Consider the following 56,075-nt stretch of genomic DNA (forward strand, 5'->3'; position numbering starts at 1 on the left):
CCGTATGACCTCGGTGACCTTCGCGCTCGCGTGCGGCAGTCATCAGCAGGCCTGGGGTGTCTTCCGTATCGACGTATGGGGTTGATGATCATGAACATCGTCACAACTGGGGACCTCGCAATTCGATCCTTCAAGTCTTGCGTCGTGTTCGATACGTCAGACGGACGTATTCTCCACATCCACGATGTCGTGACCATTGAAGGCGGCGAGGATACGTCCGATGAGGCCGTCGCACGCCAAGCGCTTCAACTGGCCGCTGAGCGAGGCGTGGACACGAGAAACCTCGACACTCTCCACCTCGACCCCGAAACTCTGGAGTCCGGTACTGCATTTCGTGTCGACCTGCAGGCAAGGTCCTTGGTGGCTCTGGACAAGACTCCGGAGTAGGAATCCGCAAAAGGTCAAACGCTCCTCGGCAGAGCACCCCTGGTCACCACTGGCAGAAGGTCGGCGCGGCGTCACCTCCCGACTTGCAGCGTGGCCACCGCCGCCCGGTGGGATCGGTCGCTTCGACCTTGCGAACCGACTTGATCAACCCGTGCGGGCCGTCCGCAGGGAGGACCTTGAAGACGGGGTCGCCCCCGTCAGCGCATGTCAAGATCACGGCCCAGAGACGGCCCAAGCCGCGTGATCCGGCCCCGGCCAGAGGCACCTGGGTCCAGCCGCCGCCTTCGGTCAAAAAAGCGAAACGCCCGTGCCGGTAGTAACCGCTTGTGCATAGAGTGCTCCCCGGACAAGAGCTTCTGAACACGTTCAAAGGAGCGTGTCAAGCTCAACGGGGAGGGGACCGCCTCATGGGCAAGGGGGTCAAGGCCGCCGTCATAGGCGGCGTGTTCGCGGTGATGGTGGGCGGGGCCGGGTACGGGGCCTACAACATCGTGAGCGCGCTGAACGGTGACGGGGGCGGCACCAGCGGCGTGGCCACGGAGAAGAAGTCGGGGCCGCCCGGCAAGGACGAGGTCAAGGAGACCACGGCCAAGTTCTTCGCGGCCTGGGAGAAGGGCGAGGCCGCGACGGCGGCGTCGTACACGAACAACGACGCGGCCGCCGAGCAGCTGTTGACCGCCTTCGGGGACGACGCGCACATCACCGACGTGAAGATCACGCCCGGTACGGCGGCCGGCACCACCGTGCCCTACACGGTGAAGGCGAAGGTGTCCTACGGCGGGAAGTCGAAGCCGCTGGACTACAGCAGCAAGCTGACGGTCGTGCGCGGCATCACCAGCGGGCGGGCGCTGGTCGACTGGCAGCCATCCGTCGTGCACCCGGAGTTGAAGAAGGACGACACCCTCGTCACGGAGCAGTCGGCCAACCCGCCCATCGAGGCGGTCGGCCGTGACGGCTCCGAGCTGACGAAGGAGAAGTACCCCTCCCTCGGCCCGGTCCTCGACGCCCTGCGCGACAAGTACGGTGACAAGGCCGGCGGCACCCCCGGCATCGAGCTGGTCGTCCGGCACACCGGCGGCGGCGCTCCCGACACCCCGCTGCTGACCCTCGCCGAGGGCAAGCCCGGCAAGCTCGCCACCACGATCAGCCCGAGCGCGCAGGCGGCGGCCGAGAAGGCGGTCAAGCGGTTCGCCCAGTCGTCGGTGGTGGCCGTCAAGCCGAGCACCGGCGAGGTGCTGGCCGTGGCGAACAACCGTACGGACGGCTTCAACGCGGCCTTCGAGGGCAAGGCGGCACCCGGCTCCACGATGAAGATCATCACCGCCGCCATGCTCATCGACAACGGCGTGACCTCGATGAACGGCCCGGCGCCCTGCCCGCCCACGGCGACGTGGCAGAGCCAGACCTTCAACAACCTCAAGGGCATGAAGCCCAACGAGAACGCCACCCTCGCCAACAGCTTCATGCGGTCGTGCAACACCGCCTTCATCAAGCTCATCGACGAGAAGCCGCTCACGGACGCCTCGCTCACCCAGGAGGCCGAGCAGCACTTCGGACTCGGGCAGGACAACTGGAAGACCGGCATCGTCTCCTTCGACGGCAGCGTCCCCGCGGTCAGCGGCCCGGACCGGGCGGCCGGTGCCATCGGGCAGGGCCAGGTCCAGATGAGCCCGCTGAACATGGCCTCCGTGACCGCGACCGCGATCACCGGCACCTTCCGCCAGCCCTATCTCGTCCCGCCGGAGCTGGACGACCGTCAACTGGCCCGGGCCGAGGGCCTGAAGGCGAGCACCGCGGCCCAGCTGAAGCAGATGATGCGGCTCACCGCCACCCAGGGCACCGCCCAGGAGGCCATGGCGGGGCTCGGCGGCGACATCGGCGCCAAGACCGGTTCCGCCGAGGTCGACGGGAACGCCAAGTCCAACAGCTGGTTCACCGGGTTCCGGGGCGACATCGCGGCGGCGGCCATGACCGAGGAGGGCGGCCACGGCGGCGACGCGGCCGGGCCGATTGTCGCAGCCGTGCTACGAACGGGTGGCTGATCTCACCTCCGCGGGACGGGACTCTAGGGTGGTGGCCGTCGTTGGGACAGCCGAGGGCAACGGGGACCCTGGGGATTCGTGGAGGAACGAACAGCAGTGGGCAACAGAAGGCGCGTCGCCGAGCGACGGAAGACGAGGCCCGCCGTGATCGGCGGGATGATCGCCGTGGTCGTCGGCGGCGCCGGATTCGGCGCCTACGCGCTGTACGGCGGCGGCGCGGCGGCCGACGACGGCACCCGGGCGGCCTCCGCCGACCAGAAGCCCAAGGTGAAGACCGGGCCCCTTTCGGCGACCGAGGTCAAAACCGCATCCCGTACCTTCCTCACCGCCTGGCAGTCGGGGAAGGTCACCGAGGCCGCCGCGGCCACCGACGACTCGGCGGCGGCCAGGTCCCTGCTCACCGGCTACACCAAGGACGCCCGCATCAAGGACGTCACCCTCACCCCGGGCACGCCCGCGGGCGACAAGGTGCCGTTCTCCGTCAAGGGCACGGTGTCGTACAAGAACACCGAGAAGCCGCTGCGGTACGACAGCGCGCTGACCGTCGTCCGCCGTACGAGCGACGGGAAGCCGCTGGTCGACTGGCACGCGGCGGTCGTCCACCCCGATCTGAAGGACGGCGACAAGCTGGTCACGAGCGAGGCGGGCACGCCCCCGGTCAAGGCGCTCGACCGGGACGGCGGCGAACTGACCAAGGAGAAGTACGCCTCGCTCGGCCCGGTCCTGGACGGGCTGCGCGAGAAGTACGGCAAGGAGGCCGGCGGCAAGGCCGGCATCGAGCTGCGGGTCGTGCGCGGGAAGTCCGCCAAGTCGGACGACCTGTCCGACAAGACGCTGCTGGAGCTGAGCGAGGGCACGCCGGGCACGGTGAAGACCACCCTGGACCCGGCCCTCCAGGCGGCGGCCGAGCAGCAGGTCGCGAAGAAGGCCCGGTCGTCGGTGGCCGTGGTGCGGGCGTCGACGGGCGAGATCCTGGCCGCCGCCAACGCCTCGCCCGGCTTCAACACCGCCTTCCAGGGCTCCCTCGCGCCCGGCTCCACGATGAAGGTCATCACCTCGTCGCTGCTGCTCGAGAAGGGCCTGGCCTCGGCGGACAAGAAGCACCCCTGCCCGAAGTACTTCACGTACGGGCACTGGAAATTCCAGAACGACGACAAGTTCGAGATCAAGAACGGCACGTTCAAGGCGAGCTTCGCCCGCTCCTGCAACACGGCCTTCATCAGCCAGGCGCCGAAGCTGAAGGACGACGACCTGACCAAGCAGGCCCAGCAGGTCTTCGGCCTGGGGATGAACAACTGGGCGATCGGTGTGCCGTCCTTCGACGGCGCGGTGCCGGTGCAGTCGGCGGCCCAGATGGCCGCCTCGCTGATCGGGCAGGGCGGCGTCCGGATGAACCCGCTGAACATGGCGTCGGTGTCGGCGACGGTCAAGTCCGGCACCTTCCACCAGCCGTACCTGGTCTCCCCGGACGTGGACGGCCGCAAGCTCGCGACGGCCTCACGCACGATGTCGGCGGGCACGCTGTCCCAGCTGCGTGAGCTGATGTCGTACACGGCCGACTACGGCACGGCCGCGGAGGCGATGGCCGGGGTGAGCGGCGACGTCGGGGCGAAGACCGGGTCCGCCGAGGTCGACGGCCAGAAGAAGCCGAACGGCTGGTTCACCGCCTACCGGGGCGATCTGGCGGCGGCGGGTGTGGTCCAGCAGGGCGGGCACGGCGGTTCGACGGCCGGTCCGATCGTGGCGGCGCTGCTGAAGGCGGGCGGCTGAGCCCCGGGGCCTGAAGCCCGGGCCCTGGCTCAGTGCGTGACCGGTTCCGCGGCGGCCATGTACGTCCGCCGCAGGAACCGCAGCAGCGCCTGCCGCTCGAACTGCACCACCGACACCCCTTGTGCGGAGTGGAACTCCACGACGACCTGCACCCGGCCGCACGGCCACACACGCACTTCACCGCTGCCCGTGGGAGCCCGCAGCCCCTCCTCCAGCAGTCGGCGGTCGAAGGTCCACTCGCGGGCTCCGGCGCCCGGCAGTGCGATGCGCACCGACCGAGGATCCCGCTCGGGGTCGTACCGCAGCGTGACCGGAACCGCCTGCAGTTCGTCGATCAGCGGGACGGCCGCGTCCGTGACGATATGGGCTCGCGCGTACTGCTCGACTACGGTCATCGGACGGACCCTTCACCGTGCGCTACCTGTGTGGAGACTGTGCGTCCACTCCCTCTCCAATGTCGCATATTTTCCGGATTGCGCCCCCGGAGGCCGGAGATACCGCACGTGAGGTAAAACGAGCCTCCCGCTCTTGCAAATCATTCGCATCAAGCCACATCATCGAACGGTGCATGTACCCGACGGATTCATCAACGCGCCCACCTCCGCCGCCACCGGTGTGATCGCCGCGGGCGCCGTCGCCGTGAGCCTGCGCGGCGCGCGCCGCGAACTCGACGAGCGGACGGCACCGCTGGCCGGACTCGTCGCGGCGTTCATCTTCGCCGTGCAGATGCTGAACTTCCCCGTCGCGGCGGGGACCAGCGGCCATCTGCTCGGCGGTGCGCTGGCCGCGATACTCGTGGGCCCCTACACAGGGGTCCTGTGTGTCTCCGTCGTCCTGCTCATGCAGGGCATCCTCTTCGCGGACGGCGGTCTGACCGCGCTCGGCGTGAACATCACCAACATGGCGATCGTCACCACGGTCGTCGCCTACGCCCTCTTCCGCGGCCTGGTGAAGGTGCTGCCCCGCACCCGCCGGTCGGTCACCGTGGCCTCGTTCGTCGCCGCCCTGGTCTCCGTGCCGGCCGCCGCCCTGGCCTTCACGCTGATGTACGCGGTCGGCGGCACCACCGACGTGTCGATCGGCAAGGTCGCCACCGCCATGGTCGGCGTGCACGTCCTGATCGGCATCGGCGAGGCCGCGATCACCGCGCTGACCGTCGGCTCGGTCATCGCCGTACGCCCGGACCTGGTCTACGGGGCGCGCGGCCTCACGCAGAAGCTCAAGCTGCGGGTGAACGGCGAACTGGTCGACGCCCCAGACGCCGAGCCGGAGCCGGCGCCCGTGGCCGCCCGGACCTCGCACCGCAAGGTGTGGGCCGCCGGCCTGGTCGCCTCCCTGGTCCTGGCCGGATTCGTCAGCTTCTACGCCTCCGCCGACCCCGACGGCCTGGAGAAGGTCGCCGCCGACCACGGCATCGACAAGAAGACCGAGGAGCACGCCGTCGCGGACTCCCCGCTCGCCGACTACGGCGTCAAGGACGTCGACGACGCCCGTCTGTCCGGAGGGCTGGCGGGTGTCATCGGCGTGGGGGTCACGGTCGTCGCGGGCAGCGCGGTCTTCTGGGCCGTCCGCCGCCGCCGTGACGACGACACCTCCCCGTCGAACACGACGAACGCGACGAACACGACGGACACGTCGGCCACCCCGGACTCGACGAGCGTCTGACATGGGAGCGGGGCACGCGCACAAGCTCTACCGGCACGGGCACTCGCCCGTGCACGGTCTGCCGCCGCACACCAAGCTCGCCGCCGTGTTCGCCTTCGTGGTGGTCGTGGTGTCGACACCGCGGGAGGCGATGTGGGCCTTCGGGCTGTACGCCGTGCTGCTCGGGACGGTGGCGTACGTCGCGCGGGTGCCCGCCGGGTTCCTGCTGAAGCGGCTGCTGATCGAGGTGCCGTTCGTCGCGTTCGCGGTGCTGATGCCGTTCGTGGCGGAGGGCGAGCGGGTCGACGTCCTCGGTGTGTCCCTGAGCGTCAACGGCCTGTGGGGCGCCTGGAACGTGCTCGCCAAGGGCACGCTCGGCGTCGCCGCCTCCGTCCTCCTCGCCGCCACCACCGAACTGCGCGAACTCCTCCTCGGCCTGCAGCGGCTCAGGCTCCCGCCGCTCCTCGTGCAGATCGCGTCCTTCATGATCCGCTACGGCGACGTCATCACGGACGAGATGCGGCGCATGCGGATCGCCCGGGAGTCACGCGGCTTCGAGGCGAAGGGCGTCAAGCACTGGGGCGTGCTCGCCAAGTCGGCCGGCGCGTTGTTCATCCGCTCCTACGAGCGCGGCGAGCGCGTGCACCTGGCCATGGTCAGCCGCGGGTACGCCGGCTCCATGCCCGTCATCGACGAGGTGACCGCGTCCCGGGCGCAGTGGTCGTACGCCCTCGCCCTGCCCTGCGCCGCGCTGCTCGTCTGTCTGCTGGGATGGACCCTGTGACTGCTTCTCTTGAGGTCTCGGGCCTCGCTTTCGCCTACCCCGACGGGCACCAGGCCCTCTTCGGCGTCGACTTCTCGGTCGCCCGCGGCGAGCGGGTGGCCCTGCTCGGTCCGAACGGCGCCGGCAAGACGACCCTGGTGCTCCACCTCAACGGCATCCTGACCGGCGGCACCGGCACGGTGAAGGTGGCCGGACTGCCCGTCGGCAGGCAGCACATGGCGGAGATCCGGCGCCGGGTCGGCATCGTCTTCCAGGACCCGGACGACCAGCTCTTCATGCCGACCGTCCGGGAGGACGTGGCGTTCGGGCCCGCGGCGGCCGGGCTGAAGGGGCCGGAGCTGGAGCAGCGCGTGGACCGGGCGCTGGAGCGGGTCGGCATGGCGGAGTTCAAGGACCGCCCGCCGCACCACCTCTCCTTCGGGCAGCGCCGCCGGGTGGCCGTAGCGACCGTCCTGGCCATGGAACCGGAGATCCTCGTCCTCGACGAGCCCTCCTCCAACCTCGACCCCGCCTCCCGCCGCGAACTGGCCGACATCCTGCGGTCGTTGGACGTGACCGTGCTGATGGTCACGCACGACCTGCCCTACGCCCTGGAGCTGTGCCCGCGCTCCCTGATCCTCAGCCAGGGCGTGATCGCGGCGGACGGCCCGACCGGCGAACTGCTCTCCGACGAGGAACTGATGCGTGCCCACCGGCTGGAGCTGCCGTTCGGTTTCGATCCGCGTGCCGTGCCGGCCGCTCCGGTACGTCCGTGACAATGGGCGCGTGACGAACGAGGAGACCGAGAGCCCGCTGGTGCTGGACCGGCAGCTGTGCTTCGCGCTGTACGCCGCCCAGCGCGCGGTGACGGCGGCGTACCGCCCGCTCCTCGAGGAACTGGGCCTGACCTACCCGCAGTACCTCGTCCTGCTGGTCCTCTGGGAGCGCGGGGAGACCACGGTCAAGGAGCTGGCGGCCGCGTTGCGGCTCGACTACGGCACGGTGTCCCCGCTGCTGAAGCGGCTGGAGTCGGCGGGTCTCGTACGGCGTGAACGGTCGGCGCGGGACGAGCGGTCGGTGCTCGTGGCGCTGACCGGGCGCGGGGAGGAACTCCGGGAGCGGGCGGCGAGCGTGCCCGGCGCGCTGCTGGCGGCGACGGGGTTCGACGGCACGGAGGCCGGACGGCTCCGCGAGGAGCTGTGGCGGCTGGCGGAGAGCCTTTAGGAGCTGTTACCCCCGGTTGCCCCACCCCTGGTGGCGCAAGGTCGGTTACTGGTCAGTACCTTGTGCACGATGTGTTTGTGCGCACTTGTTTCCCGGGGGAGGACAGCATGATGGACGGCCCCGCCGTCGACACCCGCCCGACGAAGATCATGTACGTGGCCGAGGCCACGGCCCACGGCGGCCGCGAGGGCTATGTCACCAGCCAGGACGGCCAGCTCGAGCTCAAGGTCGCGATGCCCCCGCAGCTCGGCGGCGACGGCAACGGCACCAACCCGGAACAGCTCTTCGCGGCCGGCTACAGCTCCTGCTTCCACAACGCGCTGATCCTGGTCGGCAACCGCGAGGGCTACGACCTGACCGGCTCGACGGTCGCCGCGAAGGTCGGCATCGGCCCCAACAAGCAGCGCGGCTACGGCCTCGCGGTCGCCCTGAGCGTCTCGCTCCCGGTCCTCGACCCGGACCTCGCGACCAAGCTGGTGGACGCGGCCCACGAGGTCTGCCCGTACTCGAACGCGACCCGCGGGAACATCGACGTGACCATCCTGCTTGGCTGAAGGGGAGCAACGGGAGCACCGCAGCGAGACGAGGAGTACGGACGTGGACGTGCACGGCACAGTGGCCGAGGGCTTCGAGCCGGTCAGGGACGCGTTCGTGCGGAACTTCGCCACGCTCGGGGAGCGGGGCGCTGCGGTCGCCGTCTACCGGGACGGGCAGCGGGTCGTCGACCTGTGGGCCGGCACGAAGGACGTCGACGGCACGGCCCCCTGGGAGCGCGGCACCGCCCAGGTCGTGCGTTCGGCGACGAAGGGGGTCGCCGCCGCCGTACTCCTGCTGCTGCACCAGCGCGGGCAGCTGGACCTGGACGCGCCGGTGGGCCACTACTGGCCGGAGTTCAAGGCGCGCGGCAAGGAGCGGGTGCTGGTCCGGCACGTCCTGAACCACCGCGCCGGCCTGCCCGTACTCGACCGGCCCCTCACCCCCGAGCAGGCCCTCGACCCGCTGCGGGGCCCGGAGGCGGTCGCCGCCCAGGCCCCCGCCTGGGAACCCGGCACCGACCACGGCTACCACGCGCTCACCTACGGCTGGCTCCTCGACGAACTGGTGCGGCGCGTGACCGGGCAGGGCACCGGTGCCTGGCTCGCCTCACAGATCACCGGCCCGCTGGGCCTGGACCTCTGGCTGGGCCTGCCGGACGCGGAGGCCGGCCGGGCCGGACGCGCGGGCCGCGTCGAGGGACCCGAACCGGCCGGCGGCCTGCGCGCCCGCCCGAAGCGCTCGGTCACCGCGGCCTACGAGGACCCGGCCTCCCTGACCCGCCGGGCCTTCGCGGCGATCACCCCGTTCCCGGACCAGAACGACCCGGCCTACCGCGCGGCGGCCCTCCCCGCGACCAACGCCTTCGCGACGGCGGACGGACTGGCCCGCTTCTACGCGACGCTGATCGGCAACACCGCCGGCGCCGCACGCCTGTTCACCCCGGAGACGGTTGCACTGGCCCGGGCCGAGGAGTCGGCGGGCCCCGACCGCGTCCTGGTGGTCGGCACCCGCTTCGGCCTCGGCTACATGCTGCACGGCAGCGCGTCCCCCTTCCTCACCCCGGGCTCCTTCGGCCACCCGGGCCGCGGCGGCGCCCTCGGCTTCGCCGACCCGGAGACCGGGATCGCCTTCGGCTATGTCACCAACGGCTTCCGCAAGACGGTCACGGCCGATCCGCGGGCGCAGGGGTTGGTGCGGGCGGTGCGGGGAGCGCTGGGGCTCTAGGGCCTGTCGTTTGGATCAGATCGCAGACGCGGGGTCTGGCACGCGCATCTGCGGCGTTGTCGTCGGGGACGTCCAGCGCTGGGGCTCTGGACGTCCAGGACCTCTCTGGACGTGGATCGCCCTAGACGTGGATCGGGTGGGAGGTCCGCCCCGACGCCTGGTCGATCTCCTCGTGCGCCTTGGTCAGGAGCTGCATGGCGAGCTCGTTGAGCGCCCGGGCGCCGGCGATCTCCTCCCCTACTCTGGGCTGATTGACGTCGGTCCGGTGCCGGCTCGCGTGCCCGCGCGCCCGTACCTCGGTGCCGTCGGGCAGCCGGACCATCGCCACCGCCTGGGTGTGCTGGTCGTCCTCCCGGAACTCCATCTCGACGTGCCATCCGACTCTGGTGTGCATCATGTCGATCACCTCCGGAACGTCTAGTTCCAGGGTCCTCCTCGGGAGAGGTATGCGCACCCGTCCGGCCCGGTCTATCCGGTGTGCAGCATCAGCCCGATCCCGGCGACGAGCATCCCGGCCGCCACGATTCTCGGCGCCCCGAACCGCTCCTTGAAGAACACGGCCCCGATCGCCGCGCCCACGATGATCGACGACTCGCGCAGGGCGGCGATGGGCGCGAGTTCGGCCTTGGTCTGGGCCCACAGGACGAGGGCGTAGGCGGCGACGGAGAGGGCGGCCCCGATGAGCCCGATCCCGGCGAACGGCCGGAGCACGGCGACGGTCTCCCTCCGCCAGCGGCTCACGGCGTAGGCGGGGATCACGACCCCCTGCACCGCCATCAGCCAGGCGATGTACCCGAGGGAGGACCCGGAGGCGCGCACGCCCAGTCCGTCGACGACGGTGTACGCCGCGATCGTCAGACCGGTCGCCAGGGCCGCCCCGATCGCCGCCCAGTCGGGCCGGCGCCCCCGCAGTCCCCACACAGCGACGCCGGTCAGCCCCGCGCACGACAGGGCGACACCGGCCGCGGCCCACCCGTCGGGCACCTCGTGCGCGAAGACGGCGGCGAGCACGGTCACGACGAGGGGCGCGGTGCCGCGCGCGATGGGGTAGGCCTGCCCGAAGTCGCCCAGCCGGAAGGACTTCATGAGCAGCGCGTAGTAGGCGATGTGGATGACGGCCGAGCCGAGCAGATACGGCCAGGCCCGGGCCGCCGGAAACGCCACGAAGGGCGCCAGGGCCAGCCCGATGACCACCCCGCCGCCCGAGATCAGCGTGAAACCGGCCAGCTTGTCGGTGATCTTGTGGGCGATGGCGTTCCAGCTGGCGTGCGTGACGGCGGCGAGCAGGACGGCGGCGGTGACCAGCGGCGTCACGCGGCGTGCTCGCGCACGTCCACGAGGGTGGCGCCGGCGTGTGCGACGAGGTCGCGGGGTGCCATGGGGAACACGGTGTACGGCGTCCCGGCGGCGGCCCAGACGACGTCGTGCTCCAGCAGGGACCGGTCGGCGAGCACCCGCGTCCTCGTCCGGTGCCCGAAGGGCGGCACGCCGCCGATGGCGTACCCGGTGGTCTCCCGCACGACATCGGCCCTGGCCCGCGTGACCTTGTCCGCCCCGAGCTCCTTGCGCACGAGCTCGAGGTCGACCCGGGAGGCCCCGTCCATGAGGACCAGCACCGGCACACCGTCCGCCGCGAAGATCAGCGACTTGCAGATCTGACTGAGCTCACACCCGAGCGCTGCGGCGGCCTCGGCGGCGGTGCGGGTGGCTTCCGGGAAGCGGCGGACCCGGCCTACGAGGTCCCCGATCCCCAGCTCCCGCAGGGCCTCGGCGAAACGGGGGTGTGCCCCGGAGTTCTCGGCGTCAGTGGCGGATGTCGTCATGCGGGCACGCTAGCGGTACGTGTACGAGACACGCGAGGTGGTTTCAGCCGGTGGCGTCCTCCGGCCGGACATCCGCGAACTCCCACCACGCGAGCGGCAGCCAGTCCCCGTCGACGAAACCGTCGACAGACCCTCCGGTGCCCTGGATGGTCACGCGCGTCCCCTCCGGATAGACGACGCCGGACAGACCGGGGACCGCCACGAGCAATGTGCCGATACGTCCTGACAAAGCGCTACTTCCTTTCTTCTGTAGATGCAAATCGTCTCATCATGCACCAGCCTGGTATATGACCCACGGCACAGTTGGAGGTGCGTGACGATGAGGGCTGTCGTGTACAAAGGCCCCTTCGAAGTAGCGATAGAGCAAGTGGAGGACCCACGGATCCAGCACCCGAACGACGTGATCGTCCGTGTCACCTCGACCGCCATCTGCGGCTCGGACCTGCACATGTACGAGGGCCGTACCGCCGCGGAACCGGGGATCGTGTTCGGCCACGAGAACCTCGGGGTCGTCGAGGAGGCAGGAGAGGGGGTCACCTCGCTCAGCCGCGGCGACCGGGTGGTGATGCCCTTCAACGTGGCATGCGGCTTCTGCAAGAACTGTACGGCCGGCTTCACGGGCTTCTGCCTGACCGTGAACCCGGGCTTCGCCGGCGGCGCCTACGGCTACGTCGCGATGGGGCCCTATGTGGGAGGCCAGGCGGAGTACGTGCGCGTGCCGTACGCCGACTTCAACTGCCTCAAGCTTCCCGAGGGCACCGAGAAGGAGACCGACTTCGTCCTGCTCGCCGACATCTTCCCGACCGGCTACCACGGCAACGAACTGGCCGACGTGCGTCCCGGTGACAGCGTCGCGGTCTACGGCGGCGGCCCGGTCGGGCTCATGGCCGCCTACTCCGCGATGCTGCGCGGTGCGAGCAAGGTGTTCGTGGTCGACCGGGTGGCTGAGCGGCTGGAGAAGGCGCGGGAGATCGGCGCCGTGCCGATCGACTTCACCCAGGGCAGTCCGGCGGAGCAGATCAAGGAGCAGACCGACGGCCAGGGCACCGACAAGGGGATCGACGCCGTCGGCTACCAGGCGCAGGCGCAGGGCGAGGACCGCGAGGAACCGGCGATCGTACTGAACTCGCTCGTCGAGACGGTCCGGCCGACGGGCGCGCTCGGCGTGCCCGGCCTGTACGTCCCGCGCGACCCCGGCGGACCGGACGAGCAGGCGAAGCAGGGCATGCTGGTGGTCTCCATCGGGCGCCTCTTCGAGAAGGGGCTCCGCATGGGCACCGGCCAGTGCAACGTCAAGCGGTACAACCGCCACCTGCGTGATCTGATCATCGAGGACCGTGCGAAGCCGAGCTTCGTTGTCTCGCACGAACTGCCTCTCGACCAGGCGCCGACGGCGTACGAGAAGTTCGACAAGCGGGTCGAGGGTTACACCAAGGTCGTTCTCCACCCGCACGCCTGAGGAGGGTGAGAAAGAAGAGCCGGTGAGGGCTTCCCGTTTCCACGGGGCCCTCACCGGCCTGTTTCTCAGGGTGCCGTCAGGCGCGTACCAGCTCCCTGTCCTGGTCCCCGCGGTCGGTGTCCGAGCGCAGGCCCTCGCCCTCGACGTCCACGTTGGGCAGTGCCCGGTCCAGCCACCTGGGCAGCCACCAGGCCTTGCGGCCGAGGAGGGCCAGGACGGCCGGGACGATGGCCATGCGGACGATGAACGCGTCGAAGAAGACCGCGATCGCCAGGCCGAAGCCGATCATCTTGACCATCGACTCGGACGAGCCGATGAAGCCGGCGAAGACCGCCATCATGATGACCGCCGCGGCCGTCACCACCCGGGCGCCGTGCCGGAAGCCCGTCACGACCGCCTGGCCGGCCTTCTCGCCGTGGACATAGGCCTCCCGCATCCGGGTCACCAGGAACACCTCGTAGTCCATGGCCAGGCCGAAGACCACGCCCACCATGAAGATCGGCATCATCGACATGACCGGGCCGGTCTGCTCGACGCCCATCAGGTCCGCCAGCCAGCCCCACTGGAAGACCGCGACGACCGCGCCGAGGGCCGCCATCACCGACAGGAGGAAGCCGAGAGCCGCCTTCAGGGGGACGAGGATCGAGCGGAACACCACGATCAGCAGGAGGAAGGCCAGGCCGACCACCAGGACCAGATAGGGGATCAGGGCGTCGTTGAGCTTCTCGCTGACGTCGATGTTCATCGCCGTCTGGCCCGTGACCAGCACGTTCGCGTCCGAGTCGGCCTTGATCCCGGCGCCCTTGTCCCGGATGGAATGGACCAGGTCCTCGGTCGCGACCGACGACGGCTTGGAGTCCGGGATGACGGTGATCGTCGCCGTGTCACCGGCCTTGTTGGGCGCCGGCGGCGTGACCGTGACGACGTCCTTGAGGCCCTTGATCTCGTCGCCGACCTGTGTGAAGGCCGCCTTCGGGTCGTCGCTGTGCTGCGCGTCGACCACGACCATGAGCGGGCCGTTGAAGCCCGGCCCGAAGCCCTCGGAGAGGAGGTCGTAGGCGCGGCGCTGCGTGGTGGACGTGGGCTGGGAGCCGTCGTCCGGCAGGCCCAGTTCCAGGCTCGCCGCCGGGACGGCCGCCGCGCCGAGGCCGATGACGCCGAGCAGCAGCACCGCGACGGGGCGGCGGACGACGAAGCTCGCCCAGCGCGTGCCCAGGTTCGGCTTCGCGGGCTTCTCCTGCTTCCTGGACCGGCCGAGCAGCCTGCCCTTCTCCCCCGCCGGCTTCACCCGCCGGCCCGCGTACCCGAGCAGCGCCGGGACCATGGTCAGGGCGATGAGCACCGCGATGGCCACCGTGCCCGCCGCCGCGACGCCCATCTTCGTCAGCATCGGGATGTTGACGACGGACAGGCCCACGAGGGCGATCACGACCGTGAGGCCGGCGAAGACAACCGCGGAGCCCGCCGTGCCGACGGCCCGGCCGGCCGCCTCCTCGCGGTCGCGGCCCTCGGCGAGTTCGGCCCGGTAGCGGGAGACGATGAACAGCGCGTAGTCGATGCCGACCGCGAGGCCGATCATCATCGCGAGGGTGGAGGTCGTCGAGCCCAGGTCCAGCGCACTGGCCAGCGCCGTGATCGCGGAGACGCCGATGCCCACGCCGACGAGTGCCGTCAGCAGGGGCAGGCCGGCCGCGACCAGCGAGCCGAAGGTGATGACGAGGACGACCGCGGCGACCGCGATGCCGATGATCTCGGTGGTGCCGGTGTGCGGGACCGTCTGGAGCGCGTCACCGCCGATCTCGACGGTCAGCCCGGCCTTGCGCGCGTCCTGCGCGGAGTCCTCCAGCGCGTCGCGGGAGGAGTCCTCCAGTTCCATGCCGGAGACCTTGTACGACACCTGCGCGTACGCGACCGTACCGTCCTTGCTGACGGCCTTCGCCTGGTACGGGTCGGTGACGCGGACGACCTCGGAGCCGTCGGAGAGTTCCTTGACGGTCTCCTGGACGGTCGCCTTGTTGCCCGGGTCGGTCATCTTCTCGCCGCTCGGCGCCTTGAAGACGACACGTGCGGTGGCCCCGTCGGCGCTCGTGCCGGGGAAGCGCTGTTCCAGCAGGTCGAAGGCCTTCTGGGCCTCGGTGCCGGGAATGGAGAAGGAACTGTTGCCCGCGGCGGGGGCACTGGCCGCGCCGACACCGGCGAGGGTCACCAGGGCCACCCAGAGCAGGGCGACGAAATGCCGCCGCCGGAACGACATCCGGCCGATTTTGTAGAGGAATGTGGCCACGAGGGCGTACTCCCGGTCAGGTCGTGGGTTGGTTCTGGGCAGGGCTGATCAGCCCGACGACGTGAGCGGTGACGTCAGGTGGGGAGGTGACTGAGGGGGTTTGTCAGTCGACGGGAATGCCGAGGGCGGGGAGGACCACGGCGTCGATGTACGAGGTGAGGAACGCCTGCGTGGGCGGCTGGTCATCGATCAGCGTGCGCGTGGCGAAGGCGCCGACGAGCATGTGCACGATGTAGTCCAGCGCCGGGCGGCCGGCCTCGACCTCACCGCGGTCGACCGCTCTTTGCACCACCCGGTGGAACTCCTCCATCTCGGGCTCGATGAGCAGTTCCTTGAAGGCCTGGAGCAGGTCCGGGTTGCTGTGCACCGCCATGAACAGACCCCGCATCAGCGCGGCGTTCTGCTGCATGGTGCAGTCGTCCTCACGCGCGGTGAGGGCGTGCAGATCGCCCCGCAGGGACCCCGTGTCGATGTCGGCGATGCTGCCCGGCTTGTTGTGCCGGATCGCCTTCGCCACCAGCTCCGGCTTGCCGCCCCACTGGCGGTAGAGCGTCGCCTTGCTGGACCGCGTGCGGGCGGCCACGGCGTCCATGGTGAGGGCGTCGTAGCCGACCTCGCGGAGCAGTTCGAGCACGGCCTCGTACAGCTCGGCCTCACGCTCGGGGGTGATTCGACTGCGACGCGCGGTGGCGACCTCAGCCATCTTGCTCACCTTCCTGCTTCGAACGACACGGTTTCGTACACCACGAAGGTAGCGCATCCCCTATGGAAACGAAACCGTTTCGTACGTGTGCTGGGTCACGGCAGGGGTCACGGTATCCGGTTTGTCTGGACTTGCTGCACTCCGTCCCCCGGCAAAGCATGAAGAGGTGACCTATCTGCGTCTGCCGCATCTCCATGACGACCTGCTCTGCTTCGTGGCCGAGGACGACCTCTGGCTGGCCCCGGTGGACAGCCCCGGCCGCGCCTGGCGGCTCACCGTCGACCGCACCAAGGTGGGCCACCCCCGTTTCTCGCCCGACGGCCGCCACCTCGCGTACACGAGCTGGCGCAGCCTGGTGCCCGAGGTCCATCTCTCGCCGGTGGACGGCGGCCCGGCCAGGCAGGTGAGCCACTGGGGCAGCGCCGACACCCGGGTCTGCGGCTGGACCCCGGACGGCGACATCCTGGCCGTGGCCTCGCACGGCGAGCCCTTCTCGTACTTCACCTGGGCATACAAGGTCTCCCCCGAGGGCGACCCGGGGCGCAAGCTGCCCTGGGGACCGGTCGCCGACATCCAGGTCGCCGACCTGGACGGGGAGCGCAGATCGCTTCTCCTCACCGGCACCCCGCCGCACGAACCGGCCGCCTGGAAGCGGTACCGGGGCGGGGCCACGGGCAGGCTGTGGCTGCACGGCGAACGGCTGCTCGAAGGCCTCGGCGGCCATCTGCACTCCCCCATGTTCGTCGGCGGCAGGATCGCCTTCCTCTCCGACCACGAGGGCATCGGCAACCTCTACTCGTGCGCCTACGACGGCTCCGACCTGCGCCGGCACACCGACCACGACGCCTTCTACGCCCGGCACGCCGCCAGCGACGGCACCCGGGTGGTGTACCAGTGCGCGGGCGACCTGTGGCTGGTCGACGACCTGTCACCGGACTCCGAGCCGCGCCGGCTGGAGGTACGGCTGAGCGGCCCGCGCGCGGGGCGGCGCCCGTACCAGGTGGCCGCGGCCCAGCACATCGACGGGATCTCCGTCGACGAGACCGGGCGGGCGAGCGCGGTCGTCGTACGCGGCAGCCTGTACTGGCTCACCCACCGGGACGGGCCGGCCCGCACCCTCACCGACACCCCGGGCGTCCGGGTACGGATGCCGGAGATGCTCGGCGGGAGCGGGCGAGTGGCGTACGTGACGGACGCGGAGGGCGAGGACGCGATCGAGATCGCCTCCCTGCCCCGGGCGAGCGGCCACCGCGGGCCGCGGCGGCTGGCCTCGGGCGCGCTGGGCCGGGTGCGCGAGCTGGTGTCGGATCCGGAGGGCGAGCGGCTCGCGGTCGCCTCGCACGACGGACGGCTGCTGCTCGTGGACGTGGCCGAGGAGTCCGGCGGCGAGGTCATCGAGCTGATCCGGTCGATCAACGGGCCCGTGCGGGACCTCGCGTTCTCCCCGGACGGGGCCTGGCTGACCTGGTCGCATCCGGGCATCGGGCGGACCCTGCGGCAGATCAAGATCGCCAGGATCAAGGACAAGTTCGTCCTCGACGTCACCAACGGCCGTTTCGAGGACGAGAACCCGGTCTTCACGCGCGACGGCCGCTACCTCGCCTTCCTCTCCTGGCGCGGCTTCGACCCCGTCTACGACGTGCACACCGGCGACCTGTCCTTCCCTCTGGGCTGCCGCCCGTACCTCGTCCCGCTGTCCTCCGCGACGCCCTCCCCGTTCGCGGTGAACCCCGAGGGCCGCCCGGCCGCCGGGGGCCTGGACCCGGTGGAGGACGACGAGAACGGGGAGAGCGGCGCCGTGACCGTCGAGGTCGAGGGGCTGGAGAGCCGGGTCACGCCCTTCCCGGTGGGCGCCTCCAAGTACTCGGCGCTGCACCCGGTGGCGGGCGGCGGGCTGGTGTGGCTGCGCTGGCCGATCTCGGGCGCGCTGGGCGAGACCTTCGCGAACCCGGACGACACCAGCGGCCGGCCGACCCTGGAGCACTTCGGCATCACCAAGGCCAAGAAGTCCGAACTCGCCGTGCACCTGGACTTCTTCGCGGTCAGCGGCGACGGCACGCGGCTGGTCGTCGTCGACGAGGGCGAACTGCGCGCGGTGCCCGCGACCGAACCCGGCGACCTGGACACGACGGTGTGGATCGACGCGCGCCGCATCCTGCACGTGGTCGACCCGGCGGCGGAGTGGCGGCAGGCGTACGAGGAGGCCGGGCGGCTGATCCGGGCGTACTTCTGGGAGCCGGACATGTGCGGCATCGACTGGGACGGGGTGCTGGAGCAGTACCGTCCGCTGGTCGAACGGGTCGCCTCCCCGGACGAGTTCGCCGACCTGCTGCGCGAGGTGCTGGGCGAGCTGGGCACGTCCCACGCGTACGTCACCGCCGCCCGGCGCAACGAGGGTCCGCCGCACTACCAGCGACGGCAGGGCCTGCTGGGCGCCAACTTCGTACGCCGGGACGGCGGCTGGACGGTCAGGCGGATCCTGCCCGGCGACTCCTCCGACTCCAAGGCCCGCTCGCCCCTGGCCGGCTCGGGCATCCGCGAGGGAGCGGTCCTGACGCACGTCGACGGCCGCCCGGTGGATCCGGACGCGGGCCCGTACCCGCTGCTGGCCGGCGCGGGCGGTACGACGGTGGAGCTGACCTTCTCGCCCGCGGAGGGCGCGGGACCGCCCCGGCGGGTCGCCGTCGTCCCGCTCGTCGACGAGCGGCCGCTGCGCTACCAGGACTGGGTGGCCAAACGCCGTTCCGTGGTGCGGGAGTTGAGCGGCGGACGGTGCGGCTATCTGCACATCCCGGACATGGGCGGTTCGGGCTGGGCGCAGTTCAACCGCGACCTGCGCATGGAGGTGTCCCGGCCCGCACTGATCGTGGACGTGCGCGGCAACGCCGGCGGCCACATCAGCGAGCTGGTCATCGAGACGCTGAGCCGCACGATCCTGGGCTGGGACCTGACCCGCGACGCCCAGCCCGTGTCGTACACCTCGAACGCGCCGCGGGGCCCGGTGGTGGCCCTGGCGGACGAGGCGACCTCCTCCGACGGAGACATGATCACCGCCGCGTTCAAGCTGCTGAAGCTGGGCCCCGTGGTAGGGCAGCGCACCTGGGGCGGTGTGGTCGGCATGACCGGCCGGCACGAGCTGGGGGACGGCACGGTCATCACGGTGCCGATGAACGCGGCCTGGTTCGACGCCTACGGCTGGTCGGTGGAGAACAAGGGCGTCGCCCCCGACATCGACGTCCTGCGCACCCCGCTGGACTGGGCGGAGGGCCGCCACGCCCAGCTGACCGACGCCGTGGAGCTGGCGCTCGGGCTGCTGGAGACCAACCCGCCGGCGAAACCGCCGACCTACAGCGACGTACCGGACCGCTCCCGTCCGAAGCTGCCGCCCAGGAGGTGAGGAGGGCCCGAGGGATCCGGACGTGAGGAAGGGGTGCCCCGCGCGAGGCACCCCTTCCGTTCAGCACGCAACGTCAGGCGTCGTAGTCCTGGTCGAAGCGGTCCTCCTGCTCGCGCTCCCGCTCACGCTCGCGCTCGCGCTGCGAGGGCTGCGAGGGGTGCGAGGGGTCCATGTCCTCGTCACGCCGGCGACCGCGGCCCTGCATCTGCTCACGGGCCTGGTCGGCCTTCTGCTTGGCCTGGTTCTGCCACTGCTCGGACTTCTCCTGGAACTGGTCCTTCATACCCATGTGGGTTCACTCCCGTTGGGGGTGAGGGGATCTGGCTCGACCAGATTCACACGAGCCGTGACGCTGCGCATGTCGATCACTTACGGAGCGTAGCCCGCTGCTGCTCATCGGCGGCGCCGCCCGCCCCGACGAGGCCCGTGCGCATGCCCGTCAGCCGGTCCGCGAACCGCCGCATCTCGCGCTGGCCCACCGTCCCGATGACCCCGGGCAGATATCCGCGCACGCCCTGCATCCCGCGCAGCCACCACTGCCCGTAGACATGGCTCGACCGGCGCTCGATCCCGGCCACCAGCCGGTCCACCGCCGGGCCCAGGGGATACGTCTTGTTGGACGGCCAGGGCAGCCGCTGCCGCAACTCCCGCATGACGTCGTCCTGGTCGGCCCCGCGCACCATGTCGGTGTCGGTCCAGGACAGATACCCGACGCTGACCTTCACACCCCGGTGCCCGACCTCGGCACGCAGACTGTGCGCGTACGCCTCCACACCGGACTTGGACGCGCAGTACGCGGTCATCATCGGCGCCGGAGTGATCGCCGCGAGGGACGCTATCTGGAGCAGATAGCCCCGGCTCTCCAGCAGCATCGGCAGGAAGGCACGGGCCGTCACCGCCGAGCCGACCAGGTTGACCTCGATCACCCGCCGCCAGGCCTCCGGGTCGGAGTCGGCGAACGGACCGCCCGTGGCGACACCGGCGTTGGCGACGACGATGTCGACCCGGCCGAAGCGCTCCTTGACCTCCCGCGCGACCCGGGCCATCGCCTCGTGGTCGGTGACGTCGGCGTGCCAGTGCTCACTGTCGCTGTGCAGCCGCCCGGAGACCTCCTTGAGCGCGTCCGGTTCGAGCCCGACCAGCGCCACCCTCACACCGCGCGCCGAGAGCTTGCGGGCCAGCAACTCCCCGACGCCGCGCGCCGCCCCGGTCACCACGGCGACCCTGCCCTCGAGGCTCACCCTGCTCATGCGCTCTCCTCGGATACGACCTGGACGTGTGCCTGGATGTGTGCCTGGACGAGTTCACGTATCTTCCCGGTGACCAGCTCGGGCGCCTCGACCGGCGTCATGTGGCCGATGCCGGGCAGCTCGGTGAGCCCGGTGCAGTTCGGCAGCGCGGCGGCCAGGGCCCGGGCGTGCACCGGCGGGGTCAGCCGGTCCGCCGTCCCGGCCACCACGGCCGTCGGCACATCCAGCTCCCGTACGCCGTGGTCCAGGTCGAGCAGGTCCAGCACGTGCGACCAGGCGTAGCGGACCTTGCGGGGGCAGGCGTGCACGATGCGGGCACAGACCTCGACCATGTCCGGGGCCGAACCCGGGCCCATGGTCCCGTACTTGAGGATCCGGCGGGCCAGGGGCGTGACCGGGCCGAGCGGCGCCCGGGAGCCGAGGATCCGCCGGGTCAGCCAGGTCCGCACCCGCCCGGGCCGGATGGGGACGACGGTGGAGGCGGCGACCAGCTGCGAACTGCCCGTGCTGCACAGCAGGACGGCGGCGGCGTGCTCCCGGAAGGCGGTTCTCCCGGAGGCCGCCATCACGGTCATGCCGCCCATGGAGTGCCCGGCGATCACGGCCTGTTCGCCGGGCGCGAGGGTGGCTTCGAGTACGGCTTCCAGGTCGTCGGCGAGGGCGTCGGTGGTGCACGCGGGGCTCGCGGGGCTGCGTCCGTGGCCGCGCTGGTCGTAGGCGATGACCCGGTGGTCCGTGGCGAGGTCGCGGATCTGGGCCGCCCAGAAGGCGGTGGAGCAGGTCCAGCCGTGGGCGAGGACGACCGCCGGGGCTCCGTCGGTCCCGTGGACCTCGACGTGCAGCCGGGCGCCGTCGGCGGAGACGGCGGTCAGTTCGCGCGCGGGAGCGGGCGGGGCGTAGGGGCCGGAGTCGACGTGCAGGAGACGGCTCACGCGTCCACCCCGGCCTTCGTCTCGGCCTTCTTGGCCGTCTGCTCGGCCGCCGGGGCCCGCAGCACGTCGTACTCCGCGAGGTCGACCCGTCGCGTCGCCCGCCGGAACTCGGCTGTCGTACCGGGCCAGATGGTGGTGTTGCGGCCGCTCGCGTCGAGGTACCAGCTGGTGCAGCCGCCGGTGTTCCACACGGTCCGCTTCATGCGCTCCTGGACCCGGTGGTTCCAGGCGCGTACGGCGTCCGGCCGGGCGTCCAGGGCGACGCGGCCACCGAGGACGTCGACCTGGCGGACGAAGTCGGCCAGGTAGTTCAGCTGGGACTCGATCATGAGGATCATCGAGGAGTTCCCGAGGCCGGTGTTGGGCCCGATGATCGTCATCCAGTTGGGGAAGCCGGCCGCGGAGGCGCCGCGCAGGGCCTCCATGCCGCCCTTCCAGGCCTCGGCGAGGGTCCGTCCGTCGGCGCCCACGACCCGGTCGGCGATGGGCATGTCGGTGACGTGGAACCCGGTGCCGAAGACGATCGCGTCCACCTCGGCCTCGCTGCCGTCGGCGGCGACGAGGGTCGATCCGCGGACCTCGGCCAGCCCGCTCGCGACCACGTCCACATTGGGCTGCGCGAGCGCCGGGTAGTACTCGCTGGACAGCAGGATCCGCTTGCAGCCGATGCGGTAGTCCGGGGTGAGCTTCGCCCGCAGGGCCGGGTCCTTGATGGCGCGGGCCATGTTGCGCTTGGCCAGCTGCTCGACGAAGCCGAGTTCGTTCGGGCGCTTGGTGAACGCCTGGACCTGCAACTCCCGGATGCCCCACAGCAGTCCGCGGCGCAGCTGCGAGGTGAAGGGCAGCTGCCGGTGGAGCCACCGCTCGGCGTCGCTGATGGCCCGGTCGACGCGGGGCATCACCCACGGCGGGGTGCGCTGGAAGAGGGTGAGCCGCGACACCTCGGGCTGGACGGCCGGCACGATCTGGATGGCCGAGGCCCCGGTCCCCACCATCGCGACGCGCTTTCCGCGCAGGTCGTAGTCGTGGTCCCAGCGGGCCGAGTGGAAGACCTTGCCCGGGAAGGAGTCCAGCCCGGGGATGTCCGGGACCTTCGGGTCGGACAGCGGCCCGGTGGCGGAGACGACGATGTCCGCCGACAGACTCCCGCTGCTCGTCTCGATGTCCCAGCACAGCCGCTCGGCGTTCCAGGTCATCCGCTTCACCTCCGAGTCGAAGCGGATGTGCGGCCGCAGCCGGAAGGTGTCCGTCACGTGCTCCAGGTAGGCGCGGATGTGCTCCTGCCCCGAGAAGGTGCGTGGCCAGTCGGGGTTGGGCGCGAAGGAGAACGAGTACAGGTGCGAGGGCACGTCACACGCGCACCCCGGGTAGCTGTTGTCCCGCCAGGTCCCGCCGACGCTGCTCGCCCGCTCCAGGAGCACGAAGTCGGTGACGCCCTCGCGGCGCAGCCGCACGGCGGCCCCCAGCCCGCCGAACCCGGACCCGACCACCGCGACCCGCACATGCTCGCGTTCGTGTTCGCGTTCGCCCATGCCGACACCTCCACACACCACGAGAACCATGCCAGTGAACACTGGCGCAATGGGAGAGTAGGGCAGTGGCGTACTCATGGGTAGGGGGCGGTCGAGGAAAGTCATCCCCGGTACGCCTTAAGGTGCCCAGGTGGCCGAGAAGCGTGAATACCGCATGGAAGAGCTGGCCCGCCTGGCCGGGATCACGGTGCGCACCCTGCGTTTCTACCGCGAACGCAAGCTGATCCCGCCGCCTCGCCGGGAAGGCCGTATCGCCTGGTACGACGACCATCACCTGAACCGGCTGCGCACGATCACGGCCCTGCTGGAACGCGGCCACACCCTCAGCGGCATCGCGGAGCTGGCGGAGGCCTTCGACCACGGCCGGGACGTCGGCGACCTGCTCGGCGTCGGCGCCCCCACCGAGGAGGAGCCGGTCCACCTCACCCCCGAGGAACTCGCCGACCACTTCGCGGGCGAGGCGACCCCCGAGAACCTCGCCGCCGCGATGGAGCTCGGCTACCTGGGCACCGACGGCGACGAGATCGTCCACATCAGCCGCCGCCTGCTGGACGTCTCGTCGGCCCTGGTGCGCGAGGGCATCCCCCTCGCGGAGGTACTCGGCGCGGCCAAGCAGGTCCGCAGCCACGCCGACGCCCTGGCCGAACTCTTCACCGGCCTGGTCCTGCGCCACGCCTCCGAGGCCGACCTGCCCCGCCTGCGCCCGCTGGCCCGCAGCGTGGTGGAGGCGGAGCTGTCACTGGCCATGGACCGCAGGATGCGCAGGTCTCAGCGGTCGTAGACGACGGTCACCGGTGCATGGTCGGACCACCGCTCCGCGTGCGTGGCCGCCCGCTCCACGAACCCCTTGACCGCCCGCCCGGCGAGCCCGGGGGTGGCCACGTGATAGTCGATCCGCCAGCCCGTGTCGTTGTCGAAGGCCCGCCCGCGGTACGACCACCAGGAGTACGGCCCCTCGGTGTCCGGGTGCAGGGCGCGTACGACGTCGACGTACCCGCCGTCCGCGGGATCGAGGACCTGGGACAGCCACTCCCGCTCCTCGGGCAGGAACCCGGAGTTCTTGGTGTTGCCGCGCCAGTTCTTCAGGTCTGCCTGCTGGTGGGCGATGTTCCAGTCGCCGCAGACCAGCACCTCGCGCCCCTCGGCGGCGGCCCGCTCCCGGAGTCCCTTCAGATGGGCGAGGAACTCGCCCATGAAGCGCTCCTTCTCGTCCTGCCGCTCGGTTCCGACCTCACCGGAGGGCAGATACAGGGAGGCGACGGTGACCCCCGGCAGCTCCGCCTCCACATACCGTCCGCTGCCGTCGAACTCGGACGACCCGAAACCGACCCGGACCCGGTCGGGCTCACGCCGGCTGTACAGGGACACCCCGGCCCGCCCCTTCGCGGCGGCCGGCGCGTGCACCACGTGCCAGCCATCGGGCTCCCGGACGTGCTCCGGCAACTGCCCCGGCTCGGCCCGCACCTCCTGAAGGCACAGCACGTCGGCGTCGGTCTGCGCGAGCCACTCCACGAAGCCCTTCTTCGCGGCGGCACGCAGCCCATTCACATTCACAGAGGTCACAGTGAGCACCCCGGCACGATACCGGCACACTGGACGAGGTCCAGTTCCGGATCCAATACGGTAGCCGTCATGCAGATACGCCGGGTCTCCTTCGACCACCCCGACGCCGTGAAGCTGAACGACCAGGTCCAGGCCGAGTACGCCGTCCGCTACGGGGACGACGGCGACGCGACGGCCATGGCCGCGCCGGACTTCGAGCCGCCGAACGGCATCTACCTGATCGCGTACGACGAGCTCGGCACCCCCGTCGCCTCGGGCGGCTGGCGCGCTCAGGACGCGAACGACGAAGGAAACCTGGACGGGGACGCCGAGGTCAAGCGCATGTACGTGATCGAGCAGATGCGCGGCAGGGGCCTGGCCCGGCGCATCCTGGCCGCCCTGGAGGAGGACGCCCGCGGGGCCGGCCGCATCCGCATGGTCCTGGAGACCGGCCTCAAGCAGCCGGAGGCCATCGCCCTGTACACGTCCAGCGGCTACGAGCCGTGCGCCAAGTTCGGCTACTACCGGCACTACGAGTCGAGCCGCTGCTTCGCGAAGCGACTCTGATCCCTGACTGACGGGGGCTCAGCCTTCGGTGACCCTGAACACACGTCAGAGCCCGGTCGGTTTCCCGACCGGGCTCTGAGCTGCGTGGACCTGAGGGGATTTGAACCCCTGGCCCCCTCGATGCGAACGAGGTGCGCTACCGGACTGCGCCACAGGCCCTTGCAACGAGTGAAACTTTAGCACCCCGATCGGCCTGCTTGGAAATCCGTTCCCCAGGGGCGGTCACCTGCGGCTTCGTGGGGCTACTCGTTGGCGGCCCGGGGCCGGTCCCCGTCCTCGTACTGGTCGAACAGCGGCGTGCGGCCGCGCTCCCGGGCCCGCCGCGCGGAGGCCGCGCGGCGGGCGTCACTGCGCCCGCCGCCGTCCGCCCTGTCCTGCGTGCGGGCGTCCGCCTCACCGGGGTCCGCGCTGTCTGCGGGGGCCGTGGCGTCCTCGTGGTCGGGGGTGACGGTGCTCGACCGGGCGGAGCTCCAGGTGTCGGGGGCTCCGAGGTCCACGTCGCCGGCGGCCCGGGGCGCGACGGGTGCGGTCACATAGGTCGGCAGGGGCACCGGCACCGGCTCCCAGCTGTCGCCCTGCCCCGGCCGCCGCTGCCGCTCGCGCTGCTGGTCGACCCACTCGGCGTGGTCGGTCTGCTCGACGAGGGCGCGCCGGTCCGCCGCGAGGGCGGACAGGCCGGGGTCGGTCGCCGGCTCGGGTCCCTCCTCCGGCTCGTCGGCCTCGCTGGAGGCGCGCCGGCGGGGCTGCCGCTGGCGCTCGCGCAGCCGCTGGGCCGCGACCTCGGCCCGGCGGCGGTCCATCTGGTAGGTGAAGCGGCGGCGCTCCTGGGAGCGCAGGTACGCGATGTACACGCTGAGCATGACGGCGGGCACACCGGGCGCCCACAGGAACGTGAGCCCCCCGACCGCGGCCACGATCGCGCCGAGGGTGAAGGCGAGGAACAGCATGGTGGTGGTGCGCCGACGGCGCGCGAGCACCTTCGAGCGCCGGGCCCGCGCTGCGGCCGCCTGGTTCGCCAGGTTCGCCTTGTTCGTCCGGGGGGCCGCGCCGCGCCGGGCGGCGGGCACCTGACCCCGTCCGCGTTCGGCGCTCGCCGGGCTCGGTCCGGGTGCCGGGCGGGCCGGCTGCTCGGGGGCGGGCGACGGTACCGGCGCCTGGGTCTGCGGACGCGTCTTGGACACGGCGAAGGCCCGGACGTCCACCGAGTCGGTGACGGCGTCCAGGGCGTCGGCGTCCTGCTCCCCCTCCTCGGTGGAGCGCGCCTGCAGGTCCTTGGCGTACCGGCGCTCCATGGCCGCCTTTCCGGACAGAAGCCGGATGGCGGTGCTGAAGCGTTCCGTCGGACGGGCCTCGTTCAGCTCGTCCTGCCTACGGAGCCACATCGGCACCAAGTAGGCGGCCCAGGCCCCGACAATGACTGCGTAGATGAGGCCGCTGCTGCTCACGCCTCACACGGTAGAGGGGTTTGCGTGAGGCCATCTGCCAATTGAGCCGGTGTGTCGCACGATCTGGCTGATATTTCGAACTTTTTTTGTGACCGATGCGATCAGCAGACCGTCCAGGCCGGGAATTCATTGCCCTGAGACGGTCATCAGCCGATCAATTTCGAACATGTATTCAATTTCCGGGGTGCTGCCGGATTCCCGGATTACTCTGCGATCGTGCCCGGTGCCAGCGCCTCAGCAACCCGTCCGGCACCTCTTCCGCCGTGAGCGCGAAGACCAGGTGGTCGCGCCAGGCCCCGTCGATGTGCAGATAACGCGGCCGGAGCCCCTCCTCACGGAATCCGAGTTTCTCCACGACCCGGCGGCTGGGCCCGTTCTCGGGGCGAATGCAGACCTCGATGCGGTGCAGCCCGACCGTGCGGAAACAGTGGTCCACGACGAGCGCCACCGCCGTCGGCATCACCCCCCGGCCGGCCACCCCCTCGTCCACCCAGTAGCCGACATGCCCCGAGCACATCGAGCCCCAGGTGATTCCGGCCACGGTCAACTGCCCCACCAGCCGCCCCTGGTACTCGATGACGAACGGCAGCATCCGGCCCGCGTTCGCCTCCGACCTGAGGTGGCGGACCATCTGGCGGAAGGTCGGGCGGTGCGCCAGCGGCCCGCCGGGCGCGGGCGGCGGAATGGTCGCCTCCCAGGGGCGCAGCCAGTCGCGGTTGCGCCGGTTGACCTCGCGCCACGCCCGCTGGTCGCGCAGCTTTATCGGCCTGAGGACGATGTCGCCGTCCACCAGCTCGACGGGCCAGGATGGGCTGTTCAGCTCGCACCCCCACTGCCGGGTCTGGGGTGGTCACCGCCGCGGAGCTGCTCGACGGCGTGGACCAGCAGCGGCTCCAGGACGGCCAGGCCGTCCTTCACGCCGCCGCTGGAGCCGGGCAGGTTGACGATCAGCGTGCCGCCCGCCACTCCGGCCAGGCCCCGGGAGAGCGCCGCGGTCGGCACCTTCTCCCGGCCGAAGGCCCGGATGGCCTCGGCGATGCCCGGCACCTCGTGGTCGATCACGCGGCGGGTCGCCTCGGGGGTGCGGTCGGTGGGCGAGATGCCCGTGCCGCCGGTGGTGACGATGACGTCGTAGCCGGTCTCGACACCGGCGCTCAGGGCCGCCTCCACGGGGTCGCCGTCGGGGACGACCTGGGGGCCGTCGACCTCGAAGCCGAAGCCCCTGAGGCCGTGCGCGATCAGCGGGCCGCCCTTGTCCTCGTAGATCCCGGCGGCGGCCCGGTTGGAGGCGGTGACGACGAGAGCGCGGTACGTCATGCCCGGCTCCAGTCGCCCGACTTGCCGCCCGTCTTCTCCTCCACCCGTACGTCCGTGATGACCGCTCCCTTGTCGACCGCCTTGACCATGTCGATCACGGTGAGCGCGGCGACGGAGACCGCGGTGAGGGCCTCCATCTCGACGCCCGTGCGGTCCGTCGTCTTCACCGTGGCCAGGATCTCCACCGCGTCGTCCGCGACCGACAAGTCCAGTTTCACACCGGACACCGCCAAGGGGTGACAGAGCGGGATCAGGTCCGGGGTGCGTTTGGCGCCCATGATCCCGGCGATCCGCGCGGTGGCGAGGGCGTCGCCCTTGGGGACGCCCTCGCCGCGCAGCAGTTCGATCACGCGGGGCGAGACGAGGACGCGTCCGCTGGCTCGGGCGGTGCGGGCGGTCACGTCCTTCTCGGACACGTCGACCATGCGGGCGGCACCCGCCTCGTCGATGTGCGTCAGGCGGTCCTGCGTAGGGGGGTCCTGCATGCTCATGCTGTGTGGCGCTCCCGGTCCGGGCCTGCTGTGCGCGACACGGTACCCCCAACCAGCGCCTCTCAGCCGAGCAGGACCACCTCGACCTCGGTGCCGGGCTCGACGGACTCGGTGTCCTCGGGGACGACGATCAGCGCGTCGGCGTGGGCGAGGGCCGCGATCAGGTGGGATCCGGCACCGCCGACCGGGGTGACCCGCCCGTCGGCGTACGTGCCGCGCAGGAACTGGCGGCGGCCCTTCGGCGAGGTCAGCGCCTTGTCCGCGGTCAGGGTCGCCCGGGTCGTCGGCCGGTGGACGTCCTGAAGGCCCATGAGGGCGCGGATCGCGGGGCGGACGAACAGTTCGAAGGAGACGTACGACGACACCGGGTTGCCGGGCAGGGCCAGCAGCGGGGTGTGGTCGGGGCCGATGGAGCCGAAGCCCTGGGGCTTGCCGGGCTGCATGGCGAGCTTGCGGAACTCGATGCCGCTGCCCGCCTCGTCCTCGTCGGCGACGTGGGACAGGGCCTCCTTGACGACGTCGTACGCACCGACGCTCACCCCGCCGGTGGTGACCACCAGGTCGGCGCGGACCAGCTGGTCCTCGATCGTGGAGCGCAGGGTCTCGGCGTCGTCGGCGACGGCGCCCACGCGGTAGGCGATGGCGCCGGCGTCGCGGGCGGCGGCGGTGAGGGCGAAGCTGTTGGAGTCGTAGATCTGACCGGCGCCCAGTTCCGTGTCGGGCTGGACGAGTTCGCTGCCGGTGGAGAGCACCACCACGCGCGGACGCGGGCGCACGCGGACCGTGCCCCGGCCGATCGCGGCGAGCAGGGCGATCTGGGGCGGGCCGAGGATCGTGCCGGCCTCCAGGGCGCGGTCGCCGGCCTTCACGTCACTGCCTTTCGCGCGTACGTGCGCGCGTGCCTCGGCCGGGCGGTACACCTGCACGTGCCCGGTCGCGCCCTCGGGGCCGAGGCTGCGGGCGCGCATGCCGCGCACCGCGCCCTCGCCGAGCCCGCCGTCGGTCCACTCGACGGGCACGACCGTCTCGGCGCCGGGCGGCAGCGGGGCGCCGGTCATGATGCGGGCGGCCTGGCCGGGGCCCACGTGGAGCAGCTCGGCCTGGCCGGCGGCGACGTCCCCGACGACTTCCAGGGCCGCCGGGAACTCCTCGCTCGCGCCCGCCACGTCCGCGACCCGCACCGCGTATCCGTCCATCGAGCTGTTGTCGAAGGGCGGCAGGGACACCGGCACCGTGACGTCCTCGACGAGGACGCAGCCCTGGGCGTCGAGCAGATGCAGCTCGATGGGTTCCAGGGGGCGGACGGTGGCGAGGATGTCCTCCAGGTGCTCCTCCACCGACCAGAGGTGGTCGGGGCCGGAGTGGTCCTGGCCGGTGACGCGGGGCGCGGCGCTGCTCAACGTGCTACATCTCCTCGGCTACGTAACTGCGAAGCCAGGTCCGGAAGTCCGGGCCCAGGTCTTCACGTTCGCACGCGAGTCGGACAATGGCACGCAGGTAGTCGCCGCGGTCGCCGGTGTCATAGCGGCGGCCCTTGAAGACGACGCCGTGCACCGGGCCGCCGATGGTTTCGTCCTCGGCGAGCTGCTGGAGGGCGTCCGTGAGCTGGATCTCGCCGCCGCGGCCCGGCTGGGTCTTGCGCAGTATGTCGAAGATGTGCGGGTCGAGGACGTAGCGGCCGATGATCGCGTAGTTGGACGGGGCGTCGGCCGGGTCGGGCTTCTCGACGAGGCCGCTGACCTGGACGACGTCGCTGTCCTCGGTGGTCTCCACAGCCGCGCAGCCGTAGAGGTGGATCTGCTCCGGGGCGACCTCCATCAGCGCGATGACGCTGCCGCCGCGCTGCTCCTGGACCTCGACCATGCGCTGGAGCAGGGGGTCGCGGGGGTCGATGAGGTCATCGCCGAGGAGGACGGCGAAGGGCTCGTCACCCACGTGCGGCGCGGCGCACAGGACGGCGTGTCCGAGGCCCTTGGGGTCGCCCTGGCGGACGTAGTGCATCGTCGCGAGGTCGCTGGACTCCTGCACCTTGGCGAGGCGGCTGGCGTCGCCCTTCTTCTGAAGCGCCGACTCCAGCTCGTAGTTGCGGTCGAAGTGGTCCTCCAGCGGGCGCTTGTTGCGGCCCGTCACCATGAGGACGTCGTCGAGACCCGCGGCGACGGCCTCCTCGACCACGTACTGGATCGCCGGCTTGTCGACGACCGGCAGCATCTCCTTGGGAGTGGCTTTGGTGGCCGGCAGGAACCGGGTACCGAGGCCTGCTGCGGGAATGACAGCCTTGCTGATCCGAGGGTGCGACTGAGTCATGCCCGCCACCTTATCCGGTGCCTTTGCATGGAATCTGCGGCTCCGGTTCATAGGCGCTCATATGAGCGTATTGCAACGGTACGGGAGCAACCATTGAGTCACATCGGACGTCCGGGCGAGCCTGACAAGCGGAGTTTGCGGCTCGAGTTCCTCGCGGTGAGGAACAGGTTGACGGCGGATGACCTGCGGGAGACGTCGGCCGCGCTGGCCGGGCGCGCGCTGGAGCTGCCCGAGTTGGCGCGGGCCGGCACGGTGGCGGCGTACGTCTCCGTGGGGAGCGAACCGGGGACGCTCGCGCTCATGGACGCGCTGCGCGCCCGGGGGGTACGCGTCCTGCTGCCGGCCCTGCTGCCCGACAACGACCTGGACTGGGGCGTCTACGAGGGCGAGGGCTCGCTCGCGCGCGTCCAACACGGCGGCAGGATGGCCCTCTTCGAGCCGGCGGGCGAGCGCCTCGGGCCGGACGCCGTGACCACCGCCGACGCCGTGCTGCTGCCGGGGCTGGCGGTCGACGCGCGCGGGATGCGGCTGGGACGCGGCGGAGGCTCGTACGACCGTGTGCTGGCGCGGCTGGAGCGGGCGGGTGTGCGTCCCGCGCTGGTGGTGCTGTTGTACGACTCGGAGGTGGTCCAGCACGTCCCCGAGGAGCCGCACGACCGGCCGGTGCACGCGGTGGTGACGCCGTCGGGGGTGCGGCGGTTCGAGCCGGGGACCTGACGCGAACGCGGCCCTCCACGCATGCGTGGAGGGCCGCTTTCGGATTGCGGTGTCAGCGGCTCACGGCTTGAGCACCAGCTTGTCCTCCGTACTGTCCTCGACCGCCTTGTCCGAGAAGGACCACGGGAGCAGTTCGCCGTCGGCCCACTTGTCCGTCTGGTCGACGTAGTGGGCGCTGTAGGCGTGCCCGGAGGCGCCGCTGAGGTTGATCCAGCGGGACTTGTCGAGGTCGCCGAGGTTCACGACCATCCGCATGGACGGCACCCACACCACGCCGTAGCCGCCGGCCGCGTTCCAGCCGGTCGCGTTGACGGTGGCCTCGCCGCCGCTGAGCTCCCAGGGGCCGCGGTTGAGGGCGTACTGGACGAAACCGGGGCCCTCTGTGCCGAGGGTCTGGTTCTTCAGGAACAGGCGGTGCAGCCGGCCCCAGGTCCAGCTGTCGATGTCCTTGCCGAGCTTGGCGGTCAGCTCCCAGCGGGCGTCGATCATCGCGCGCCTGAACAGCTGGTCGCGGTTGACGGCGCCGGGGCGGGTGCCCGCCTTGGGCGTCTTCCACCAGTCGCTGTCCGGCTGGTCCATCAGCTTGCGGACCACCTCGAACCAGCGGTCGCCGCCGTCCGGCTGCGCCTGGTCGGGGTCGCGCTCGCCGCACTCGCGGACGTCCTCCGCCTCGTCGGCGGGCCCGGTGGTGTTGACCGGCTTCACCCACAGGCACTGGCCCTTGCCCCGCAGCTCCTTGGGCAGCTTGTTGCCGAAGGCGAGCTTGAGGATGTTGCGCCAGACCGCGTTGAAGTAGGCGGCGGCCGCCGAGTCGGCGTCCTGGGTGTAGTCCCAGCCCTCCAGCAGCTTCTGCGCCTCGCGGACGTCCTTGTTCTCGGGGTCGATCTTGAGCAGCGTGGGCACCAGCAGCCGGGCGATCTCGCTGCTGTTGTCCAGCTGCATCTGGCGCATGTCGTCCGTGGAGACCTTGCCGCCGTCCTTGATCTTCGACTGGATCAGGTCGGTGATCCGCTGGCTGCGCGTGCCGTAGCCCCAGTCCTTGGTGAGCGTGTAGGGGTACTTGTCCGGGTCGATCACGGCCTGGTTGGCGGTGACGATGTAGCCGCGGTCCGGGTTGTACTCGTACGGCAGCTCGTCCTGCTCGATGTAGCCGGTCCAGCGGTACTTGGGATCCCAGCCGGGCGCCGGGACGGAGCCGTCGTCGTCCTGGGAGCGCTTCGGGATCCTGCCCGGCAGGGTGTAGCCGATGTTGTCCTCGGTGTCCGCGTAGACCAGGTTCTGCGAGGGCACGTCGAACAGGGCGGCGGCCTTGCGGAAGTCGGTCCAGTTCTTGGCCCTGTCCATGGCGAAGACGGCGTCCATGGTGGTGCCCGGCTGGAGCGCGGTCCAGCGCAGCGCCACGCCGTAGCCGTCGCCTCTGTCGGGTGCGGCGGTGTCGACGGTGGCCTTCCTGCCGACCTTCACGAGCTCCTTGGCCCGGTCGGACAGCAGGGGCCCGTTGTTGGTCTCGCGGACGACGATCTTCCTGGGCGAGCCGTCGGCGACCTTGATGGTCTCCTCGCGCGTCTCGAAGGGCTTGACCTTGCCGTCGTACAGGTAGCCGTCGCCGGTGATCTTCTCCAGGTAGAGGTCCGTGACGTCGACGCCGGAGTTGGTCATGCCCCAGGCGATGTCCTGGTTGTGGCCGATTATCACGCCGGGCATGCCGGCGAAGGTGTAGCCGCTGACGTCGTACTGGCACGCGCTGGAGACGCTGCGGCAGTGCAGGCCCATCTGGTACCAGACGGACGGCAGCGAGGGCGACAGGTGCGGGTCGTTGGCCAGCAGCGGCTTGCCGGTGATGGTGTGTGTCCCGCGGACGACCCAGGAGTTGGAGCCGATGCCGTCGCCGTTCAGGCCGACGGCCGGCGGGAGGTCGCTCAGGGCATCGCTGAGGCCGGTGAGCTGGCTGTCCAGGTTCGAGGTGCCGGAGGCGGTGCCGGAAGCCGCGCCCCCGGTGTCGGACGCGGTGCCGGAGGCCGTGCCCGCGGTGCCCGCGGTGCCGCCGGTTCCGCCTGTGCCCGTGCCCGTACCCGTGCCGCCGGTGCCGCTCGTGCCGCCCTGTTCGAACGCGCCCGTCAGCTCGTCGTACTGGCCCTCCTGGACGATCGCCTTGTTCCGGCTGTACGGGTACTGCGGGTACAGCTCGGCGATCTGCTTCGGACCGAGGCGGCTGGTCAGCAGGGCGCGGTCGATCTCGTCCTGCATGTTGCTGCGCAGGTCCCAGGCCATCGCCTTCAGCCAGGAGATCGAATCGACCGGGGTCCACTTCTGCGGCTTGTAGTCGTTGGTGAACCCGAGCGCCGCGTACTCCAGGGAGATGTCCTCGCCGTCCTTGCCCTGGAGGTAGGCGTTGACCCCCTCGGCGTAGGCCTGGAGGTACTTCTTCGTGGCGGCCGACAGCTTGGTGTCGTACTCCTGCTTGGCGACCCGCTCCCAGCCGAGCGTGCGCAGGAACTCGTCGTTGTCGACCTGGCTCTTGCCGAACATCTCCGACAGCCGGCCGGCCGCCATGTGACGGCGCACGTCCATCTCGTAGAACCGGTCCTGCGCCTGGACGTAGCCCTGCGCCATGAACAGGTCCGCGTCGGAGGAGGCGTAGATCTGCGGGATGCCGTAGTCGTCGCGCTTGACCTCGACGGGTCCCGAGAGGCCCTTGAGCGTGAGGGAGCCCTTGGTCTGCGGGAAGGAGGCGCGGACGGTGCTGATGGACCAGTACGCCCCGAAGGCGACGCCTCCGATCAGCGCCAGCACCAGGACGAGCACGATCAGGCGGGCTTTGCGCCCCTTTCTCCTGCCGGACTTGGCGGGCTGCTGACCCGTGGAGGCGGTGGTGTTGGGGGGCATCGCTGTCCTTGCTGTCCTAACGCGAGCGGCAGGTTCGGCTGTGCTTTTAACTGAGCGCTGGAGCAACGATAGGCGCAGGGCCCTGCGCCCCTTGACGCGGAGTCGGTAACCGGCACGGACGGACGTTCGATCACACCCTCGGAAGCGTCAAGAAATCGTCAAGAGTTAGGTAAGGTAACGAAGTAGTTGGCGCGATGCGCCACAGCTTCATGTGCGATGTACGTGAGCCCACGCGCGTGTGCGTGCGGGCCAGGGAAGGATTCGGCCGCTGACTGTTCACCACCTCAACCAGCTCCTGCTCGTCTGCTCGCTCGTCCTGCTCGTCGCCGTCGCAGCGGTACGGATCTCCTCGCGCAGCGGGCTCCCCAGCCTGCTCGTCTATCTGGGGATAGGCGTCGCCATGGGCCAGGACGGCATCGGCGACATCCACTTCGACAACGCAGAACTGACCCAGGTCATCGGATACGCGGCCCTGGTCGTGATCCTGGCCGAGGGTGGTCTGGGCACGAAGTGGAAGGAGATCAAGCCGGCCCTGCCGGCCGCCACGGCACTGGCGCTGGCCGGTGTCGCGGTGAGCGTCGGGGTGACGGCGTCGGCCGCGCACTACCTGATCGGGCTGGAGTGGCGGCAGGCGCTCATCATCGGGGCGGTCGTCTCCTCGACGGACGCGGCGGCCGTGTTCTCCGTGCTGCGGAAAATCCCCCTCCCCGCGCGCGTGACGGGCACGCTGGAGGCGGAGTCCGGCTTCAACGACGCCCCGGTGGTCATCCTCGTGGTCTCGCTGTCCACGGCGGGTCCGGTCGAGCACTGGTACGTGCTGCTGGGCGTGATCCTGCTGGAGCTGGCCATCGGCGCGGCCATCGGACTCGCGGTGGGCTGGCTCGGCTCCTGGGGGCTGCGGCACGTGGCGCTACCGGCCTCCGGCCTCTATCCGATCGCCGTCATGGCCATCGCCGTGGTGGCGTACGCGGCGGGCGCGCTGGCCCACGGCAGCGGATTCCTCGCGGTGTACCTCGCCGCGATGGTGATGGGCAACGCGCGGCTGCCGCACTGGCCGGCCACCCGCGGCTTCGCCGACGGTCTCGGCTGGATGGCCCAGATCGGGATGTTCGTCCTGCTCGGCCTGCTGGTGACCCCGCACGAGCTGGGCGACGACATCGTGCCCGCGCTCGTCATCGGGCTGGTGCTCACGATGGTGGCGCGTCCGCTGAGCGTGGTGGTCTGCCTGTCGCCGTTCCGGGTGCCGTGGCAGGAGCAGACCCTGATGTCCTGGGCGGGGCTGCGCGGAGCCGTGCCCATCATCCTGGCGACCATCCCGATGGTGGAGGGCGTCGAGGCCAGCCGCCGGATCTTCAACATCGTCTTCGTGCTGGTCGTCGTCTACACCCTGGTCCAGGGCCCCACGCTGCCCTGGCTGGGCCGCAAGCTGCGCCTCGGGGACGGCTCGGAGGCCGCCGACCTCGGCATCGAGTCTGCTCCGCTGGAGCGGCTGCGCGGGCATCTGCTGTCCGTGGCGATCCCCGACGGGTCGAAGATGCACGGCGTGGAGGTGGCCGAGCTGCGGCTGCCGCACGGCGCCGCCGTGACGCTCATCGTGCGCGGGGGCGAATCCTTCGTTCCGCTGCCGACGACCATATTGCAGCGGGGCGACGAGCTCCTCGTCGTCGCCACGGATCCCGTCCGGGACGCGACCGAGAGCCGGCTGCGGGCCGTGGGGCGCGGCGGCAAGCTGGCCGGCTGGTTGGGGACGAACGGCGTGAGCCACTGAAGGGTGTTTTGCGCCCTTTTGGATTTACGGGGCGGACGGGCCCATGGTGCTCACTTTCACAGGCACGCATCCCGTGATCCCTGTACGATGAAGGCGTTACCCAGATCGAACCAACTCTGCCTGACGCAGAGCTGGCGCGACCGTATGGCGGTCGGGTCGCCCCTCCTCACCGGGCCCCGGCATCTACCGCAGTTCCGCGCAAGAGGACAGCTCTCGGCGCCGCCCGCACACGGGCCCGCGCTACCAGGCGGCAGAAAGGCACGGGCCGTGGCGTCCACGGTCACCTCGAAGAAGTCGAAGAACTCGATGACCTCGAAGAACTCGACGGCTTCCGCCCGCCCGGGATACGGCAGGCTGCTGCGCACCCGCGGCGCCTGGACCTTCCTGCTCCCCGGCTTCGCGGCACGCCAGCCGTTCGCGATGCTGACCATCTCCATCGTGCTGCTGGTGCAGCACACCACCGGCTCCTACGGTGCGGCGGGCGCCGCCGCAGCCGTCACCGGTGTCTCCATGGCGCTGTTCGCTCCCTACACCGGCCGCCTCGCCGACCGCCACGGGCAGCGGGCCGTGCTGATCCCCGGCGTGCTGCTGCACGCGCTGTCCGGGCTGACGCTGACGGCGCTGGCACTGATGGACGCCCCCTTGTGGGCGGTGTTCGCGGCGGCCGTCCCGACCGGCGCCTCGGTGCCGCAGGTCGGGCCGATGGTGCGGGCCCGCTGGGGCGTGAAGCTCAAGGACTCGCCGCTCATGACCACCGCGGCGGCCTTCGAGTCCGTCACGGACGAACTGACCTTCGTCGTCGGCCCGCTGCTGGCCACCGCCCTGTGCACGGCCGTCGACCCGGCCGCCGGCCTGGTCACGGAGGCGTCGCTGACCCTGATCGGCGGTCTGCTGTTCGCCGCGCAGAAGAGCACCCAGCCCTCGGTCGGAGGCGGCAGCGGCCACGCGCGCGTGGAGCACGCTTCCGCGCTGCGGATCCCCGGGGTGCGCGTGCTGATCGTGACGTTCCTGGGCATCGGGTCCGTCTTCGGCGGTATGCAGGTCTCGCTGGCCGCGTTCACCGAGTCGATCGGCGAACCGGGCCTCAACGGCGTCCTCTACGGCGTCTTCGCCGCGGGCAACATGCTCTCCGGCGTCGTCTGCGGCGCGATCGCCTGGAAGGCGGCCCCGCAGCGGCGCCTCGTCGTCGGCTACACGGCACTCGCGCTCACAGCGTCGGGCCTGTGGGCCGCCCACTCGGTGCCGGTCCTCGCCGGGCTCGGCCTGCTGGTCGGCATGTGCATCGCACCCGCCCTGATCACCGGCTACACCCTGGTCGAAGGCCTGGTCCCGGCCGGTGCCCGCACCGAGGCCTTCACCTGGCTGACCGGCGCGGTGGCGCTCGGCCAGGCGGCGGCCGTCACGGTCGCCGGACAGCTGGAGGACCGCTTCCGGGACGGCGCCGGTTTCCTGGTGCCGATGGGCGGCACCGTGCTCGCCCTGGTGACCCTCCTGGCCCTGCGTTCCCGGCTGGCGGGACGCGCCCCCGGCCGCACCGTCGCACGTGGCGTGGGTCACCGCGTGCCGGTGGCAGTGGACTGAACGGCCGGAATACGTCAAGATGGATCGTCGTTAGCACTCATCGAGTGAGAGTGCCAGGAGGAAGACAGTGCCCACCTACCAGTACCAGTGCACCGAGTGCGGCGAGGGCCTCGAGGCGGTGCAGAAGTTCACCGACGACGCCCTCACCGAGTGCCCCAGCTGCAAGGGCCGCCTGAAGAAGGTGTTCTCGGCGGTCGGCATTGTCTTCAAGGGCTCCGGCTTCTACCGGAACGACAGCCGCGGCTCCTCGTCGAGCAGCGCCCCGGCGTCGAAGTCGTCGAGCTCCTCGTCGTCCTCCTCGGACTCCGGTTCCAGCTCCGGCTCCGGCTCCGGCTCGAGCTCGTCGTCGAGCACCGGCAGCTCCGCCAGCAGCAGCACCACCGCCGCGTAAGGCCTGTTTCTTACGGGACCCTGTCGCCTTTCGGCGACGGGGTCCTCGGCGTTTCCGCCTGCGGTTAGGGTGCGGGCATGGTGAACAAGGCGAACGTGGCGAACAAGGGGGACGCCGGGATCGGCGTCATCGGCGGCTCCGGGTTCTACTCCTTCCTCGACGACGTGACCGAGGTCCAGGTGGACACCCCGTACGGGCCGCCCAGCGACTCCCTCTTCCTCGGCGAGGTCGCCGGCCGGCGCGTCGCTTTCCTGCCCCGGCACGGACGGGGCCACCATCTGCCGCCGCACCGGATCAACTACCGGGCCAACCTGTGGGCGCTGCGGTCGGTCGGCGTACGCCAGGTGCTCGCCCCCTGCGCCGTCGGCGGCCTGCGTCCCGAGTACGGGCCGGGCACGCTGCTGGTGCCGGACCAGCTGGTCGACCGGACCAAGTCGCGCGCGAACACGTACTTCGACGGGCTGCCGCTGCCCGACGGGACGGTGCCGAACGTGGTGCACGTGTCGCTGGCCGATCCCTACTGCCCCGCCGGGCGGGCCGTCGCCCTCAAGGCGGCGCGCGGCCGGGACTGGGAGCCGGTGGACGGGGGCACGCTGGTCGTCGTCGAGGGGCCGCGCTTCTCGACCCGTGCCGAATCGTTGTGGCACCAGGCGCAGGGCTGGTCGGTGGTGGGCATGACCGGCCATCCCGAGGCGGCGCTCGCCCGTGAGCTGGAGCTCTGCTACACGTCCCTGACCCTGGTCACCGACCTCGACGCCGGCGCCGAGACCGGGGAGGGCGTCTCGCACGACGAGGTGCTGCGGGTGTTCGCGGCGAACGTGGACCGGCTGCGGGGCGTGCTGTTCGACGCGGTGGCGGGGTTGCCGGGGGAGGACGAGCGGGGCTGTCTGTGTGTGAGTGCGCTGGGTGGGATGGATCCGGGGTTCGCGTTGCCGTAGGGGACGGGCTGCGGACTGTGGGGGGCTGCGGCTGTGGGGGCTGCGGCTGGTGGGGGCTACCGACTGGGGGGCGGAACTTGCCGTTCGGGTGAGGGAGTTGTCCACAGGGCGGCGGTGGGTCCACAGGCCTGAGCGGGCGGTGGCGGGAAGCCTCATCGTGGGGAGCGCAAGCCGGTCGCTCGTCACAGGTGGTGGTCCCCCATGTCCCTCGCTCGCTCTTCGTTCGTGCCCTCCTCCCCCTCTTGGTCCGTCGCCCCGTGCCCGCCCGGACCGGAGGTGCCGGCGAGGCGTGAGGTGCCGCGGTTCGACCCCGTACGGGTACGCGGCGGCCGGGCCGGCCGGCTCGTGCGGCACCGGCGGCGGGCCCTGGCCGTGGGGCTCGCGGTCACCGCGACCGCGCTGGTCGCGGCGGGACCGCGGGGATCCGACGGGGCCCGCGGGCATCCCCGGGCCCAGCCTCCCGCGCACGCGGCCCCGGGCTCCGGGGAGCAGGCCGTACGGACGCGTCGTGCCGTGGGGACGGTGACGGCCCCGGTCCGGATCGCCGACGCGGCCACCGTGCGACTGCTGCGGCCCGGCGACCGGGTCGACGTCATCGCCGCCGAGGAGACGGTGTCGGGCGGCGATGCCCGGGTGGTCGCGCGCGGGGCCAGGGTGACGAAGGTGCCGGAGCCGCTGGAGGGCGCGAGCGACGCAGGGGCGCTCGTCGTGCTGTCGGTGCCGCGTGCCACTGCCGCCCGGCTGGCCGGTGCGAGCGCCACCGCGCAGTTGGCGGTGACGCTGTGTTGAATCCTCTCCTCCCTTGAGGGAGGGGATTTCTGGTTCAGGCTGCCTCCTGGAGCAGCGCTCCAGGAGGTCTTCCGCCATCAGCACCAGCCGGGTTGAGACCAGCCCGGACGAGCATCACGCGTGCGGAGTTCTTGTCCCGCGGGGACACGCTTCCGCAGGCGGTGCAGGTATAGGTGCGCTCACCCAGCGGCAGCGCGTGCTTGGCTCTCGCATCGCACTGAGCGCAGTCCATCGTGGTGTGCGCAGGGTGGACCAGGCGGATGTCCCGCCCGTGCTTGCGGCCCATCTCGACCAGGGCAGCCTTGGTGGCGCCGATGGCGGCGTCTGCAGCTTTGCGAGCCATGGTCGTCCTGGCGAGAAACTTCGGACGGAAGTCCTCGACAGCGACGGCGTCATGGTCGCGGACAACCTTCTTGGCCCACTTCCGGCCGGTGTCCTCACGCTGCCTGGCGACCTTCTTGTACGCCTTCGCCCGCAGGTTCTTCGCCTCGCGGTAACCCTTGGATGCCGGTTGTCCATTCTTCGGTTTGCGGCGGGCCATCATCCGGTCGTACCGGGTCAGCTTCTTCTGGGCCTTCCTGCCGTGCTCAGGATGCGGCAGGTCGTGAGCGTCGGATGTGGTGGTCGCGGTCTCCTTCACACCCCAGTCGACGCCGAGTACTCGACCGGTCCGAGGCAGCGGCTGCACCTCGGCGAGTACGACGAAGGAGCAGTACCAGTGCCCGAGGCTGTCCTGGTACACGCGCACCGAGGACGGCTCAGCCGGGAGTTCCCGCGACCACACCACCCTCACCACGATCCCGCCCGCCAGATGCAGCCGGCCGTCCTTCAGCCGGAATCCGCGCTTGGTGTAGTTCAGGGTCGGCAGCGCCTCGCGCTTCCTCTTGTACCTGGGCATCCCCGCCCGGCGCGCCACGGGCAGGCACTCCTTGACGTCCTTGCGCGCCTTGGCGCGGGAGCGGCCGAAATCGCGGATGACCTGCTGCTGGACAACCGACGACCCCTCACACAGCCACGCGGTCCCACTCCGCCGCCAGGGCCGTGCGGGCAGCGGACGTCACACGCAGCCGGTAGGTGTAGCGGGCATGCCCGGCCCCCGCAGCCGCCCCCACCCGCGCCATCCCGCCCCCTCACGATTCCTGGCCGGAACCCCATAAGTCGCGCGTTCGAGGGACCCAGGTGCTCCGTTCGGCGCAACGTTGACGTAGGTTGCGGAGCGTTTTGTTCCGCAAGCTGCCCGTGCGAGGAGAGACCCCGAGGTGAGCGAGAAGAAGGATGCGAGCGTCTGGGAGGGCTTCAAGGCCTTCCTGATGCGCGGGAACGTCGTCGATCTGGCGGTGGCGGTGGTGATCGGCGCCGCCTTCACCAACATCGTCAACGCCGTGGTGAAGGGGATCATCAACCCCGTCGTCGGGGCCATCGGGACCAAGAACCTCGACCACTACAGCTCGTGTCTGAGCTCGACGTGCGAGGGCGAGCAGGGCATCCGGATCCTGTGGGGTTCCGTCCTCGGCACCACGCTGAGCTTCGTGATCACCGCGGCGGTCGTCTACTTCCTGATGGTCCTGCCCATGGCGAAGTACCTGGCCCGGCTGGAGGCCCGCCGCAAGGCGAAGGAGGGCGCGCAGGAGGTCATCGAGGTGACCGAGCTGGAGGTGCTGAAGGAGATCCGGGACGCGCTGGTCGCACAGCGCGGCTCCGGGCACGACCGGCGGTAGGGCTACGGGCGGCCGTCCTCCTGGCTCAGAGGTGGTGGGGCGGCTTCTCGTCGAGGAAGCGCTTGAGGTCGGCCGCGCCGCCCCCGGAGTCGGAGCGCTCGCCCCAGCCGCGGTCGGTGTCGTCGGAGGACTGCTGGTCGAGCGGGTCGTCGAAGACCAGCGCCGGCTTCGGCGCGCGCGGCTCGGGATCGGGGGCGGTGCTCATGCGTCCAGGGTACGGTCGCGGAGAAAGTCGCGGAGAAATTCCCCGCGCCTTCTGTTGTGCTGGGAACCATGACGTCCAGCCCCACTCCCTCGCCCGACCCCTCCGGTGCGCCCGGCGGCCAACGGCCCGTGCGCAGGCTCAGGGCCCGTGGACGCGACGAGGCGCACCGGGCGGCCTCGCCGCTGGAGCTCTTCTTCGACCTGTGCTTCGTCGTGGCGGTGGCACAGGCGGGCATCGAGCTGGTGCACTCCGTCGCCGAGGGGCATCCGGGCGAGGGGATCCTCGACTACGCGATGGTGTTCTTCGCCCTGTGGTGGGCGTGGATGAACTTCACCTGGTTCGCCTCGGCGTACGACAACGACGACGTGCTCTACCGGGTCGTCACGCTGGTGCAGATGGCCGGTGTGCTGGTCCTCGCGGCGGGAGTGTCCCGGGCGTTCGGGGAGCACGAGTTCTTCGTCGTCTGGCTGGGCTATCTGATCATGCGGCTCGCCATGGCGGCCCAGTGGCTGCGGGCGGCCCGCTCCACCGAGGGCCCGGAGCGGACGACGGCTCTGCGCTACGCCGGTGGTCTGCTGGCGTGCCAGGTCGGCTGGCTGGGGCTGCTGTTCCTGCCCGAGGGGGCCAGGCCCTGGTGGTTCCTGGTGATGGCGCTGCTGGAGATGTGTGTGCCGCCGTGGGCGGAGAAGGACCGTCCCACGTCCTGGCATCCGCGCCACATCGCGGAGCGGTACGGGCTGTTCACCATCATCGTGCTCGGCGAGACGGTCGCCGCGGCCACGGTCGCCGTGAAGTCGGGCGTCGACGAGAACGACGCCCTGGGCGAGCTCCTCCCCATCGCCGCGGGCGGGCTGCTGATCATCTTCGCCGCGTGGTGGGTCTACTTCGTGGTCCCCATCCACGACCATCTGCGGTCCAACCGGCAGGCCTTCCTGTGGGGTTACGGCCACTATCTCGTCTTCGCCTCGGCGGCCGCGATCGGGGCCGGGCTGGAGGTGGCGGTGGAGCAGACGGTCGGCAAGGCGCACATTGCCACGCTGGCGGCGTCGGCCGCCGTGACTCTGCCGACGGCCCTGTATCTGCTGACTCTGTGGGCCCTGCACTCGCGCCACTTCAAGGCGGGGATCGCCCAGCAGCTGGTGCTGCCGACGACGGCGCTGCTGGTGATCTGGTGCACGTTCCTCGACGACTGGGCGGTGCTCGCGGCAGGCCTGGTCTGCGCGCTGTCGGTGGTGGCGGGAGAGACCCTGGCCCTGCGCAGGACCGGCCGGGACACCCGGGTCGACGGGCAGGAGGCGCCGACCGGGTGACGCCGACGAGGCCGCCCGCGTCCGCGGGAGGCGGGCGGGCCGGGCAGGCCGACGGCGCCGACCGGCTGGGTGCGCCCGCGGGGGCCGGCGTCTGGACGAGACTGGGCGGCATGACAGTTGACGCTCTGGTGGACGCTCTGACGGATGTCTCCGGCCTGCGGGTGGGGCACGCGACACGCGCCGGCGACGGCTGGCTCACCGGCACCACGGTGGTGCTGGCCCCGGAGGGCGGGGCCGTGGCCGCCGTGGACGTGCGGGGCGGTGGTCCCGGCACCAAGGAGACGGACGCGCTCGACCCGCGCAACGTGGTGCGGAAGGTCGAGGCGATCGTGCTGACCGGCGGCAGCGCGTACGGGCTCGACGCGGCTTCGGGGGTGATGGCCTGGCTGGAGGGACGGGGGCGCGGGATCCGCGTCGGGGCGGACCCGGCGCATATCGTGCCGGTGGTGCCCGCAGCCTGTGTCTTCGATCTGGGGCGCGGCGGCGACTTCCGGGCCCGGCCCGACGCGGCCACCGGCCGTGCGGCGGTCGAGGCGGCCGCGGCGAGCGAGCCGGGCGCGCCGGTGCCCGAGGGGTGTGTGGGCGCCGGCACGGGGGCGGTGGTCGGGGTGGTGAAGGGCGGCGTCGGCGGCGCGAGCACCGTGCTCGGTTCGGGAATCACGGTGGCCGCGCTGGTGGTGGCCAACGCGGCGGGGTCGGTGCTCGATCCGGAGACGGGGGTGCTGTACGGGGAGCTGTTCCAGGGGCGGGTGGAGTACCCGGCGGCACAGGTGCACGAGGCCGCGCGGCGGCGCCTCGCCGAGACGGCCGCGAGGAGCGCGCCTCCACCGCTCAACACCACGCTCGCGGTGGTCGCCACGGACGCCGGCCTGTCGAAGGCGCAGGCGCAGAAGCTGGCCGGTACGGCACACGACGGGATCGCCCGCGCAGTGCGGCCGGTGCACCTCCTCAACGACGGGGACACGGTATTCGCGCTGGCGACCGGGGACCGCGCCCTGGACGCCGCGAACCCGCTCGCCCTCAACGAGGTCCTCGCCGCGGGCGCGGACGTCGTGACCCGGGCGATCGTGCGGGCCGTGCGCGCCGCGCAGCCGGTCGACGGTCCGGGCGGGGCGTGGCCGTCGTACGGGGAGTTGTACGGGGACCGCTGAGCGGACGGGCAGCGCACAGCGGTTCCACAGCGACGCCGGACATTGTCCCGGGCCTGTAACGGTGATGTCGCTCATGGCGGTCGGACGGAACCCGACCGGCCGCCCGGCCCCTCTTCTCTCACGTACTGGAGCGGACCACGCACATCACACGAACTGGGAGCAGCCCGTGACAACGCCGGACATTGCAGCGCGGCGCAAACTGGGGGCATGTGCCGCCCTGATGGTCGGCGCGCTGACGCTCACCGCCTGCGGTGGCAGCGCCAACGCCAAGGACGACGCCAAGGGTGGCGGCGACTCGGCGAAGACCTCCGTCGCGAAGATCGCCATCTCGGCGAAGGACGGTTCGACCGGCGCCTCCATCAACAAGACCGGCGTGAAGGTCAGCGACGGGAAGCTGACCGACGTGAAGATGACGGTGGCGGGCAGTGGTCAGGCCGTACCGGGCTCGATCTCCTCCGACGGCAAGGCCTGGAAGCCGAAGGAGCAGCTGGAGCGCGGCACGAAGTACCAGATATCGGCGACCGCGAAGGACACGAAGGGCCGTACGGCGGCAGCGAACTCCATCTTCACGACGGTCACCTCGGCGAACAGCTTCATCGGGACGTACACGCCGGACAACGGCACCACGGTCGGTGTGGGCATGCCGGTGTCGTTCAACTTCGACAAGGCCATCACGAACCGCAAGGACGTGCAGTCGCACATCACCGTCACGTCCAGCAGCGGGCAGAAGGTCGTCGGGCACTGGTTCGGCTCGCAGCGGCTCGACTTCCGGCCCGAGGAGTACTGGAAGGCCGGTTCCAAGGTCACGATGAAGATCGACCTGGACGGGGTCGAGGGCACGAACGGCGTCTACGGCGTGCAGAAGAAGACGGTCACCTTCACCGTCGGGCGCTCGCAGGTCTCCACGGTCGACGTCAACACGCAGACCATGACGGTCGTGCGGGACGGCAAGACGTTCAAGACGATCCCGATCTCGGCGGGCAGCCCGCAGCACACCACGTACAACGGGCAGATGGTGATCTCCGAGAAGTTCGTGCAGACCCGGATGAACAGCCGCACGGTCGGGCTCGGCGGTGAGTACGACATCCCAGATGTGCCGCACGCGATGCGCCTGACGACGTCCGGCACGTTCATCCATGGCAACTACTGGTACAACAAGGGCAATCCGCCCTTCGGCCGCCAGGGCACGAGCCACGGCTGCGTCGGCCTGGCGGACGTCCAGGGCGCCGGGGGCAATACGCCCGCCAAGTGGTTCTACGACAACTCCCTCATCGGGGACGTGGTGATCGTGAAGAACTCCCCCGACAAGACGGTGGCGCCGGACAACGGGCTCAACGGCTGGAACATGGCGTGGAGCCAGTGGATCGCGGGCAGCGCCTCATAAGCGGATGAACGACCTCCCCAACTGGGGTTTTTGACAGACCGATCGGGCCGCGCGGGAACTTTTCGCGCGGCCCGCGCGTTTTCCTGGACGTACGTTTTCTCGGTTCCCGGACATGATGTCCGACCGAGGGGCTACGGTATGCACCCACAAGGTGACATGCAGCAACGCCGGGAGAAACCTTGAGCGTTCCGTACGAGACCGCAGCGTACGAACCCCACGACTCGCCCGAGTCTCCGGAGGAGCACCTCGCGCGACTCCTCGGCCGTGCCCTGAACTCCTTCGAGCTGCCGGACGAGACGATGAGGCGGCTGGACTGCGCGCTGGCGCACGACGGTTCGCTGCACTCCGCGCACCACAGCGCGGGCCTGCACCGGGAGACGTACCGGCACACATGGCTGCTCGCCGACGGTTCGGCGCTCACGCTCTGGGAGCTCGTCCACAACACGGCGCCCGGCAGCGAGCCGCAGCACGAGGTGTACGTCGACGAGGAGGAGCTGCGCGCCGCCACCGCGCGCCTGCCGCTGCCGCCGGACACGCCCGACTTCGAGCTGCCGGTGACGGTGCAGCTGTCCCCGGTCCCCGCACCCCGGCACGCATACGCCCAGGACGACTCGGCGGATCACGCGCGGCGTTTACTGCGGCGAGCTGAGAACGCGGACCGGCCGGGCGCGGACATGGCGGCCCTGCTGGCCACGGCGTCCGGTCACCAGATCACCCAGGCCTTCGGCCGCCCGTGCCGCGCGGGCCGCTCGGGGCTGTGCTTCTCGCTCTACGAGCACGCGTTCCTGCTGCGCGACGGCGCGGAGGTCTCCCTGTGGGAGGTGGAGCACACGGCGACGCCGGACGGGCGGCACATGTGCGAGGTGTACGCCAGCGAGGACGCGGCGCGCGAGGCGATGGAGCGGCGGGCGGCGCGGCTGTCCTAGTCCGTCAGTCCTTGTGGCCCAGCCGGCGTACCAGCTCGGCGAAGGCGTCTCTCTCCTCCGGGGTCAGTTCCGCGGACTCCGACCGGGGACCTGTCTGCCGCTGTTGCGGGAGAGCGGGGAGGGAGTGGCCCTCGGGCCACCGGGAGACGTGCTCAGGCATGCGCCCCAGTAGACACCACGGCCCGGGACTTCGGTCCCGGGCCGTGATTTTCGTGATCTATCTCGCAGGTGCCGTGAACGGTTCACACACCCCGAAAGGGGCGAACCCAGGGCCCTCAGGCGTTGGGCGTCACGCGGCCACCGGCTGCTTCGCCTCCGCCGCCTGAGCCGCGGTCTCGCCGGAGGCCGCGGCGGCGCCCGGGGCCGGCTTGCGCATGCCCTTCAGGACGACCACCAGGGCGGTGGTGACGCAGACGCCCGCGGCGATGGCGACCAGGTAGAGCAGCGGGTTGCCGATCAGCGGGACCACGAAGATGCCGCCGTGCGGGGCCCGCAGGGTGGCGCCGAAGGCCATCGACAGGGCGCCGGTGATCGCGCCGCCCGCCATCGAGGCCGGGATGACGCGCAGCGGGTCGGCCGCGGCGAACGGGATCGCGCCCTCGGAGATGAAGGAGGCGCCGAGCACCCAGGCGGCCTTGCCGTTCTCGCGCTCGGTCTGCGTGAAGAGCTTGCCGCGCACGGTCGTGGCCAGGGCCATCGCCAGCGGAGGCACCATGCCGGCCGCCATGACCGCCGCCATGATCTTCATCGCGGAGTCGCTGGGGCTGGACACCGCGATACCGGCGGTGGCGAAGGTGTAGGCGACCTTGTTGACGGGTCCGCCGAGGTCGAAGCACATCATCAGGCCGAGGAGGGCGCCGAGGAGGATGGCGTTGCTGCCGGACAGGCCGTTCAGCCAGTCGGTCATGCCCTTCTGGGCCTCGGCGATGGGCTTGCCGATGACGACGAACATCAGGAACCCGACGATCGCCGAGGAGATCAGCGGGATCACCACCACCGGCATGATGCCGCGCAGCGCCGCCGGGATGTTCACCTTCTGGATCGCCATCACCACGCCACCGGCGATCAGACCGGCCGCGAGACCGCCGAGGAAGCCGGCGTTGTTGTCGAACGCGATCATGCCGCCGACGAACCCGGGGACGATACCGGGCCGGTCGGCCATGCCGTAGGCGATGTAGCCGGCCAGGACCGGGACGAGGAACCCGAAGGCCACGCCGCCGATCTGGAAGAACAAGGCAGCCCAGCTGTCGGCCTGCAACCACATGAAGTGGTCCATCACCGACGGGGCCTTGTCGACCTTGTAGCCGCCGATCGCGAAGCCGAGGGCGATCAGCAGACCGCCCGCCGCGACGAACGGCACCATGTAACTGACGCCGGACATCAGCCACTTGCGCAGCTTGGTGCCGTAGCCCTCGCCGGCGTCGCCGGAGCGCTCCACCGGAGTGGACGGGGCGGACCCGGAGGTGACCTCGCCGCGGGCGGCCTTCTCGCGGACCTCGGCGATGAGTTCCGCGGGGCGGTTGATGCCCGCCTTCACACCGACGTCGACGGTCGGCTTGCCGGCGAACCGCTCCTTCTCCCGTACGGGCACGTCGTGGGCGAAGATCACGGCGTCCGCCGCGGCGATGACCGACGGGTCGAGCCGGGTGAAGCCGGCCGAGCCCTGGGGCTCGACGGTGACCTCGACGCCCGCCTCACGGCCGGCGTTCTCCAGCGACTCGGCCGCCATGTAGGTGTGGGCGATGCCGGTGGGGCAGGAGGTGACGGCGACGATGCGGAACGGTCGCTCCGCCGCGTCGGCGGTGCCGGCTGCGCTGTCGGTGTCGTCGGTGACCGTGGCGGCGGCGGGAGAGGCCGCTCCCGCCGACGCCACGGGGTCTTCGGAGCCGGCCTCGGCGGGCTCGGCGGGCTCGTCGCCGCGGATCAGCGCCGCCGCGGCCGTCGCGTCGCCCACCGCGCGCAGGGCGTCGGTGAACTCCGTGTTCATCAGCTGCCGGGCCAGCGACGACAGGATCGTCAGATGGGCGTCGTCGGCGCCGGCCGGCGCGGCGATCAGGAAGATCAGGTCGGCGGGGCCGTCCGCCGCGCCGAAGTCGATGCCCTCGGAGCTGCGCCCGAAGGCGAGCGTCGGCTCCGTGACGTGCTCGCTGCGGCAGTGCGGGATGCCGATGCCGCCGTCGAGGCCGGTCGGCATCTGGGCCTCGCGGGCGGCCACGTCGGCGAGGAAGCCGTCCAGGTCGGTCACCCGGCCCAGGGCCACCATGCGCTCGGCGAGGGCACGCGCCGCCGCTTCCTTGGTGTCGGCGGACAGGTCGAGATCGACCAGGTCCGCGGTGATCATGTCGCTCATCGCGGGCTCCTTAGCACGCGTATCGCCCGGTCAGTCGGGTGGGCGGGGAGGGGACGGGGGGTGCGGTGGGGGGTGACGGGGGTGGAGGCGGGTCGTAACGGGGAAGGCCGCCGATCGCGGGTCGGTCCGCGCTGCTCCTCGTACGTCATGAGGCCGGCTCCTTCAGCGCACGGTCCGCCGGGATCCGGGCCGTGACCGTCACCGCGGCCGGGTCCAGGTCGCCGGGCTCGGGCATGACACTGCCGGGCAACTGGACGGCCGCCGCGCCGTGGGCGACCGCGGAGGCGAGGGCGTCGGGGCCGCTGCCCCCGGCGATCAGGAAACCGGCGAGCGAGGAGTCACCGGCGCCCACGTTGCTGCGTACGGCGGCCACGCGGGCGCTGCCGAACCAGGCGCCCTCGTCGGAGACCAGCAGCTGGCCGTCGGCGCCGAGGCTGGCGAGCACGGCCCGGGCGCCCATCTCGCGCAGTTCCTCGGCCGCCTTCACGGCGTCGCCGACGGTGGCGAGGGGGCGGCCGACGGCCTCCGCGAGCTCCTCGGCGTTGGGCTTGACCACGTCGGGCCGTTCGCGCAGGGCCGCGAGCAGCGCGGGCCCGGAGGTGTCCAGGGCGATCCGGGCACCGGCGGCGTGCGCGCGGGCGACCAGATCGGCGTACCAGGAGGGGGCCAGGCCACGCGGGAGGCTGCCGCAGCAGGCGATCCAGGAGGCGTCGCGGGACTGCTGCCGTACGGTCTCCAGGAGCAGTTCCCGCTCGGCCTCGGACAGCTCCGGGCCCGGCGCGTTGATCTTCGTCAGGACGCCGTCGGCTTCGGCGAGGGCGATGTTGGAGCGGGTGGCCCCGGCGACCGGAACCGGCGCGACCTCGATGCCCTGCGTGTCGAGCAGGTCGGCGACGAGCGCGCCCGGCGCGCCGCCCAGGGGCAGGACCGCCACCGTGCGCTGACCGGCCGCGGCGACCGCGCGCGAGACGTTCACGCCCTTGCCGCCCGGGTCCATCCGCTCGCCGGTGGCGCGGATGACCTCGCCGCGGTCGAGGGACGGCACCTCGTAGGTGCGGTCCAGGGACGGGTTGGGGGTGACGGTGAGGATCATGCGCGCACTACTTCCGTGCCGCCGCGCTCGATCGCGACGGCGTCTTCGGGGCTCAGCCCGCTGTCGGTGATCAGCAGGTCCACATCGCTCAGGTCGCCGAAGCGGGCGAAGTGCTCCTGGCCGTGCTTGGAGGAGTCGGCGAGCAGCACCACGCGGCGGGCGGCGGCCACGGCCGCGCGCTTCACGGCGGCCTCGGCGAGGTCGGGGGTGGTCAGGCCGTGTTCGGCGGAGAAGCCGTTGGCGGCCACGAACAGCACGTCGGCCCGGATCTCGCCGTACGCGCGCAGCGCCCAGGCGTCCACGGCGGCGCGCGTACGGTGCCGGACGCGCCCCCCGATGAGGTGGAGCTGGATGCCGGGGTGGTCGGCGAGGCGGGCCGCGATGGGCAGGCTGTGCGTGACGACGGTGAGGGCGGACTCCAGCGGAAGGGCCGCGGCCATCTTGGCCACCGTCGTACCGGCGTCGAGGATCATCGTGCCCTCGCTCGGCAGTTCCGCGAGGGCAGCCTTGGCGATGCGGTCCTTCTCGTCGGCGGCCGTCGTCTCGCGCTCGGCGAGGTCCGGTTCGAAGTCGAGCCGCCCGACCGGGATGGCGCCGCCGTGCACCCGGCGGACCAGTCCGGCGCGGTCGAGGGCCTTCAGATCCCGGCGGATCGTCTCCGCCGTCACCTGGAACTCCTCGGCCAGCGACACGACATCCACTCGGCCGCCGTCACGGGCGAGCCGGAGGATCTCCTGCTGCCGCTCCGGTGCGTACATGTCTGTTCGCCTCCGCCTCGTGCCCGAACGTGTGGTTTCAGCGGGAGGCTACGCCGAGATTTCTGCGAAGTAAACAGGTTCGGACTCAATCGGGCATGATCGGAAATGAAAACGGGCTCGGCACGCATGTGCCGAGCCTGCCCCGTGACGAGGGAACAGCCGCGGTCAGGAGACCAGCACCGGTTCCTTCGGCTCAGTCGCCGCCTGCTCCCCCTCGACGTGCTGCGCCGGCCGCTTCGGCAGGGCGAACATCAGCAGGAAGATCACGCCCAGCACCGCGGCCACCCAGCCCAGCGAGTTCCGGAAGGCGTCCGCGAAGGCGGCGCCCACCTGGTCCGGGCGCAGCCGGTCGCCGATCGTGCCGAAGAAGACGACCGACACCAGGCCCAGCCCCAGCGCGTTGCCCATCTGCTGCACGGTGTTGAGCAGGCCGGACGCCGAGCCGGAGTGCTCGCGCGGCACCTCGGAGAGGATCGCGTCGGTCAGCGGGGCGACGATCAGGCCCATGCCCACACCCATCACGACCAGCGGCAGCGCCATCTGCCAGGGCGTGATGCCGAGGCCGTAGTGCGAGGACTCCCAGAGGTAGAGCAGTACCCCGGCGGCCATCACCAGCGCGCCCGCCTGGAGCACCTTGCGCCCGAAGCGCGGGACCAGTTGCTGCACCGACATCCCGGCGGCCACGGACACGGCGATCGAGAACGGCACCCCGGTCAGCCCGGCCTTCAGCGCGCTCCAGCCCAGCCCGACCTGCATGTACAGCGTCCACACCAGGAAGAACACGCCGAGCGCGACCCCGAAGACGGTCTGGACGGCGATGCCGGCCGCGAAGCTCTTGACCCGGAACAGCGACAGCTCGACCAGCGGGGAGCCGTCCCGTGCGCTCTTGCGCCGCTCGTACGCCACCAGCGCCGCGAGGACGACGAGCGCGCCGGCCATCGACACGTAGCCCCACACCGGCCAGCCCAGCTCGCGGCCGCGGATGAGCGGGTAGAGCAGCATCAGCAGGCCCAGCGTCACGAGCGCGACACCCACCAGGTCCAGCTTCAGGGCCCGCGGCGCCCTGGACTCGGTGATGAAGCGGCTGCCGAGGATCAGGCCCGCGACCCCGACGGGCAGGTTGATCAGAAAGATCGAGCGCCACTCCCACCCGAACAGGTTCCACTCGGTCAGCAGCGCGCCGAGCAGCGGACCGGAAACGGCCCCGAGCCCGACGACCGCGCCGAACAGGCCGAACACCTTGCCCCGTTCGTGCGCCGGGAAGGTCGCGTGCACGATCGACAGCACCTGCGGCACCATCAGCGCCGCCATCGCGCCCTGGAGGAACCGCGAGGCGACCAGCATCTCCGGGTTCACCGCGAGACCGCACAGCGCGGAGGCGACCGTGAACCCGCCGATGCCGACGAGGAAGATCCGCTTGCGGCCGTGGATGTCGCCGAGCCGTCCGCCGGTGATCAGCCCGGCGGCGAAGGCCAGGGCGTATCCGGCGGTGATCCACTGGATCTGGCTGAAGGACGCGCCCGATTCCCGCTGGATCGACGGGATGGCGATGTTGACGATCGTCACGTCGACGAGGTCCATGAAGGCCGCGGTCATCACGATCGCGAGGGCGAACCAGCGGCGGCGGTCGGTCCCGCCCGCGGTGCTGAGAGGGGTCTCGGTGGAGGTCATGCCCAGACGTTAGAGGGCCATTAGGTCAGATTGTGTCCTACTGGTGCGGCATCCTCGTCGGTATGACGACGGACACACCGGCCCGGCTGCTGACGCTCCTCTCCCTCCTCCAGACGCCCCGCGAATGGCCCGGCGGCGAGCTCGCCGACCGGCTCGGGGTCTCCCGCCGCACGGTCCGGCGGGACATCGACCGGCTGCGCGACCTGGGCTATCCCGTGCAGGCGACCAAGGGCTCCGACGGCGGCTACCGGCTGGTCGCCGGCAAGGCCATGCCGCCGCTCGTGCTCGACGACGAGGAGGCCGTGGCCATCGCGGTCGGCCTGCGCGCCGGGGCGGGACACGCGGTGGAGGGTCTGGACGAGGCGTCGGTACGGGCGCTGGCCAAGCTGGAGCAGGTGCTGCCGGGCCGGCTGCGCCACCGCGTGACCACACTCCAGGCCGCGACGACACCCCTGACCAGCGGGGACGGTCCGAGCATCGCGCCGGAGACCCTGACCGTCATGGCCTCCACAGTGGCCGGGCACGAGCGGCTGCGGTTCGCCTACCGGGCGGCTGACGGCACCGAGTCGCGGCGCCTGACGGAACCGTACCGGCTGGTGTCCACGGGCCGCCGCTGGTACCTGGTGGCGTACGACATCGACCGGGACGACTGGCGTACGTTCCGCGTCGACCGGGTGAGCGAACCGTTCGCCACGGGGGCGCGGTTCGTGCCGCGCGAGCTGCCGACGGGGAACGCGGCGGAGTACCTGCGGCAGTCGATGCAACGGCAGCAGGAGTCCTACGACTTCGAGGTCACGTTCGCCGCGCCGGCCGACTTCGTCGCCGCCCGGCTGCCGAAGTGGCTCGGCACGCCCGAGGCGCTGGACGACCAAAGCTGCCGGCTGCGCGGGTCCGTCGGGGACGCCGTGCAGTGGGTGGCGTTCCGGCTGGCGATGCTGGAGTGCGACTTCGTGGTCCGGTCGCCGGAGGAACTCGTGCGGGCGGTGCGGGAGTTGGGGGCGCGGCTGAGCAGGGCGGCGGCCGCGGGCGCGGAGTAGGCATCCGGCGCCGGGCCGCTGTCCGGCTCCGTCAGGACTCCCGGGGAAGTCAGGCCTCCCAGGGAAAGTCCCGCAACGCCCCCAGATTCCGCAGCGCGAGTTCCGCCGGGCTCCCCGGGCCCTCCACCGGCCCGTCCCCTTCCGCCCAGCCCTCCAGAGCCGTGCGTACGGCGGCGCTCGCGACGGCGGCGGTGAAGCGCGGCTCGGGGGCGGTGAAGCGCGGCTCGGGGGCGGCGGCAACGTTGTCGTCACCGGCCTCAGCCCCGGTCCTGGTCCCCCGTTCCGCCAGCACCTCCCCCAGCGTCCGCTCCGACGCCTGGCACACCTCCGCCCACACCCTGCGCAGGGACGGGTTCGCCTCGGCGAGGCGCAGGAGTGTGCGGACCCACTCCCAGGACGACGCCGAGACGCCGGCGCCCGGGGTGAGGGTGTGCCGCACCCCGTGTTCCAGGGCCCGGAGCACGCTCGCGTCGGCGGGTGCCGCGCGCACCGCCTCCACCCAGCGCTGGGCGCCGGCCGCGTAGAGCGGGGCGACGGCCTCCTCCTTGCTGGCGAAGTACCGGTAGAAGGTGCGCGGGGCGATGCCGGCGGCCTGGGCGATGTCCTCCGCGCGGGTGGCGCGCAGACCGTGCCGTACGAAGAGGCCGGCCGCGGCCCGGGCGATCTCCATACGCGTCTCGGCCTTCCGCCGCTCGGTCAGCGTGGCCTGAGGAGGGGTCGGGGTGGTGCTGCTCACGCCCGGCAGGCTATGCCCATGTGACACAATCTGCCATCTGGCGGGCCACCCCGTGGTTCAGGTACGGGGTGCCCCGCCCTCCATCACCCCGATCTCCCCCCCGTTCATGCAGAGAGCCGGGCCCCGGCGCCCGGGGGGAGGGACGCCGAAGCCCGGCTTTGGGAGAGTCCCGGCGCCGGGGGGAGTGCGACGGGACTTGGCTCTGGGGGGCCAGGGGCGCGGCCCGGGCCCGAACTGGTGGGCCCGGAAGTCTTGTTCCCGGTGCCCCGCGGGTTGAAGCGGCGTTACATCGCCATGTTTGCGCGGTCTTTCGCCACCCGGCGTACGCGGTGACCGCCGGGCGCACACCGTCCGTCACCGACAGCCCCTGGGACAACACGCCCACGGGCTGCGGGACGAGCCGTACGCCCGGACGCCCCACCGGCGAGCACCGGCACCGGTGAACACCAGCACCGGTGAACACCGGCACCGGCGTCACGCCGCCGCGTCGAACCCAGTGCTGCGCGCCAGCTTCTTCAGCTCCAGCAGCGCATGCTTCTCGATCTGCCGGATGCGCTCACGGGTCAGGCCGTGCTCCTTGCCGACCTCGGTCAGCGTGCGCTCCCGGCCGTCCTCGATGCCGTAGCGCATCTTGATGATCGAGGCCGTGCGCTGGTCGAGGCGGCCGATGAGGTCGTCGAGCTCCTCGCTGCGCAGCAGCGTGAGCACCGACTGCTCGGGCGACACCGCCGAGGTGTCCTCCAGGAGGTCGCCGAACTGGGTCTCGCCCTCGTCGTCCACCGACATGTTCAGCGAGACCGGGTCGCGGGCCCAGTCGAGCACGTCGGTGACGCGCTCCGGCGTCGAGCCGAGCTCGGCGGCGATCTCCGCGGGCTCCGGGTCGCGCCCGTGCTCGCGGTTGAACTCGCGCTGCACCCGCCGGATCCGGCCAAGCTCCTCCACGAGGTGGACGGGCAGGCGGATCGTACGGGACTGGTCGGCTATGGAGCGGGTGATGGCCTGGCGGATCCACCACGTCGCGTACGTGGAGAACTTGAAGCCCTTGCGGTAGTCGAACTTCTCGACCGCGCGCACCAGGCCGGCGTTGCCCTCCTGGATCAGGTCCAGCAGCGGCAGGCCACTGCGGGGGTAGCGGCGGGCGACGGCGACGACCAGGCGCAGGTTGGAGCGGATGAAGACGTCCTTGGCCCGCTCCGCATCGGCGACCAGGGCTTCGAGCTCCTCGCGGGTGGCGTCCGCCTTGGTCTCCTCGTACCCGTCGAGGACCTGCCGCGCGAACACACCCGCTTCGATGACCTGGGACAGCTCGACTTCCTTGGCGGCGTCGAGCAGCGGTGTGCGCGCGATCTCGTCGAGGTACATGCCGACCAGGTCGCGATCGGCGATCTCGCCGCCATGGGCGCGAACACTGCTTGCCGCGTCGGCCGTCTCGCCGGTGGCGGACTGACGACGGGCGACGGCACGGGTTGCCATGCGTGCTCCCTTGCGATGGTGAGGTCAGCGGGTGGTCCTTCGGACGCTGGACTCCGTCTCCGGGACTCTCCGGACTCTCCTCGGGTGCCCTGCATCCGATGGAAACAACGACTGGAATCAGGACAGAATTCCCAACCTGCCCCTCAATTTTTCGGATCATGCAGTACCCTGTCGGACCCCATGAGGAGGCGCGGTGCCGACGGAACGTACAGAGGTGCAGGTCAGACCGGGAGTCGAGGGTGACCTCGAAGCTCTCACGGCCCTCTACAACCACTATGTACGTGAGACGGCGATCACATTCGATACCGCGATCTTCACTCCGGAAGAGCGCCGCCCTTGGCTGCTCTCCCACCCTGAAGACGGACCGTACCGCCTGATGGTTGCCACGGCCCCGGACTCACAGGAGATTCTGGGCTACGCCACGTCCAGCCCCTTCCGGGCGAAGCCCGCCTACGCGACCTCCGTGGAGACGACGGTGTACGTCGCCCCGGACGCCGGCCGCCGCGGCGTCGGCACCCTGCTCTACAAGGCCCTTTTCGAGGCCCTGTCCGGC

54 protein-coding genes, 1 tRNA gene and 1 pseudogene (2 of these 56 only partly in view) are annotated in these 56,075 nt (G+C 71.2%); 27 read left to right on the forward strand and 29 right to left on the reverse strand.

Annotated features, from left to right (window positions below; translation table 11 throughout):
• The 4 genes from ACH4G3_RS29565 to ACH4G3_RS29580 all read left to right on the forward strand — a co-directional run.
• Positions 1 to 85: the 3' end of a hypothetical protein gene (locus ACH4G3_RS29565; RefSeq protein ID WP_397627369.1), read on the forward strand. It extends 233 nt beyond the left edge of the window; 85 of the gene's 318 nt are visible here — the last part of the coding sequence; the start codon falls outside the window, past its left edge; the stop codon is at positions 83 to 85.
• A 5-nt stretch (positions 86 to 90) separates the two neighbouring features.
• Positions 91 to 387 carry a hypothetical protein gene (locus tag ACH4G3_RS29570; RefSeq protein WP_397627370.1) on the forward strand — a complete coding sequence of 99 codons (297 nt, stop codon included), beginning with the start codon at positions 91 to 93 and terminating at the stop codon, positions 385 to 387.
• Positions 388 to 794: 407 nt separating this feature from the next.
• Positions 795 to 2,429 carry a penicillin-binding transpeptidase domain-containing protein gene (locus ACH4G3_RS29575; protein WP_397627371.1) on the forward strand — a complete coding sequence of 545 codons (1,635 nt, stop codon included), beginning with the start codon at positions 795 to 797 and terminating at the stop codon, positions 2,427 to 2,429.
• 96 nt (positions 2,430 to 2,525) lie between these two features.
• A complete protein-coding gene (locus tag ACH4G3_RS29580; protein WP_397627372.1) occupies positions 2,526 to 4,199 on the forward strand; it encodes a penicillin-binding transpeptidase domain-containing protein in 1,674 nt (557 codons plus the stop codon).
• A 29-nt stretch (positions 4,200 to 4,228) separates the two neighbouring features.
• On the opposite strand, the gene ACH4G3_RS29585 is transcribed toward ACH4G3_RS29580, so the two are convergent.
• Entirely contained in the window at positions 4,229 to 4,594 is a 366-nt protein-coding gene (locus ACH4G3_RS29585; protein WP_397627373.1) for an SsgA family sporulation/cell division regulator, read from the reverse strand.
• Between the two features lie 169 nt (positions 4,595 to 4,763).
• Here ACH4G3_RS29585 and ACH4G3_RS29590 point away from each other — a divergent pair, with 169 nt between their 5' ends.
• From ACH4G3_RS29590 to ACH4G3_RS29615, 6 genes are all read left to right on the forward strand, one after another.
• Positions 4,764 to 5,864, forward strand: coding sequence for an energy-coupling factor ABC transporter permease (locus tag ACH4G3_RS29590; RefSeq protein WP_397627374.1), 1,101 nt, complete (start codon positions 4,764 to 4,766; stop codon positions 5,862 to 5,864).
• A 1-nt stretch (position 5,865) separates the two neighbouring features.
• The gene (gene cbiQ, locus ACH4G3_RS29595; protein ID WP_397627375.1) at positions 5,866 to 6,627 is read left to right on the forward strand and encodes a cobalt ECF transporter T component CbiQ; all 762 of its coding nucleotides are present in this window, start codon (positions 5,866 to 5,868) and stop codon (positions 6,625 to 6,627) included.
• A complete protein-coding gene (locus ACH4G3_RS29600; protein ID WP_397627376.1) occupies positions 6,615 to 7,382 on the forward strand; it encodes an energy-coupling factor ABC transporter ATP-binding protein in 768 nt (255 codons plus the stop codon). The genes cbiQ and ACH4G3_RS29600 overlap by 13 nt, the downstream gene beginning before the upstream one ends.
• 10 nt (positions 7,383 to 7,392) lie before the next feature.
• The gene (locus tag ACH4G3_RS29605) at positions 7,393 to 7,830 is read left to right on the forward strand and encodes a MarR family winged helix-turn-helix transcriptional regulator (RefSeq protein ID WP_397627377.1); all 438 of its coding nucleotides are present in this window, start codon (positions 7,393 to 7,395) and stop codon (positions 7,828 to 7,830) included.
• 107 nt (positions 7,831 to 7,937) lie between these two features.
• Complete coding sequence (locus ACH4G3_RS29610) at positions 7,938 to 8,384, forward strand: organic hydroperoxide resistance protein (RefSeq protein ID WP_397627378.1); 447 nt, start codon at positions 7,938 to 7,940, stop codon at positions 8,382 to 8,384.
• Positions 8,385 to 8,427: 43 nt separating this feature from the next.
• On the forward strand, positions 8,428 to 9,591 hold the full coding sequence (locus tag ACH4G3_RS29615) for a serine hydrolase domain-containing protein (RefSeq protein WP_397627379.1): 1,164 nt from the start codon (positions 8,428 to 8,430) through the stop codon (positions 9,589 to 9,591).
• Positions 9,592 to 9,712: 121 nt separating this feature from the next.
• Here ACH4G3_RS29615 and ACH4G3_RS29620 read toward each other — a convergent pair whose 3' ends face one another.
• From ACH4G3_RS29620 to ACH4G3_RS29635, 4 genes are all read right to left on the reverse strand, one after another.
• On the reverse strand, positions 9,713 to 9,988 hold the full coding sequence (locus ACH4G3_RS29620) for a DUF1876 domain-containing protein (RefSeq protein ID WP_037667980.1): 276 nt from the start codon (positions 9,986 to 9,988) through the stop codon (positions 9,713 to 9,715).
• 71 nt (positions 9,989 to 10,059) lie between these two features.
• Complete coding sequence (locus tag ACH4G3_RS29625; protein ID WP_397627380.1) at positions 10,060 to 10,905, reverse strand: EamA family transporter; 846 nt, start codon at positions 10,903 to 10,905, stop codon at positions 10,060 to 10,062.
• Complete coding sequence (locus tag ACH4G3_RS29630) at positions 10,902 to 11,414, reverse strand: YbaK/EbsC family protein (protein WP_397627381.1); 513 nt, start codon at positions 11,412 to 11,414, stop codon at positions 10,902 to 10,904. Before ACH4G3_RS29630 ends, ACH4G3_RS29625 begins: the two co-directional genes overlap by 4 nt.
• Positions 11,415 to 11,457: 43 nt before the next feature.
• Positions 11,458 to 11,643: a hypothetical protein gene (locus ACH4G3_RS29635; RefSeq protein WP_010035316.1), complete on the reverse strand. Its 186-nt coding sequence runs from the start codon at positions 11,641 to 11,643 to the stop codon at positions 11,458 to 11,460.
• 90 nt (positions 11,644 to 11,733) lie between these two features.
• On the opposite strand from ACH4G3_RS29635, the gene ACH4G3_RS29640 reads away from it, so the two are divergent.
• Positions 11,734 to 12,873, forward strand: coding sequence for a glutathione-independent formaldehyde dehydrogenase (locus tag ACH4G3_RS29640; RefSeq protein WP_397627382.1), 1,140 nt, complete (start codon positions 11,734 to 11,736; stop codon positions 12,871 to 12,873).
• 76 nt (positions 12,874 to 12,949) lie between these two features.
• Here ACH4G3_RS29640 and ACH4G3_RS29645 read toward each other — a convergent pair whose 3' ends face one another.
• Both ACH4G3_RS29645 and ACH4G3_RS29650 read right to left on the reverse strand, forming a co-directional pair.
• A complete protein-coding gene (locus tag ACH4G3_RS29645) occupies positions 12,950 to 15,157 on the reverse strand; it encodes an MMPL family transporter (RefSeq protein ID WP_397627383.1) in 2,208 nt (735 codons plus the stop codon).
• A gap of 103 nt (positions 15,158 to 15,260) precedes the next feature.
• Entirely contained in the window at positions 15,261 to 15,860 is a 600-nt protein-coding gene (locus ACH4G3_RS29650) for a TetR/AcrR family transcriptional regulator (RefSeq protein ID WP_397627384.1), read from the reverse strand.
• 166 nt (positions 15,861 to 16,026) lie between these two features.
• Between ACH4G3_RS29650 and ACH4G3_RS29655 the strand changes: the two genes are divergently transcribed.
• Positions 16,027 to 19,257: a S41 family peptidase gene (locus ACH4G3_RS29655; RefSeq protein ID WP_397627385.1), complete on the forward strand. Its 3,231-nt coding sequence runs from the start codon at positions 16,027 to 16,029 to the stop codon at positions 19,255 to 19,257.
• 73 nt (positions 19,258 to 19,330) lie between these two features.
• Here ACH4G3_RS29655 and ACH4G3_RS29660 read toward each other — a convergent pair whose 3' ends face one another.
• From ACH4G3_RS29660 to ACH4G3_RS29675, 4 genes are all read right to left on the reverse strand, one after another.
• Positions 19,331 to 19,546 carry a hypothetical protein gene (locus ACH4G3_RS29660; RefSeq protein ID WP_037667968.1) on the reverse strand — a complete coding sequence of 72 codons (216 nt, stop codon included), beginning with the start codon at positions 19,544 to 19,546 and terminating at the stop codon, positions 19,331 to 19,333.
• A 76-nt stretch (positions 19,547 to 19,622) separates the two neighbouring features.
• Positions 19,623 to 20,507: an SDR family oxidoreductase gene (locus ACH4G3_RS29665; RefSeq protein ID WP_397627386.1), complete on the reverse strand. Its 885-nt coding sequence runs from the start codon at positions 20,505 to 20,507 to the stop codon at positions 19,623 to 19,625.
• A complete protein-coding gene (locus tag ACH4G3_RS29670; protein WP_397627387.1) occupies positions 20,504 to 21,439 on the reverse strand; it encodes an alpha/beta fold hydrolase in 936 nt (311 codons plus the stop codon). Before ACH4G3_RS29670 ends, ACH4G3_RS29665 begins: the two co-directional genes overlap by 4 nt.
• Entirely contained in the window at positions 21,436 to 22,971 is a 1,536-nt protein-coding gene (locus tag ACH4G3_RS29675) for a flavin-containing monooxygenase (RefSeq protein WP_397627388.1), read from the reverse strand. The genes ACH4G3_RS29670 and ACH4G3_RS29675 overlap by 4 nt, the downstream gene beginning before the upstream one ends.
• Positions 22,972 to 23,101: 130 nt before the next feature.
• Here ACH4G3_RS29675 and ACH4G3_RS29680 point away from each other — a divergent pair, with 130 nt between their 5' ends.
• The gene (locus ACH4G3_RS29680; RefSeq protein ID WP_397627389.1) at positions 23,102 to 23,752 is read left to right on the forward strand and encodes a MerR family transcriptional regulator; all 651 of its coding nucleotides are present in this window, start codon (positions 23,102 to 23,104) and stop codon (positions 23,750 to 23,752) included.
• Here the strand turns inward: ACH4G3_RS29680 and ACH4G3_RS29685 are convergent.
• Positions 23,740 to 24,543 (reverse strand): exodeoxyribonuclease III, encoded by an 804-nt coding sequence (locus tag ACH4G3_RS29685; RefSeq protein WP_397627390.1) that lies wholly within the window; start codon positions 24,541 to 24,543, stop codon positions 23,740 to 23,742. The two genes, ACH4G3_RS29680 and ACH4G3_RS29685, sit on opposite strands and share 13 nt — an antisense overlap.
• A 60-nt stretch (positions 24,544 to 24,603) precedes the next feature.
• Here ACH4G3_RS29685 and ACH4G3_RS29690 point away from each other — a divergent pair, with 60 nt between their 5' ends.
• A complete protein-coding gene (locus ACH4G3_RS29690) occupies positions 24,604 to 25,080 on the forward strand; it encodes a GNAT family N-acetyltransferase (protein WP_397627391.1) in 477 nt (158 codons plus the stop codon).
• 85 nt (positions 25,081 to 25,165) lie between these two features.
• On the opposite strand, the gene ACH4G3_RS29695 is transcribed toward ACH4G3_RS29690, so the two are convergent.
• From ACH4G3_RS29695 to galU, 7 genes are all read right to left on the reverse strand, one after another.
• Positions 25,166 to 25,239 (reverse strand) — tRNA-Ala (locus tag ACH4G3_RS29695).
• An 83-nt stretch (positions 25,240 to 25,322) separates the two neighbouring features.
• Complete coding sequence (gene sepX, locus ACH4G3_RS29700; protein WP_397627392.1) at positions 25,323 to 26,525, reverse strand: divisome protein SepX/GlpR; 1,203 nt, start codon at positions 26,523 to 26,525, stop codon at positions 25,323 to 25,325.
• A 172-nt stretch (positions 26,526 to 26,697) separates the two neighbouring features.
• Complete coding sequence (locus ACH4G3_RS29705) at positions 26,698 to 27,315, reverse strand: GNAT family N-acetyltransferase (protein ID WP_397627393.1); 618 nt, start codon at positions 27,313 to 27,315, stop codon at positions 26,698 to 26,700.
• Positions 27,316 to 27,341: 26 nt separating this feature from the next.
• Positions 27,342 to 27,842 carry a MogA/MoaB family molybdenum cofactor biosynthesis protein gene (locus ACH4G3_RS29710; protein WP_397627394.1) on the reverse strand — a complete coding sequence of 167 codons (501 nt, stop codon included), beginning with the start codon at positions 27,840 to 27,842 and terminating at the stop codon, positions 27,342 to 27,344.
• Positions 27,839 to 28,333, reverse strand: coding sequence for a cyclic pyranopterin monophosphate synthase MoaC (gene moaC / locus ACH4G3_RS29715; protein ID WP_397627395.1), 495 nt, complete (start codon positions 28,331 to 28,333; stop codon positions 27,839 to 27,841). The genes ACH4G3_RS29710 and moaC overlap by 4 nt, the downstream gene beginning before the upstream one ends.
• 62 nt (positions 28,334 to 28,395) lie before the next feature.
• Positions 28,396 to 29,733 (reverse strand): molybdotransferase-like divisome protein Glp, encoded by a 1,338-nt coding sequence (gene glp, locus ACH4G3_RS29720; protein WP_397627396.1) that lies wholly within the window; start codon positions 29,731 to 29,733, stop codon positions 28,396 to 28,398.
• A 4-nt stretch (positions 29,734 to 29,737) separates the two neighbouring features.
• Entirely contained in the window at positions 29,738 to 30,640 is a 903-nt protein-coding gene (galU, locus tag ACH4G3_RS29725; RefSeq protein ID WP_397627397.1) for a UTP--glucose-1-phosphate uridylyltransferase GalU, read from the reverse strand.
• 93 nt (positions 30,641 to 30,733) lie between these two features.
• Between galU and ACH4G3_RS29730 the strand changes: the two genes are divergently transcribed.
• Entirely contained in the window at positions 30,734 to 31,357 is a 624-nt protein-coding gene (locus tag ACH4G3_RS29730; RefSeq protein WP_397627398.1) for a 5-formyltetrahydrofolate cyclo-ligase, read from the forward strand.
• 60 nt (positions 31,358 to 31,417) lie between these two features.
• Here the strand turns inward: ACH4G3_RS29730 and ACH4G3_RS29735 are convergent, their stop codons facing one another.
• Entirely contained in the window at positions 31,418 to 34,243 is a 2,826-nt protein-coding gene (locus tag ACH4G3_RS29735) for a penicillin acylase family protein (RefSeq protein WP_397627399.1), read from the reverse strand.
• Between the two features lie 238 nt (positions 34,244 to 34,481).
• Here ACH4G3_RS29735 and ACH4G3_RS29740 point away from each other — a divergent pair, with 238 nt between their 5' ends.
• The 5 genes from ACH4G3_RS29740 to ACH4G3_RS29760 all read left to right on the forward strand — a co-directional run bounded on the left by ACH4G3_RS29740 (position 34,482) and on the right by ACH4G3_RS29760 (position 39,710).
• A complete protein-coding gene (locus ACH4G3_RS29740) occupies positions 34,482 to 36,011 on the forward strand; it encodes a potassium/proton antiporter (protein ID WP_397627400.1) in 1,530 nt (509 codons plus the stop codon).
• 267 nt (positions 36,012 to 36,278) lie between these two features.
• Entirely contained in the window at positions 36,279 to 37,592 is a 1,314-nt protein-coding gene (locus ACH4G3_RS29745) for an MFS transporter (RefSeq protein ID WP_397627401.1), read from the forward strand.
• A gap of 67 nt (positions 37,593 to 37,659) precedes the next feature.
• The gene (locus ACH4G3_RS29750; protein WP_397627402.1) at positions 37,660 to 37,983 is read left to right on the forward strand and encodes an FmdB family zinc ribbon protein; all 324 of its coding nucleotides are present in this window, start codon (positions 37,660 to 37,662) and stop codon (positions 37,981 to 37,983) included.
• A gap of 77 nt (positions 37,984 to 38,060) precedes the next feature.
• A complete protein-coding gene (locus ACH4G3_RS29755) occupies positions 38,061 to 38,921 on the forward strand; it encodes an S-methyl-5'-thioadenosine phosphorylase (RefSeq protein WP_397627403.1) in 861 nt (286 codons plus the stop codon).
• A gap of 201 nt (positions 38,922 to 39,122) precedes the next feature.
• Positions 39,123 to 39,710: a CpaB family protein gene (locus ACH4G3_RS29760; protein WP_397627405.1), complete on the forward strand. Its 588-nt coding sequence runs from the start codon at positions 39,123 to 39,125 to the stop codon at positions 39,708 to 39,710.
• Between the two features lie 34 nt (positions 39,711 to 39,744).
• Here ACH4G3_RS29760 and ACH4G3_RS29765 read toward each other — a convergent pair.
• Positions 39,745 to 40,831, reverse strand: a pseudogene (locus ACH4G3_RS29765) (RNA-guided endonuclease InsQ/TnpB family protein).
• 138 nt (positions 40,832 to 40,969) lie between these two features.
• Between ACH4G3_RS29765 and mscL the strand changes: the two are divergent.
• Positions 40,970 to 41,428 carry a large conductance mechanosensitive channel protein MscL gene (gene mscL, locus ACH4G3_RS29770; RefSeq protein ID WP_397627406.1) on the forward strand — a complete coding sequence of 153 codons (459 nt, stop codon included), beginning with the start codon at positions 40,970 to 40,972 and terminating at the stop codon, positions 41,426 to 41,428.
• A 25-nt stretch (positions 41,429 to 41,453) separates the two neighbouring features.
• Here the strand turns inward: mscL and ACH4G3_RS29775 are convergent, their stop codons facing one another.
• A complete protein-coding gene (locus tag ACH4G3_RS29775; RefSeq protein WP_020276496.1) occupies positions 41,454 to 41,633 on the reverse strand; it encodes a hypothetical protein in 180 nt (59 codons plus the stop codon).
• Positions 41,634 to 41,701: 68 nt separating this feature from the next.
• Between ACH4G3_RS29775 and ACH4G3_RS29780 the strand changes: the two genes are divergently transcribed.
• From ACH4G3_RS29780 to ACH4G3_RS29795, 4 genes are all read left to right on the forward strand, one after another.
• A complete protein-coding gene (locus ACH4G3_RS29780; protein WP_397627408.1) occupies positions 41,702 to 42,943 on the forward strand; it encodes a low temperature requirement protein A in 1,242 nt (413 codons plus the stop codon).
• A 110-nt stretch (positions 42,944 to 43,053) separates the two neighbouring features.
• The gene (locus ACH4G3_RS29785; protein ID WP_397627409.1) at positions 43,054 to 44,094 is read left to right on the forward strand and encodes a P1 family peptidase; all 1,041 of its coding nucleotides are present in this window, start codon (positions 43,054 to 43,056) and stop codon (positions 44,092 to 44,094) included.
• Positions 44,095 to 44,260: 166 nt separating this feature from the next.
• Positions 44,261 to 45,478 (forward strand): L,D-transpeptidase, encoded by a 1,218-nt coding sequence (locus tag ACH4G3_RS29790; protein WP_397627410.1) that lies wholly within the window; start codon positions 44,261 to 44,263, stop codon positions 45,476 to 45,478.
• A gap of 179 nt (positions 45,479 to 45,657) precedes the next feature.
• A complete protein-coding gene (locus ACH4G3_RS29795; RefSeq protein ID WP_397627411.1) occupies positions 45,658 to 46,404 on the forward strand; it encodes a DUF6227 family protein in 747 nt (248 codons plus the stop codon).
• 4 nt (positions 46,405 to 46,408) lie between these two features.
• Here ACH4G3_RS29795 and ACH4G3_RS29800 read toward each other — a convergent pair whose 3' ends face one another.
• From ACH4G3_RS29800 to ACH4G3_RS29820, 5 genes are all read right to left on the reverse strand, one after another.
• Positions 46,409 to 46,564, reverse strand: a complete 156-nt coding sequence (locus tag ACH4G3_RS29800; protein ID WP_397627412.1) for a hypothetical protein — start codon at positions 46,562 to 46,564, stop codon at positions 46,409 to 46,411.
• Positions 46,565 to 46,693: 129 nt separating this feature from the next.
• On the reverse strand, positions 46,694 to 48,754 hold the full coding sequence (locus ACH4G3_RS29805; protein WP_397627413.1) for a PTS fructose transporter subunit IIABC: 2,061 nt from the start codon (positions 48,752 to 48,754) through the stop codon (positions 46,694 to 46,696).
• Between the two features lie 145 nt (positions 48,755 to 48,899).
• Positions 48,900 to 49,847, reverse strand: a complete 948-nt coding sequence (pfkB, locus tag ACH4G3_RS29810; RefSeq protein WP_397627414.1) for a 1-phosphofructokinase — start codon at positions 49,845 to 49,847, stop codon at positions 48,900 to 48,902.
• Positions 49,844 to 50,605: a DeoR/GlpR family DNA-binding transcription regulator gene (locus tag ACH4G3_RS29815; protein ID WP_020272462.1), complete on the reverse strand. Its 762-nt coding sequence runs from the start codon at positions 50,603 to 50,605 to the stop codon at positions 49,844 to 49,846. Before ACH4G3_RS29815 ends, pfkB begins: the two co-directional genes overlap by 4 nt.
• A 165-nt stretch (positions 50,606 to 50,770) precedes the next feature.
• Complete coding sequence (locus tag ACH4G3_RS29820; protein ID WP_397627415.1) at positions 50,771 to 52,276, reverse strand: MFS transporter; 1,506 nt, start codon at positions 52,274 to 52,276, stop codon at positions 50,771 to 50,773.
• Between the two features lie 62 nt (positions 52,277 to 52,338).
• Between ACH4G3_RS29820 and ACH4G3_RS29825 the strand changes: the two genes are divergently transcribed.
• On the forward strand, positions 52,339 to 53,313 hold the full coding sequence (locus tag ACH4G3_RS29825; protein WP_397627416.1) for a helix-turn-helix transcriptional regulator: 975 nt from the start codon (positions 52,339 to 52,341) through the stop codon (positions 53,311 to 53,313).
• 49 nt (positions 53,314 to 53,362) lie between these two features.
• Here ACH4G3_RS29825 and ACH4G3_RS29830 read toward each other — a convergent pair whose 3' ends face one another.
• Both ACH4G3_RS29830 and ACH4G3_RS29835 read right to left on the reverse strand, forming a co-directional pair.
• Positions 53,363 to 54,049: a TetR/AcrR family transcriptional regulator gene (locus tag ACH4G3_RS29830; RefSeq protein WP_397627417.1), complete on the reverse strand. Its 687-nt coding sequence runs from the start codon at positions 54,047 to 54,049 to the stop codon at positions 53,363 to 53,365.
• A gap of 474 nt (positions 54,050 to 54,523) precedes the next feature.
• A complete protein-coding gene (locus tag ACH4G3_RS29835; protein WP_010035431.1) occupies positions 54,524 to 55,522 on the reverse strand; it encodes a sigma-70 family RNA polymerase sigma factor in 999 nt (332 codons plus the stop codon).
• A 193-nt stretch (positions 55,523 to 55,715) separates the two neighbouring features.
• Here ACH4G3_RS29835 and ACH4G3_RS29840 point away from each other — a divergent pair, with 193 nt between their 5' ends.
• Positions 55,716 to 56,075: the 5' portion of a GNAT family N-acetyltransferase gene (locus ACH4G3_RS29840; RefSeq protein ID WP_397627418.1), read on the forward strand. It continues 162 nt past the right edge of the window; 360 of the gene's 522 nt are visible here — the first part of the coding sequence; its start codon is at positions 55,716 to 55,718; the stop codon falls past the right edge of the window.

This window comes from Streptomyces afghaniensis (assembly GCF_044327915.1).
In the GTDB taxonomy this organism is placed as follows: Bacteria; Actinomycetota; Actinomycetes; order Streptomycetales; family Streptomycetaceae; genus Streptomyces; species Streptomyces afghaniensis.

What these genes read in the sequence shown, in the direction of transcription:
- ACH4G3_RS29570 (WP_397627370.1), top strand. Translation starts at nt 91, where the DNA reads ATGAACATCGTCACAACTGGGGACCTCGCAATTCGATCCTTCAAGTCT.
- ACH4G3_RS29575 (WP_397627371.1), top strand. Translation starts at nt 795, where the DNA reads ATGGGCAAGGGGGTCAAGGCCGCCGTCATAGGCGGCGTGTTCGCGGTG.
- ACH4G3_RS29585 (WP_397627373.1), bottom strand. Translation starts at nt 4,594, where the DNA reads ATGACCGTAGTCGAGCAGTACGCGCGAGCCCATATCGTCACGGACGCG.
- cbiQ (WP_397627375.1), top strand. Translation starts at nt 5,866, where the DNA reads ATGGGAGCGGGGCACGCGCACAAGCTCTACCGGCACGGGCACTCGCCC.
- ACH4G3_RS29600 (WP_397627376.1), top strand. Translation starts at nt 6,615, where the DNA reads ATGGACCCTGTGACTGCTTCTCTTGAGGTCTCGGGCCTCGCTTTCGCC.
- ACH4G3_RS29610 (WP_397627378.1), top strand. Translation starts at nt 7,938, where the DNA reads ATGATGGACGGCCCCGCCGTCGACACCCGCCCGACGAAGATCATGTAC.
- ACH4G3_RS29620 (WP_037667980.1), bottom strand. Translation starts at nt 9,988, where the DNA reads ATGATGCACACCAGAGTCGGATGGCACGTCGAGATGGAGTTCCGGGAG.
- ACH4G3_RS29630 (WP_397627381.1), bottom strand. Translation starts at nt 11,414, where the DNA reads ATGACGACATCCGCCACTGACGCCGAGAACTCCGGGGCACACCCCCGT.
- ACH4G3_RS29640 (WP_397627382.1), top strand. Translation starts at nt 11,734, where the DNA reads ATGAGGGCTGTCGTGTACAAAGGCCCCTTCGAAGTAGCGATAGAGCAA.
- ACH4G3_RS29650 (WP_397627384.1), bottom strand. Translation starts at nt 15,860, where the DNA reads ATGGCTGAGGTCGCCACCGCGCGTCGCAGTCGAATCACCCCCGAGCGT.
- ACH4G3_RS29660 (WP_037667968.1), bottom strand. Translation starts at nt 19,546, where the DNA reads ATGGGTATGAAGGACCAGTTCCAGGAGAAGTCCGAGCAGTGGCAGAAC.
- ACH4G3_RS29665 (WP_397627386.1), bottom strand. Translation starts at nt 20,507, where the DNA reads ATGAGCAGGGTGAGCCTCGAGGGCAGGGTCGCCGTGGTGACCGGGGCG.
- ACH4G3_RS29675 (WP_397627388.1), bottom strand. Translation starts at nt 22,971, where the DNA reads ATGGGCGAACGCGAACACGAACGCGAGCATGTGCGGGTCGCGGTGGTC.
- ACH4G3_RS29690 (WP_397627391.1), top strand. Translation starts at nt 24,604, where the DNA reads ATGCAGATACGCCGGGTCTCCTTCGACCACCCCGACGCCGTGAAGCTG.
- ACH4G3_RS29710 (WP_397627394.1), bottom strand. Translation starts at nt 27,842, where the DNA reads ATGACGTACCGCGCTCTCGTCGTCACCGCCTCCAACCGGGCCGCCGCC.
- moaC (WP_397627395.1), bottom strand. Translation starts at nt 28,333, where the DNA reads ATGAGCATGCAGGACCCCCCTACGCAGGACCGCCTGACGCACATCGAC.
- galU (WP_397627397.1), bottom strand. Translation starts at nt 30,640, where the DNA reads ATGACTCAGTCGCACCCTCGGATCAGCAAGGCTGTCATTCCCGCAGCA.
- ACH4G3_RS29735 (WP_397627399.1), bottom strand. Translation starts at nt 34,243, where the DNA reads ATGCCCCCCAACACCACCGCCTCCACGGGTCAGCAGCCCGCCAAGTCC.
- ACH4G3_RS29755 (WP_397627403.1), top strand. Translation starts at nt 38,061, where the DNA reads ATGGTGAACAAGGCGAACGTGGCGAACAAGGGGGACGCCGGGATCGGC.
- ACH4G3_RS29760 (WP_397627405.1), top strand. Translation starts at nt 39,123, where the DNA reads ATGTCCCTCGCTCGCTCTTCGTTCGTGCCCTCCTCCCCCTCTTGGTCC.
- ACH4G3_RS29775 (WP_020276496.1), bottom strand. Translation starts at nt 41,633, where the DNA reads ATGAGCACCGCCCCCGATCCCGAGCCGCGCGCGCCGAAGCCGGCGCTG.
- ACH4G3_RS29780 (WP_397627408.1), top strand. Translation starts at nt 41,702, where the DNA reads ATGACGTCCAGCCCCACTCCCTCGCCCGACCCCTCCGGTGCGCCCGGC.
- ACH4G3_RS29785 (WP_397627409.1), top strand. Translation starts at nt 43,054, where the DNA reads ATGACAGTTGACGCTCTGGTGGACGCTCTGACGGATGTCTCCGGCCTG.
- ACH4G3_RS29800 (WP_397627412.1), bottom strand. Translation starts at nt 46,564, where the DNA reads ATGCCTGAGCACGTCTCCCGGTGGCCCGAGGGCCACTCCCTCCCCGCT.
- ACH4G3_RS29805 (WP_397627413.1), bottom strand. Translation starts at nt 48,754, where the DNA reads ATGAGCGACATGATCACCGCGGACCTGGTCGATCTCGACCTGTCCGCC.
- pfkB (WP_397627414.1), bottom strand. Translation starts at nt 49,847, where the DNA reads ATGATCCTCACCGTCACCCCCAACCCGTCCCTGGACCGCACCTACGAG.
- ACH4G3_RS29815 (WP_020272462.1), bottom strand. Translation starts at nt 50,605, where the DNA reads ATGTACGCACCGGAGCGGCAGCAGGAGATCCTCCGGCTCGCCCGTGAC.
- ACH4G3_RS29820 (WP_397627415.1), bottom strand. Translation starts at nt 52,276, where the DNA reads ATGACCTCCACCGAGACCCCTCTCAGCACCGCGGGCGGGACCGACCGC.
- ACH4G3_RS29825 (WP_397627416.1), top strand. Translation starts at nt 52,339, where the DNA reads ATGACGACGGACACACCGGCCCGGCTGCTGACGCTCCTCTCCCTCCTC.
- ACH4G3_RS29835 (WP_010035431.1), bottom strand. Translation starts at nt 55,522, where the DNA reads ATGGCAACCCGTGCCGTCGCCCGTCGTCAGTCCGCCACCGGCGAGACG.